The organism is Duganella levis (assembly GCF_009857605.1).
Lineage (GTDB): Bacteria > Pseudomonadota > Gammaproteobacteria > Burkholderiales > Burkholderiaceae_D > Rugamonas > Rugamonas levis.
In genome coordinates, this window is the sequence record NZ_WWCT01000014.1 from 112877 (window position 1) to 170461 (window position 57585).

At 62.8% G+C, this 57585-nt stretch carries 53 protein-coding genes and 1 other RNA gene (1 of these 54 running past the window's edge); 21 read left to right on the forward strand and 33 right to left on the reverse strand.

Annotation, left to right across the window (positions count from 1 at the left end):
• On the forward strand, positions 1–80 hold the end of the coding sequence (locus GTP69_RS17595; protein ID WP_229261025.1) for an ATP-binding protein. It extends 1879 nt beyond the left edge of the window; 80 of the gene's 1959 nt are visible here — the last part of the coding sequence; its start codon lies beyond the left edge, outside the window; its stop codon occupies positions 78–80.
• Between the two features lie 32 nt (positions 81–112).
• Here the strand turns inward: GTP69_RS17595 and GTP69_RS17600 are convergent, their stop codons facing one another.
• Positions 113–520 carry an RpnC/YadD family protein gene (locus GTP69_RS17600; protein WP_161056082.1) on the reverse strand — a complete coding sequence of 136 codons (408 nt, stop codon included), beginning with the start codon at positions 518–520 and terminating at the stop codon, positions 113–115.
• A gap of 161 nt (positions 521–681) precedes the next feature.
• Between GTP69_RS17600 and GTP69_RS17605 the strand changes: the two genes are divergently transcribed.
• Positions 682–1101, forward strand: a complete 420-nt coding sequence (locus GTP69_RS17605) for a DUF4019 domain-containing protein (RefSeq protein ID WP_161056083.1) — start codon at positions 682–684, stop codon at positions 1099–1101.
• A gap of 5 nt (positions 1102–1106) precedes the next feature.
• On the opposite strand, the gene GTP69_RS17610 is transcribed toward GTP69_RS17605, so the two are convergent.
• Entirely contained in the window at positions 1107–2294 is a 1188-nt protein-coding gene (locus GTP69_RS17610; protein WP_161056084.1) for a sensor histidine kinase, read from the reverse strand.
• An 82-nt stretch (positions 2295–2376) separates the two neighbouring features.
• Complete coding sequence (gene secA / locus GTP69_RS17615; protein WP_161056085.1) at positions 2377–5160, reverse strand: preprotein translocase subunit SecA; 2784 nt, start codon at positions 5158–5160, stop codon at positions 2377–2379.
• 211 nt (positions 5161–5371) lie between these two features.
• Between secA and GTP69_RS17620 the strand changes: the two genes are divergently transcribed.
• A complete protein-coding gene (locus GTP69_RS17620; protein ID WP_161056086.1) occupies positions 5372–5869 on the forward strand; it encodes a DciA family protein in 498 nt (165 codons plus the stop codon).
• Positions 5870–5873: 4 nt separating this feature from the next.
• On the opposite strand, the gene lpxC is transcribed toward GTP69_RS17620, so the two are convergent.
• The 5 genes from lpxC to GTP69_RS17645 form a co-directional block, all read right to left on the reverse strand.
• Positions 5874–6809, reverse strand: a complete 936-nt coding sequence (gene lpxC / locus GTP69_RS17625; RefSeq protein WP_161056087.1) for a UDP-3-O-acyl-N-acetylglucosamine deacetylase — start codon at positions 6807–6809, stop codon at positions 5874–5876.
• Between the two features lie 23 nt (positions 6810–6832).
• On the reverse strand, positions 6833–7675 hold the full coding sequence (locus GTP69_RS17630; protein WP_161056088.1) for a DMT family transporter: 843 nt from the start codon (positions 7673–7675) through the stop codon (positions 6833–6835).
• A gap of 138 nt (positions 7676–7813) precedes the next feature.
• Positions 7814–8782 carry an NAD-dependent epimerase/dehydratase family protein gene (locus GTP69_RS17635; protein WP_161056089.1) on the reverse strand — a complete coding sequence of 323 codons (969 nt, stop codon included), beginning with the start codon at positions 8780–8782 and terminating at the stop codon, positions 7814–7816.
• Positions 8779–9327, reverse strand: coding sequence for a TetR/AcrR family transcriptional regulator (locus GTP69_RS17640; protein WP_161056090.1), 549 nt, complete (start codon positions 9325–9327; stop codon positions 8779–8781). The genes GTP69_RS17635 and GTP69_RS17640 overlap by 4 nt, the downstream gene beginning before the upstream one ends.
• A 58-nt stretch (positions 9328–9385) precedes the next feature.
• A complete protein-coding gene (locus GTP69_RS17645) occupies positions 9386–10156 on the reverse strand; it encodes a helix-turn-helix transcriptional regulator (protein WP_161056091.1) in 771 nt (256 codons plus the stop codon).
• Positions 10157–10250: 94 nt separating this feature from the next.
• Here GTP69_RS17645 and GTP69_RS17650 point away from each other — a divergent pair, with 94 nt between their 5' ends.
• The gene (locus tag GTP69_RS17650; protein ID WP_161056092.1) at positions 10251–11018 is read left to right on the forward strand and encodes a class I SAM-dependent methyltransferase; all 768 of its coding nucleotides are present in this window, start codon (positions 10251–10253) and stop codon (positions 11016–11018) included.
• Here GTP69_RS17650 and GTP69_RS17655 read toward each other — a convergent pair.
• The gene (locus GTP69_RS17655) at positions 10993–11943 is read right to left on the reverse strand and encodes a LysR family transcriptional regulator (protein ID WP_161056093.1); all 951 of its coding nucleotides are present in this window, start codon (positions 11941–11943) and stop codon (positions 10993–10995) included. The genes GTP69_RS17650 and GTP69_RS17655 overlap by 26 nt on opposite strands.
• 102 nt (positions 11944–12045) lie before the next feature.
• Between GTP69_RS17655 and GTP69_RS17660 the strand changes: the two genes are divergently transcribed.
• The 3 genes from GTP69_RS17660 to GTP69_RS17670 all read left to right on the forward strand — a co-directional run bounded on the left by GTP69_RS17660 (position 12046) and on the right by GTP69_RS17670 (position 14438).
• Complete coding sequence (locus tag GTP69_RS17660; RefSeq protein WP_161056094.1) at positions 12046–12777, forward strand: SDR family oxidoreductase; 732 nt, start codon at positions 12046–12048, stop codon at positions 12775–12777.
• A gap of 69 nt (positions 12778–12846) precedes the next feature.
• The gene (locus GTP69_RS17665) at positions 12847–13914 is read left to right on the forward strand and encodes a fumarylacetoacetate hydrolase family protein (RefSeq protein WP_161056095.1); all 1068 of its coding nucleotides are present in this window, start codon (positions 12847–12849) and stop codon (positions 13912–13914) included.
• Positions 13915–13979: 65 nt separating this feature from the next.
• Complete coding sequence (locus GTP69_RS17670; protein ID WP_161056096.1) at positions 13980–14438, forward strand: DUF2628 domain-containing protein; 459 nt, start codon at positions 13980–13982, stop codon at positions 14436–14438.
• A 33-nt stretch (positions 14439–14471) separates the two neighbouring features.
• On the opposite strand, the gene GTP69_RS17675 is transcribed toward GTP69_RS17670, so the two are convergent.
• From GTP69_RS17675 to GTP69_RS17755, 17 genes are all read right to left on the reverse strand, one after another.
• On the reverse strand, positions 14472–14975 hold the full coding sequence (locus GTP69_RS17675) for a peroxiredoxin (protein ID WP_161056097.1): 504 nt from the start codon (positions 14973–14975) through the stop codon (positions 14472–14474).
• 82 nt (positions 14976–15057) lie between these two features.
• Positions 15058–16284 carry a cell division protein FtsZ gene (ftsZ, locus tag GTP69_RS17680; protein WP_161056098.1) on the reverse strand — a complete coding sequence of 409 codons (1227 nt, stop codon included), beginning with the start codon at positions 16282–16284 and terminating at the stop codon, positions 15058–15060.
• Between the two features lie 115 nt (positions 16285–16399).
• Positions 16400–17632 (reverse strand): cell division protein FtsA, encoded by a 1233-nt coding sequence (ftsA, locus tag GTP69_RS17685; RefSeq protein ID WP_110847264.1) that lies wholly within the window; start codon positions 17630–17632, stop codon positions 16400–16402.
• 14 nt (positions 17633–17646) lie between these two features.
• On the reverse strand, positions 17647–18450 hold the full coding sequence (locus tag GTP69_RS17690; protein ID WP_110847265.1) for a cell division protein FtsQ/DivIB: 804 nt from the start codon (positions 18448–18450) through the stop codon (positions 17647–17649).
• A 7-nt stretch (positions 18451–18457) separates the two neighbouring features.
• Entirely contained in the window at positions 18458–19426 is a 969-nt protein-coding gene (locus tag GTP69_RS17695; RefSeq protein ID WP_161056099.1) for a D-alanine--D-alanine ligase, read from the reverse strand.
• A 3-nt stretch (positions 19427–19429) separates the two neighbouring features.
• Complete coding sequence (gene murC, locus GTP69_RS17700; RefSeq protein ID WP_161056100.1) at positions 19430–20821, reverse strand: UDP-N-acetylmuramate--L-alanine ligase; 1392 nt, start codon at positions 20819–20821, stop codon at positions 19430–19432.
• Entirely contained in the window at positions 20818–21897 is a 1080-nt protein-coding gene (gene murG / locus GTP69_RS17705; RefSeq protein ID WP_161056101.1) for an undecaprenyldiphospho-muramoylpentapeptide beta-N-acetylglucosaminyltransferase, read from the reverse strand. Before murG ends, murC begins: the two co-directional genes overlap by 4 nt.
• Positions 21894–23114 carry a putative lipid II flippase FtsW gene (ftsW, locus tag GTP69_RS17710; protein ID WP_161056102.1) on the reverse strand — a complete coding sequence of 407 codons (1221 nt, stop codon included), beginning with the start codon at positions 23112–23114 and terminating at the stop codon, positions 21894–21896. Before ftsW ends, murG begins: the two co-directional genes overlap by 4 nt.
• A complete protein-coding gene (gene murD / locus GTP69_RS17715; RefSeq protein WP_161056103.1) occupies positions 23114–24721 on the reverse strand; it encodes a UDP-N-acetylmuramoyl-L-alanine--D-glutamate ligase in 1608 nt (535 codons plus the stop codon). Before murD ends, ftsW begins: the two co-directional genes overlap by 1 nt.
• Positions 24721–25890 (reverse strand): phospho-N-acetylmuramoyl-pentapeptide-transferase, encoded by a 1170-nt coding sequence (gene mraY / locus GTP69_RS17720; RefSeq protein ID WP_110847271.1) that lies wholly within the window; start codon positions 25888–25890, stop codon positions 24721–24723. Before mraY ends, murD begins: the two co-directional genes overlap by 1 nt.
• 2 nt (positions 25891–25892) lie before the next feature.
• Positions 25893–27293: a UDP-N-acetylmuramoyl-tripeptide--D-alanyl-D-alanine ligase gene (locus tag GTP69_RS17725; protein ID WP_161056104.1), complete on the reverse strand. Its 1401-nt coding sequence runs from the start codon at positions 27291–27293 to the stop codon at positions 25893–25895.
• Complete coding sequence (locus tag GTP69_RS17730) at positions 27293–28861, reverse strand: UDP-N-acetylmuramoyl-L-alanyl-D-glutamate--2,6-diaminopimelate ligase (protein WP_161056105.1); 1569 nt, start codon at positions 28859–28861, stop codon at positions 27293–27295. The genes GTP69_RS17725 and GTP69_RS17730 overlap by 1 nt, the downstream gene beginning before the upstream one ends.
• Positions 28858–30633 (reverse strand): peptidoglycan D,D-transpeptidase FtsI family protein, encoded by a 1776-nt coding sequence (locus GTP69_RS17735; protein ID WP_161056106.1) that lies wholly within the window; start codon positions 30631–30633, stop codon positions 28858–28860. Before GTP69_RS17735 ends, GTP69_RS17730 begins: the two co-directional genes overlap by 4 nt.
• A complete protein-coding gene (gene ftsL, locus GTP69_RS17740; protein WP_110847275.1) occupies positions 30630–30905 on the reverse strand; it encodes a cell division protein FtsL in 276 nt (91 codons plus the stop codon). The genes GTP69_RS17735 and ftsL overlap by 4 nt, the downstream gene beginning before the upstream one ends.
• Entirely contained in the window at positions 30902–31864 is a 963-nt protein-coding gene (gene rsmH / locus GTP69_RS17745) for a 16S rRNA (cytosine(1402)-N(4))-methyltransferase RsmH (RefSeq protein WP_161056107.1), read from the reverse strand. Before rsmH ends, ftsL begins: the two co-directional genes overlap by 4 nt.
• 11 nt (positions 31865–31875) lie before the next feature.
• Entirely contained in the window at positions 31876–32304 is a 429-nt protein-coding gene (mraZ, locus tag GTP69_RS17750) for a division/cell wall cluster transcriptional repressor MraZ (RefSeq protein WP_110847277.1), read from the reverse strand.
• A 557-nt stretch (positions 32305–32861) separates the two neighbouring features.
• Positions 32862–33779 (reverse strand): LysR family transcriptional regulator, encoded by a 918-nt coding sequence (locus GTP69_RS17755; protein ID WP_161056108.1) that lies wholly within the window; start codon positions 33777–33779, stop codon positions 32862–32864.
• A 110-nt stretch (positions 33780–33889) separates the two neighbouring features.
• On the opposite strand from GTP69_RS17755, the gene GTP69_RS17760 reads away from it, so the two are divergent.
• Complete coding sequence (locus tag GTP69_RS17760; protein WP_161056109.1) at positions 33890–34672, forward strand: alpha/beta fold hydrolase; 783 nt, start codon at positions 33890–33892, stop codon at positions 34670–34672.
• Position 34673: 1 nt separating this feature from the next.
• Here GTP69_RS17760 and glpK read toward each other — a convergent pair whose 3' ends face one another.
• Positions 34674–36158, reverse strand: coding sequence for a glycerol kinase GlpK (gene glpK, locus GTP69_RS17765; RefSeq protein ID WP_161056110.1), 1485 nt, complete (start codon positions 36156–36158; stop codon positions 34674–34676).
• A gap of 18 nt (positions 36159–36176) precedes the next feature.
• An RNA gene (gene rnpB, locus GTP69_RS17770) (RNase P RNA component class A) lies at positions 36177–36508 on the reverse strand.
• A 120-nt stretch (positions 36509–36628) separates the two neighbouring features.
• Between rnpB and GTP69_RS17775 the strand changes: the two genes are divergently transcribed.
• Positions 36629–38344 (forward strand): thiamine pyrophosphate-binding protein, encoded by a 1716-nt coding sequence (locus GTP69_RS17775; RefSeq protein ID WP_161056111.1) that lies wholly within the window; start codon positions 36629–36631, stop codon positions 38342–38344.
• Here the strand turns inward: GTP69_RS17775 and GTP69_RS17780 are convergent.
• Positions 38339–38872 carry a hypothetical protein gene (locus tag GTP69_RS17780; protein ID WP_202424466.1) on the reverse strand — a complete coding sequence of 178 codons (534 nt, stop codon included), beginning with the start codon at positions 38870–38872 and terminating at the stop codon, positions 38339–38341. The two genes, GTP69_RS17775 and GTP69_RS17780, sit on opposite strands and share 6 nt — an antisense overlap.
• A gap of 72 nt (positions 38873–38944) precedes the next feature.
• Entirely contained in the window at positions 38945–40036 is a 1092-nt protein-coding gene (locus GTP69_RS17785; protein WP_161056112.1) for a porin, read from the reverse strand.
• A 780-nt stretch (positions 40037–40816) separates the two neighbouring features.
• Between GTP69_RS17785 and GTP69_RS17790 the strand changes: the two genes are divergently transcribed.
• The 7 genes from GTP69_RS17790 (at position 40817) to ggt (ending at position 48078) form a co-directional block, all read left to right on the forward strand.
• Positions 40817–41761 carry a MerR family transcriptional regulator gene (locus GTP69_RS17790; protein ID WP_161056113.1) on the forward strand — a complete coding sequence of 315 codons (945 nt, stop codon included), beginning with the start codon at positions 40817–40819 and terminating at the stop codon, positions 41759–41761.
• A gap of 129 nt (positions 41762–41890) precedes the next feature.
• Positions 41891–42934, forward strand: a complete 1044-nt coding sequence (ftsY, locus tag GTP69_RS17795) for a signal recognition particle-docking protein FtsY (RefSeq protein WP_161056114.1) — start codon at positions 41891–41893, stop codon at positions 42932–42934.
• Positions 42935–42954: 20 nt separating this feature from the next.
• Positions 42955–43611, forward strand: coding sequence for a cell division ATP-binding protein FtsE (gene ftsE / locus GTP69_RS17800; protein WP_110847286.1), 657 nt, complete (start codon positions 42955–42957; stop codon positions 43609–43611).
• A complete protein-coding gene (gene ftsX / locus GTP69_RS17805; protein ID WP_161056115.1) occupies positions 43608–44528 on the forward strand; it encodes a permease-like cell division protein FtsX in 921 nt (306 codons plus the stop codon). Before ftsE ends, ftsX begins: the two co-directional genes overlap by 4 nt.
• Before the next feature lie 243 nt (positions 44529–44771).
• Entirely contained in the window at positions 44772–45659 is an 888-nt protein-coding gene (gene rpoH / locus GTP69_RS17810; RefSeq protein ID WP_371867993.1) for an RNA polymerase sigma factor RpoH, read from the forward strand.
• Between the two features lie 155 nt (positions 45660–45814).
• Complete coding sequence (locus tag GTP69_RS17815; RefSeq protein WP_161056116.1) at positions 45815–46303, forward strand: hypothetical protein; 489 nt, start codon at positions 45815–45817, stop codon at positions 46301–46303.
• 11 nt (positions 46304–46314) lie between these two features.
• Positions 46315–48078, forward strand: a complete 1764-nt coding sequence (gene ggt / locus GTP69_RS17820) for a gamma-glutamyltransferase (protein WP_161056117.1) — start codon at positions 46315–46317, stop codon at positions 48076–48078.
• On the opposite strand, the gene GTP69_RS17825 is transcribed toward ggt, so the two are convergent.
• Positions 48075–48338: a hypothetical protein gene (locus GTP69_RS17825; protein WP_161056118.1), complete on the reverse strand. Its 264-nt coding sequence runs from the start codon at positions 48336–48338 to the stop codon at positions 48075–48077. The genes ggt and GTP69_RS17825 overlap by 4 nt on opposite strands.
• A gap of 90 nt (positions 48339–48428) precedes the next feature.
• Between GTP69_RS17825 and lepB the strand changes: the two genes are divergently transcribed.
• The 5 genes from lepB to GTP69_RS17850 all read left to right on the forward strand — a co-directional run bounded on the left by lepB (position 48429) and on the right by GTP69_RS17850 (position 54387).
• The gene (gene lepB, locus GTP69_RS17830) at positions 48429–49118 is read left to right on the forward strand and encodes a signal peptidase I (RefSeq protein WP_161056119.1); all 690 of its coding nucleotides are present in this window, start codon (positions 48429–48431) and stop codon (positions 49116–49118) included.
• 57 nt (positions 49119–49175) lie between these two features.
• Positions 49176–49916 carry an ABC transporter ATP-binding protein gene (locus tag GTP69_RS17835; protein WP_161056120.1) on the forward strand — a complete coding sequence of 247 codons (741 nt, stop codon included), beginning with the start codon at positions 49176–49178 and terminating at the stop codon, positions 49914–49916.
• A complete protein-coding gene (locus GTP69_RS17840; protein ID WP_161056121.1) occupies positions 49913–52261 on the forward strand; it encodes a CPBP family intramembrane glutamic endopeptidase in 2349 nt (782 codons plus the stop codon). The genes GTP69_RS17835 and GTP69_RS17840 overlap by 4 nt, the downstream gene beginning before the upstream one ends.
• A 66-nt stretch (positions 52262–52327) precedes the next feature.
• Positions 52328–53395, forward strand: coding sequence for a DJ-1/PfpI family protein (locus GTP69_RS17845; protein ID WP_161056122.1), 1068 nt, complete (start codon positions 52328–52330; stop codon positions 53393–53395).
• Positions 53392–54387, forward strand: a complete 996-nt coding sequence (locus tag GTP69_RS17850; RefSeq protein WP_161056123.1) for a GlxA family transcriptional regulator — start codon at positions 53392–53394, stop codon at positions 54385–54387. The genes GTP69_RS17845 and GTP69_RS17850 overlap by 4 nt, the downstream gene beginning before the upstream one ends.
• Here GTP69_RS17850 and GTP69_RS17855 read toward each other — a convergent pair.
• On the reverse strand, positions 54384–56792 hold the full coding sequence (locus GTP69_RS17855; RefSeq protein ID WP_161056124.1) for a TonB-dependent siderophore receptor: 2409 nt from the start codon (positions 56790–56792) through the stop codon (positions 54384–54386). The genes GTP69_RS17850 and GTP69_RS17855 overlap by 4 nt on opposite strands.
• Positions 56793–56852: 60 nt before the next feature.
• Positions 56853–57585: FecR family protein (locus tag GTP69_RS17860; RefSeq protein ID WP_161056125.1), on the reverse strand; the 733-nt coding region annotated here is incomplete at its 5' end.

Sequence of the window (57585 nt, forward strand, 5' to 3'; positions counted from 1 at the left end):
GCATCGACTCGTCGCTGGGCGCCGGCACCACCATCCGCATGCTGCTGCCCCGCGTGGCGCCGCAGCGGGAGAATAAATAAGTTATCTGCAGGCACTTAGTCGAACACCTGTTTCAGCGATTGCGACTCCGGTAGCGCATCGCTCCAGGCTTCGAGTTGCTCCAGCGTGGCTTTCGCAGTTTGCTCCGCGTAGTCTTAGGCAATGCGCCAAAACGGCGTGTGAGCTGCCGCTCAAGCAGCGCCAATGCGCCCTCCTTGCGGCCCAGCGCCAAGCCTTGTTCGCGCCCTCGCTCCATGCCTTGCTCCATGCCTTGCTCCATGCCTTTGCGCCAGCCTTTGTCGATGAACGACTGTTCCAGTGGGCTGATCCATTCCATCTTCCGCTCCTTTTCCAGCTTAAGAAGATCCCGCCAATAACGCTCCTGATGCAGCTCAGGCAAGGCCATCATCCAGTCGATTACTTTGAACAGCACAATTATGCGCTGTTTGCGCCACCCATGTTGATACAGAAGCTTGGTCAACTGCCACTTGGCTGCGTAGAGCTGAGCAGGATCATGCCGGGCCTGCTGCGTGCATAAAGCTACAGCTGAGTCGCCATTTTTTGCAGTTCATCGCATGCGGATGACTTGACCATTGAATCCGGCTTAGGATGTCCTGAGTTCATTTACCCGGAGATTTGATCATGAAGAAACTGTCTTCCCTTGTGCTGGCCGGCATGCTGTCGGTCAGCGGCGGCGTGTTCGCCCAGGGCGCCAAGGAGGTGAGCGATGCGCGTGCCGCTACCGAGCGTTTCATGAAGCTGATGGATGCGGAGGAGTATTCGGCCGCCTGGAACAGCGGTGCCGAAAGCGTGCGCAAGGATATGCCCAAGATCGCCTGGAACTTGTTGGCCAGTACCGTCCATCTGCCGCTAGGCACGCTGAAGGGACGCAGCTACAAGTCAGCCACCGTCAAGCCGGCCACCATCACCTTCGAGTACGTTTCCGACTACGAGAACAACCACAACGTCCGCGAAAGCGTGACCACTGTACGCGAGAAGGATGGCGTATGGCGCGTCTCCGGCTACGGCATCCTGGCGGACGACAAGAAGCCGGCCCAGTAAGAGAATTACGCCTGCACCGGCCCGGCGATGCGGGCACGGTAAGTAAAGGTGGTGGCGTCGTCGGTCGAGATCACTTCCAGCACGCCGCCATGCGAGATGGCGATCTCCGAGGCGATGAACAGGCCCAGTCCCAGCCCTTGGCCGCCTGTCGCATTGTCTGAGCGCCAGAACGGCTTGAACAGCTGCGCCTGCTTTTCCTCCGGAATGGCCGGCCCGCTATTCCGCACCGATAGCTCAAACATGCCGTTGGCCTGCTGCACCTCGACCTGCACCGGCGCCGCCGGGCTGCCGTGGATGATCGCGTTCTTCAACAGATTGGACAGCAGCTGCACCAGCCGCGGCGCATCGCAAAACAACGCAATGCCCTGAGGCAGTTCGGCGACGATCTGGCGTTGCGGGAACACGCTTTGCAGCTCAGCAATCGCCTGCTGCAGCGAAGTTTCCAGATGGCTCTCGTGAAGCAGGTTGAGCGAGATGCCTCCGCCCATGCGTCCTCGCGTGAAATCAGTGACATCATCGATCAGCGAGGCGATGCGGTGGCTGCTGCGGTGCATGGTATCTAGCAGCGGCTTCAGCGATTCCGGCGCACGCAGCCGCAGGATTTCGGTGCCGTTCATGATGGTGCTCAGCGGCGTGCGGATATCGTGCCCCAGCATGGCGATGAACTGTTCACGCAGCTTGGCCGTCTTCATTTCGTCGCTGAGGGCGGCCTGGGCCTCGTCCAGCACCACTTCACTGGCCAACTGGCGGCTGATCAGGTCGGCAAACAGCATTAGCGTGTTGCGCGTGGCAGTCTTGTTGAGCTCGGCTTTTTCACGGTGCAGTCCGCACAATGAGCCAAAGTACTCGCCGCTGGGACGGTACAGGGGAATCGAGAAATAGCTCTCGAAACCGTAGATCCGGGGCGTATGGTGATCGCGGTACTGTTCGCTTTCGCTGACCGAATCGATGATGACGGCGCAGCGCGTATGTTGCACTTCCTGGCACAGCGTGGTGCTGATATCCAGTTCGCTGCCGGGTTCCAGCCCGTAACCGAGTTTATCGAGCACGGCGCAGGCATGCCACGAGGTCGGCGTCACCCGCGCAATACCGACGAAGCCGAGCCCGGTCAGCTCGGCCACCGCTTCGAGTATCGTCGGCACCGCGCTGATCTTCGCGATCGTCGCGATATCCGCATCCAAAGTCTGCTGCATGACGCGCCTCCGATATCTTGCCAAATAAAAAACCCGTAAAGCTTTTCAGCGTTACGGGTTTATTGTCTAACAGTCCGGCTTGTTACGCCAGCTTGCCGTGGCAGGCTTTGTATTTCTTGCCACTGCCGCATGGGCATGGATCATTACGGCCGACCTTCAGGCCCAGTTCCATCAGCTGCTCGCCGCTCAGGTTTTGCAGTTCCGGCGGCAGGCCGGTGTATTGCGGTGGCGCCAGCAAGTCTTCCGGTGCCGCGCTCGGGTCGAAAGCGGCGTGCTGGTAGCTGACGTTTTCCACGTGCGACTGCTGCATTGCCGCTTCCGCCGCGTCGATCTCTTCACGCGACTGGATGCGAACGGTCATGATCAGCTTGACGACTTCGTTCTTGATCATTTCCAGCATCTGGCCAAACAGTTCGAACGCTTCGCGCTTGTATTCCTGCTTCGGATTCTTCTGCGCATAGCCGCGCAGGTGGATACCTTGACGCAGGTGATCCAGCGCCGCCAGGTGCTCACGCCAGTGCGAGTCGACCGACTGCAGCATAACGTTACGCTCGAAGCCGCCGAACGATTCCTTGCCGACGATGTCGATTTTCGACTGGTACAGCGCATCGGCAGCACCGATCACGCGTTCCAGAATCTCGTCGTCGTTCAGGTTAGGCTCGGCTTCCACCATCGACACCAGCGGCAGATCGATCTGCCACTCGGCAGCCAGGGCTGCTTGCAGGCCTTTCAGGTTCCACTGTTCTTCCACCGATTCCGCCGGCACGTATTCGCGCACCAGGTCGGTAAAGGCGCCGTGACGCAGCGACTGGATCAGTTCCGAAATATCGACCGCTTCCAGCAGCTCGTTACGCTGCTGGTAAATCACTTTACGCTGGTCGTTGGCGACGTCATCGTATTCCAGCAGTTGCTTACGGATATCGAAGTTGCGGGCCTCAACCTTGCGCTGTGCGGACTCGATCGAACGGCTGACGATGCCCGCCTCGATCGGCTCGCCTTCCGGCATCTTCAGACGGTCCATGACGGCGCGCACGCGGTCACCGGCGAAGATGCGCAGCAGCGGATCGTCCAGCGACAGGAAGAAGCGCGACATGCCCGGGTCACCCTGACGGGCGGCACGGCCACGCAGCTGATTATCGACGCGGCGCGATTCGTGGCGCTCGGTGCCGACGATATGCAAACCGCCAGCCGCCACCACTTGTTCGTGCAGCGCTTGCCAGCCGTCGCGCAGCGCCTGGGCCTGGGCGGCCTTGTCGGCATCACTCAGGTCCGGATTGGCTTCGACGAACTGGATTTGCTTTTCAACGTTACCACCCAGCACGATGTCGGTACCACGACCGGCCATGTTGGTGGCGATGGTGATGGCTTTCGGCGAACCGGCCTGGGCAATGATCTCTGCTTCGCGAGCGTGTTGCTTCGCGTTCAGCACGTTGTGCGGCAGACCGGCGCCGGTCAGGATGCTCGACAGCAGTTCCGAGTTCTCAATCGACGTGGTGCCCACCAGCACTGGCTGGCCGCGCTCGTAGCACTCGCGGATTTCCAGCATCATGGCGTTGTACTTCTCTTGCGCCGATTTGTATACCTGGTCCTGGCGGTCCTTGCGGGCCGATGGACGGTTCGGTGGAATCACCACGGTTTCCAGGCCATAAATTTCCTGGAATTCGTAGGCTTCGGTATCGGCCGTGCCGGTCATGCCGGACAGCTTGGCATACATGCGGAAGTAGTTCTGGAAGGTGATCGAGGCCAGCGTCTGGTTCTCGTTCTGGATCTTGACGCCTTCTTTCGCCTCGACTGCCTGGTGCAGGCCGTCGGACCAGCGGCGGCCCGTCATCAGACGGCCGGTGAATTCATCGACGATCACCACTTCATTGTTCTGCACCACGTAGTGCTGATCCTTGAAGTACAGCGCGTGCGCACGCAGGGCCGCGTACAGGTGGTGCACCAGCGTGATGTTGGCCGAATCGTACAGCGAAGCGCCTTCCGGCAGCAGACCCATCTGGGTCAGGATCGCCTCAGCGCGCTCGTGACCGGCTTCGGTCAGCAGCACCTGGTGGGCTTTTTCGTCCTTGGTGTAGTCGCCTGGCACCTCGACCTTGCCCTTGCCGTCCGGGGTTTCTTCGCCGACTTGCAGCGTCAGCAGCTTAGGCAGTTCGTTGATCTTGTAGTACAGATCGGTGTGGTTCTCGGCCTGGCCGGAGATGATCAGCGGCGTACGCGCTTCATCGATCAGGATCGAGTCGACTTCATCGACGATGCCGAAGTTCAGCACGCGCTGCACGCGGTCCTTGGCGTCGAACACCATGTTGTCGCGCAGGTAGTCGAAACCGAATTCGTTGTTGGTGCCGTAGGTGATGTCCGAAGCGTAAGCCTGCTGCTTGGTGGCGTGCTCCATCTGCGACAGGTTGATGCCGGTGGTCAGGCCCAGCCAGCTGTACAGCTTGGCCATGGTCTCGGCGTCGCGCTGCGCCAGGTAATCATTGACGGTCACGATGTGCACGCCCTGGCCGGACAGTGCATTCAGGTAGGCCGGCAGGGTCGCGGTCAGGGTTTTACCTTCACCGGTGCCCATTTCGGCGATTTTGCCGTAATGCAGCACCATACCGCCGATCATCTGCACGTCGAAGTGACGCATCTTCATCACGCGCTTGGACGCTTCGCGGCAGACCGCAAAGGCTTCCGGCAGGATCTGGTCCAGCGTCTCGCCATTGGCGATGCGCGCCTTGAAGGCGGGCGTTTTGGCTTGCAGCTCGGCGTCCGACAGTTTTTCCATTGCCGGTTCGAGCGCATTGATCTCGCGTACCGTTTTTTGGTATTGCTTGAGCAGGCGCTGATTGCGGCTGCCGAAAATCTTGGTCAGAAAAGACATGCTTGAGTTCTTGAAAAAACGCCGTTAAAAAAAGCTCTGCGCCTTGACGCACTGAGTTGGACTATGGCAAAAGACGGTGATTTTATCACGCGTCCGGTGGTACATTGGGATATTGGCCTATATAACAATAGCCGCTACGTGAACAATGTCACAAAATCAACCCGATTTTAACCGCTGGTCAGCATTTTAGGGAGTGGCGGCGATCTGTGATATGTTTCGCCGCATGCGCTTCAACTCCTCCAATATCTCGCTCAAACGCCCCACTGCGGTCGGCGCCACCGACTTCCTGCGCCGCAACGACCGCATGGCCGCGTTGCTGCCGGCCATCGAGCGCATGGCACGGCTGCAGAAGGATTGCGCCGACTGCCTGCCGGCCATGTTCAAGCATTGCGAGATCCTGGCGTTTGAGGACAGCCAGCTGATACTGTCAGTGCCGACCACGGCGCTGGCGGCCAAGCTGAAGCAGCAATTACCAAAACTGCAAGACACGCTGGCGCGGCGCGGCTGGCAGGTCGCCGCCGTCAAGCTCAAGGTGCAGATGACCAAGGCGGTCGAGATCAAGGAAAAGATGCGGGCACTGGAACTGCCGCCGGCGGCGGTGGAAGCTTTCGATCAGCTCAGCAGCTCGCTGGAAGCCAGCCCGCAGAACAGCCAGCTGATCGACGCCGTAAAAGCCATGGTGGCGCGCCGCCGGGCGGGCGGCGGCTAACAACTTAAGTTAGTGCCCACTCACGCGCCATCTGGCGCACGTAGGATTGCGGCGGAGCATCGTTGCTGTCGAATGTGACGATTTCGTAAGCGTCCGGATGCTTGAGCAACTCCAGCAGCAGCTGGTTGTTCAGCGCGTGGCCGGACTTGTGCGCTTCGTAGCTGGCCAGTAGCGGATGGCCGACCAGGTACAGGTCGCCAATCGCGTCGAGGATTTTGTGGCGCACGAACTCGTCTTCATAGCGCAGGCCGTCCGAATTCAGGATGCGGTATTCATCCATCACAATCGCGTTTTCCAGCGAACCGCCGCGCGCCAGGCCGATCCCGCGCAGCATTTCCACGTCCTGCATGAAGCCGAAGGTGCGCGCACGCGCAACGTCGTGCACGTAGGAGACATCGCCGAAATCCACATGCGCGCGCTGCTGCGTGCCGTCCACCGCCGGGTGGTTGAACTCGATGAAGAAGTCCAGCTTGAAGCCGTCATGCGGCAGCAGGCGGGCCCATTTTTCCTTGTCGCCCGTGCCTTCGCGGATTTCGACCGGCTTCAGCACGCGGATGAATTTCTTGGCCGCAGGCTGCTCCAGCACGCCAGCCTGTTGCAATAAGAATACGAAGGACGACGCCGAGCCATCCATGATCGGGATTTCTTCGGCGCTGACTTCGATGTACAGATTGTCAATTCCGAGCCCGGCGCAGGCCGACATCAGATGCTCCACGGTGGAGACGCGCGCGCCATCCTTCACCAGCACCGAGGCCATGCGGGTATCCCCCACCGCCATCGCGCTCGACGGGAATTCCACGATCGGGTCGAGGTCGACGCGGCGGAACACGATGCCGGTATCCGGCGCGGCCGGGCGCAAGGTCAGTTCCACCTTGGTGCCGGAGTGCAGGCCCACACCCGTGGTGCGGACCAGTTCTTTGATAGTGCGTTGTTTTAACATCAGGCGATTATAGCGAACTGTGGTCAAGGATGCTCGGCTTCAACATGGACCGCTTCGCGCCGCACCAGGTAGACGCCGCTGGCGATGATGATGCCGGCGCCCAGCAGCGTATAGCCGTCCGGCAGCGCCTGCCATAACAGCCAATCGATCGCCACGCCCCAGGCCAGCGCCGTGTACTCGAACGGCGCCACGATCGACGCCTTGCCGGTGCTGAATGCCTTGGTAATGGCCAGCTGACCGAAGAAGCCGGATAAGGCCAGCGCCAGCAGTATCCAGCCATGCTCGGCGCGCACCGGCACCCAGATGTTGTACGACAGCGCCACCGCGCCAGCCGCCATCAGCGTCAGCAGCCAGAACATCATCGACTCGGTGCTGTCGGTGCGCGCCAGCACGCGCGCGCTGATGGCCGACACCGCATAGCAGGCCGCCGCCGCCAGAATTGCCAGGCCGCCCAGCGACAGAAAGCCCGTGCCTTCGGGCCGTAGCACCACCAGCACGCCCAGCAGCCCGACCGCGATCGCCACCCACTGGCCGGCCACCACGTGCTCTTTCAGCACCCACACCGACAGCGCCGTAATCAGCGCCGGCGCGATGAAGAAGATCGAATACGCCTCGGCCAGCGACAGCGACTTCAGGCCATAGGCAAAGGTAGTCAGCATGGCGATGCCGAGTACGGCGCGGAACACGTGCATCGGCCAGCGCACGCGCAGCACCGTCTTGAACGCGCCGCGGTACAGCATGTAGCCGCACAGCAGCGGCAGCGAACTGAGCGAGCGCAGCGCCGTGACCTGCATGGCGGGGTAATGGGCGGACAGCAGCTTCATGCTGGTGTCCATGAACGAGAACATGGCAACCGCAGTCAGCATCGCGTAGATGCTGTGCAGGTTTTCTTGACGACTGGACAGAGGAAGCTCCCGATGGAGAGAACGTCATCATGGCGACGCCCGGAGCCAGCACGGCGCGTGACGCCGTCGCTGCCATTATAGCAAGCGCTCCGTCGCGCTTCAGGCGGCGCGCAACTCGTCCAGCCCGGCGCTGGTGCTGATCACCGGCGCGTAGTGCAGCTCGCGCCGCGCCTTGCTGATGTCCAGCGTCACTTCGACCGCCATGGTGGCGTATTCCTGGCGCGTGATGGGCGGCTTGATGAGGCCACGGCTGAGCGCCGCCAGCACATCGCCGACAGCGGCCAGCTTGCGCAGCAGCGCGCGCGGCACGTTCTTGTCCGGCACGCTGAGACCTTGCGTGGCCAGCAGGCGCGAGATGAAATCGCGGAACACCACCGGCTCGCCATCGGTGATGAAATACACGTGGCCGTTGGCGCCGTGCTGCAATGCCTTGTCGACGCCTTCGCACAGATTGGCGATGTGGGTGATGGAGGTGTGATAGTCGCCGCCGTCGATCCACGCCAGCTTGCCGGCGCGCGCGGCGGCTACCAGTTGCGGCAGCGCGGTGGTGTCGTCGCGTCCCCAGACAAAGCGCGGCCGCAGCACTACCACCGACATCGCCTCATTGGCGAAGGACAGCGCGATGCGCTCCGCTTCGGCCTTGGTGCGCGAGTAGCCGCCGGCCGGTTTGGACGGAAATTCATGCTCTTCGGTGGCGTTGACCAGCGGCTCACCGTTCAGCAACACCGACTCGGTGCTGATGTGGATCACGCGCTGGATGCCGGCATGGCGCGCGGATGCCAACACATGACGCGTGCCGTCCAGATTGGTCTGCCGCTGCGCCGGCGTGCACCAGCCGTGGTTGGTGTCGGCAGCGGCATGGATCAGCGTGTCGCAGCCGTGCATGGCGCTGCTGAGCGATGGCAACAGCAGATCGCCCTGCTCCGCCGTGGCGCCGCAGGCCTGCACGGCCGCCGCCGCTTGCGCACTGCGGGCGAGTGCGATGACGGTGTCGCCGCGCGCGATGAAATGGCGGATCAGGTTGCGGCCCACATAGCCGCTGCCGCCGGTGATGAAGATGCGGCTCATCTGGCGTCCACCAACCAGTCGATGTCCGCAAGAACCTGCGCGCGCTGGGCGGCGGGCAAATGGTGCAGATCCATCGCCTCCAGCAGCTTCAAGCCTTCCAGTGCGAGGTAGGCCAGCAGCGCGCCGCGCGGATGAGCGGCGTCGGCCGCCACCTTGGCGATCACGGCCGCCTGATTTTCCTGCACCGTGGCGCGCAATTCGCGGTCCTGCGCCAGCGCGGCGCACAGGTTCAGCGCGGTAGCGCGGAACTCTTCCGGCAGCGGTTGCGCAGCGGCAGCGATGCGGCCTCGAATGGCGGCGCTTGGCACATCGCCCAAGCTGGCGGTGACGCCATCGTTAAACGCGTTATCGTTGCGCACGGCGCGCTCGACCACGGCCGCGATCAACGCCTGCTTGGATTTAAAGTCATACAGCACGCTGGCCTTGCTGATGCCCGCCAGCTCAGCAACGGACTCCAGCGTCAGCCGCGCCGCCCCATCCCGCGCCACCACCTTCTCGGCCGCATCCAGAATCTGCTCCTGATCGATTACCCGCTTACGCCCCATCACATCCTCGATAATTTATATCCAACCGGTCGGATATTAATTATCGGGCGTTTGTTTGTCAAGCAGGCAGCAGCATCACCAGCTTCAGATCGTGGCGCTTGGCCAGGTGCAGCGTGACCTGGTTGAAGCTGAGTTCGCCCATGCTGGGATGCTGGAAACGGCGCAGCCCGCCCTCGCGGCTGACCACGTCCTGCAGCGGCCACAGCGCGCGGAATTCGGCGCTGTCCTGCGACAGATCGGCGATCAATGAGGCCAACGGTTGCTGGCCGGCGTGCCGGCCGATGTCGGCGCGGAATTCGGCGACCAGCCGGCGCGCACGGTCTTCCCAGTCGACAATCAGGCCGCGCGCGGCGGCGCTGCGGAACATGAAGCGCAGCAGGTTGGGCCGCGCCGACGACGAGGCCACATCCAGCCAGCCGCCGAACAGCGCCGCCGCGTGGGCGTTCCAGGCCACCGCGTCCCACTGCCGGTCCAGCATGTAGGCCGGCGCATCGATGGCGGCGACGATATCGTCCAGCGACTCGCCGTCAGGCGCCGCCTCCGCATCGTGCTGCGGGTCCAGCCGCTCGGCCAGGCTGAACAGATAGCTGCGCTCGGCAGCGCTCAGGTGCAGCACCTCGGCCATGCGCGCCAGCAGCTTGCCGGACGCCGACACCTCCCTGCCCTGCTCCAGCCACGTCAGCCAGGTCGGGCTGACATCGCACAGCTGCGCCAGTTCCTCGCGCCGCAGGCCCGGTGTGCGGCGGCGGCCGCCGGCCGGCAAGCCGACGCTTTCCGGCGTGATGCGCTCGCGATGCGCGCGGATGAAATCGCCAAGCTTGTCTTGCATGGTAGTCCCTTATACCAGGATAAATCCTTGTCTTGTTACAGGATAAAAACCCACCTATTCTGCCCTGACTGATCCCACTTTTGGAGAAAACATCATGCAACAGCAAGCCGTTGTCGCCCGGCAGTTCGGCAATACCGCCAGCGCCTACCTGACCAGCACGGTCCACTCGCAAGGAGCCGACCTTGTACAATTGCGCGCGATCGCCGCCGCCGTGCCAAAGCCGCCGGTGGTGCTGGACCTGGGCTGCGGCGCCGGCCACGCCAGCTTTGCGGTGGCGCCGGTGGCGGCATCGGTGACGGCGTTCGATCTGTCGCCGGAAATGCTGTCCGTGGTGGCCAACGCGGCGCGTGATCGTGGCCTCGGCAACATCGGCACGCAGCAGGGCAACGTCGCCAGCCTGCCGTTTGCCGACGCCTCTTTCTGCATGGTGGTGACGCGCTTTTCGGCCCACCACTGGCTGGATGTGCCGGCCGCGCTGCGCGAAGTAAAGCGCGTGCTGAAGCCGCGCGGCGTGTTCGTCATCATCGACGTCACCGCGCCGGAAATGCCGCTGCACGACACCACGCTGCAAGCGGTGGAACTGTTGCGCGACGGCTCGCACGTGCGCGACTACCGGCCTTCGGAATGGACGAAGATGCTGGATGACGCCGGCTTCACGAGCGAGCGCGTCAACGACTGGAAGCTGGACATGAAGTTCGACGACTGGACCGCGCGCATGCGCACGCCGGCCGAGCGCGTCGCCGCCATCCGCAGCCTGTTCCGCACCGCACCGGAGGAAACGCGCGACTACTTCGCCGTGCAGGCCGACGATTCCTTCACCATCGACGCCACGCTGTTCAAGGCTGCGCAGCGGCCGCAATGACGGCGTCCCACGGCGTCTGTTCCGGGAACACGGTGTCGAGGAAACTGAGGAAAGCCTTGACGTTGGGATTGCCGCGCCGGCTTTGCGGCCACAGCGCGGTAATGGTCGAACGGTCGACCGCGTAGTCGGCCAGCACCGGCACCAGCTCGCCGCGCGCTACGTAACGGGCAGCCACATAGGTCGGCGACATGCCGATGCCGCCCTGCCCCGCCACCATCTCGGCGACGGCGTCGCTGGCGTTGACGACCGCCCAGCTGGATGGCGTCACTTCCATCACGCGGCCATGCAGCATGAAGGGCCACTTCAGCAACTGCCCCGAGCTTTGGAAGCGGAAGTTGACGCAATCATGCTGCGCCAGATCGTCCGGATGCTGCGGCGTGCCGCGTGCCGCCAGGTAGGCCGGCGAAGCAAATGCACACAGCCGGTGCGGCGCCAGCCGGCGCGAGATCAGGCGCGAATCCGCCAGGTCGCCGACGCGGATGGCGACGTCAATGCCTTCCTTGATCAGGTCGACAAACTCGTCGCCCAGGCGCAGGTCGATGGATAGCTTGGGAAAGCGCTGCTTCAGCAAGGCCATCTGCGGCACCAGGATCTGCGTGCCGATCGGCAGCGGCGCGGCGACCCGCAACGTGCCGGCCGGCTCAGCCTTGGCGCTCAGCACCGCCTGCTCGATTTCCTCCGCCTCGCGCAGCAAGCGCAGCGCGCGCTCGTGCAGGTCGCGTCCCTCGGCGGTCAAGGTCAGCGAACGCGTGGTGCGCGTGAACAGCGACAGTCCCAACTGATGCTCCAGCCGCTGCACGCTCTTACTGACCGCCGACGGCGAGATCGCCAGCGAACGTGCCGCAGCCGTATAGCTGCCCAGCGACGCCGCGCGCGCAAAGGCAATCAATCCCGTCAACCGTTCCAGTCCAATTTGTGCCGTCATGGCATGATTAAAACGAATCCTAGCCGCATTGTCAAACTTATGGCATCAACCTAATCTTGTTCCTGTCAGCGCCGAGCGCGCTAAATTCCAGGAGCAAACAACATGAGCAACCTCTTCAACGAACTGCAAGGCAAAACCGTCCTGATCGTCGGCGGCACTTCCGGCATCGGCCTGTCGGCAGCCATCCAGGCCAAGGCGGCCGGCGCGGCCGTCATCGTCACCGGCTTCGACGTCGGGCGCGCTGCCGGCGTTGCAGCCGAACATGGTTTCGCCGGCTATCGCGCGTTCGATGTCACGCGGGCGGAATCGGCGGCGCCGGCACTGGCCGACATTCCTGCGGTCGACCATCTTGTGCTACTGGCCGGCAGCTTCGTCACCGGCAGCGTGCTGCAGACCGAGCTGCCGCATCTGCAACGCGCCTTTGACGAACGGCTGTGGGCCGCCGTGCACATCATCCGCGCCCTGGGCGACCGCCTCGCCGCCGCAGCATCGATCACCTTCATCTCCGGCATGCTGGCCGACCGGCCGAACGCTCACGGCACCGCCATCCTGGCCTCGGCCAGCGCGGCAATGGAAGCCTTCGCGCGCGGCCTGGCGCTGGAGCTGGCGCCGCGCCGCGTCAACACGCTGTCGCCCGGCCCGATCAACACACCGCTGTTCGACAAGGCGCTGGGCGCCGGCCGCGACGCCTATGTCGCCAACCTGGAAGCGACGCTGCCGCTGCACCGTCTCGGCAACGCCGACGAAGCCGGCGCCGCCGTGCTGTTCCTGATGGCCAACGGCTACATGAACGGCGCCACGCTGCATGTCGACGGCGGGGTCCGCCTGGTCTGACAAGGGCCCGCATGCGCCTGCCAGTTGACATGGCATACTATGCTCCAACACTCACACCAGGAGACAGGCATGCAGGGAAATCGTCGTAATTTTCTCAAGCTGGGCGCCACCAGCGCAGCGGTTGGCGTTTTGGGGCAGGCGGCTGCGGCCGACATCGAAGCACCACAGGTCGGCGCCATCGCGCCGCTGGCGGCCAAGCTGGGCCTGCGCCTGGTCACCTTCGCGCCGGGTCCGCAGGACAAGCCGCGTGTCGGCGTCGTGTTCGATGATGGCCAGGTGATCGATATCGGCGCCGAAGCCAAGCGGCAAAAGGTCAAGCTGGCGTTCGATCCCGATTCCATGCTGTCGCTGATCGACAGCGGCGACCAGGGCCTGGTGCAGGTGCATGCGCTGGCCGAACGCGCCGCCCTGCTGCGCATCATGCGTCCCACCGTCAACCACGTGCGGCTGCTGTCGCCGATTCCGCGACCGCGCGCCAACATCTATGCGGTCGGTTGGAATTACCTCGATCATTTTGAAGAAGGCAAAGCGGCGCGGGTCGACCGCGTGGTGACGGAATATCCGGCCAATCCGGTGTTCTTCACCAAGGGCGTCAACACCATGAACGGCCCGTTCGACACCATCCCCTTCGACGCCAGCAACTCCACGCAGGTGGACTGGGAAGCAGAACTGGCGGTGGTCATCGGCCGTGGCGGACGCAACATCAAGGAAGAGCAGGCGATGAACCACGTGTTCGGCTACGCCGTCTACAACGACACCACCGCCCGCGACGTCCAGCAGAAGCGCCACGGCGGCCAATGGTTCAAAGGCAAAAGCCTGGACGGTTATGGCCCGATGGGACCGTGGATCGTCACGGCGGCCGGCTTGAATCTGGACGACGCCCGCGTCATCAGCCGCGTCAACGGCGTGGAGAAACAGAACGCCAGCTACAAGCAGATGTACTTCAAGATTCCGCGCGTGATCGCCGAACTGTCGCGCGGCATGACGCTGGAAGCGGGCGACATCATCACCACGGGCACGCCGTCCGGCGTCGGTTTCAGCCGCAAGCCGCCGGAATTCATGAAGCCCGGCGACGTGATGGAAACCGAAGTCACCGGCATCGGCATCATCCGCAACGTCATCAAGGCGGAAGGCTAGTTTAGTTGCTGCAAATCAAAATTATTCGGTCATACGGATGACATGATGAGCTTCCCTGTTTCCACATGGAGCACGTCATGTCCAACTGTCAGAATTGCGGCGCGGAGAATCTCGCGGCCTTGGTCAACTGCACCGCTTGCGGAACAACCATGCCGCCAGCCGATCTGCCGGACGACATTTCGCAAATATGGCGCATACGCTTTGATTTGATCGAAAAGGCCGGCGGCCCTGGCCTGCCGATGCGGCAGCAACTCGGCTTTGGCGAACACTTCCGCATGACCTGGAATATTTGGGCGTTTCTCTTCGGCCCGCTGTACTTCCTCGTCAAAGGCATGTGGCGCAAAGCGCTGGTCTACTGGTTGCTGGGTTTTGTGCCACTCATGCTGATTGATTTGGCGTCGCCAGACAACGAATTGGGTTCACTGAAATTTGGCGTCAACATCGCAGCAGCGGCATGGTGCATGCTGCGCTCCAACACCGACTACTATCGCAAGCTGGTCTTGAAGGACAACGGCTGGTGGTAAAAAAAAACGGCGCCACTGGCGCCGTCTTCCTGATTACAGCTGGCCCAGCAGGGTTTCAGCGTTCGACACTTCGAACTTGCCGCCCTGTTCGACGTTCAGTTGCTTGACCACGCCGTCCACCACCAGCAGCGAGTAGCGCTGCGAGCGGGTGCCCATGCCGAACTTGCTGAAGTCGGCGTCCAGGCCCAGTGCTTTCGAGTATGCAGCGTTGCCGTCAGCCATGAAGCGGACGATGCCGGTGGCTTTCTGGTCGCGGCCCCAGGCGCCCATCACGAACGCGTCGTTGACCGAGATGCACCAGATTTCATCCACGCCCTTGGCTTTGAATTCTTCCGCGTGCTGCACATAACCCGGCACGTGCTGGGCCGAGCAGGTTGGCGTGAACGCGCCTGGCAAGCCGAAGATGGCAATGGTCTTGCCTTTCGCCAGTTCCTGCACGTTGAACGTGTTCGGGCCCAGCGAGCAGCCTTCGGTTTCGATTTCGATGTATTCGGACAAGCTGCCTTCTGGCAATTGGTCGCCGATTTTGATGGTCATGGATGACTCCTTTATCTGCATGAATATAAAAAAAGCCGCACCCGAGGTGCGGCTCTTCCCGGAATAGAACCGGCAGTATGCCTTAATCGGCCTGTTTGCGCAGGAAGGCTGGAATGTCGTAGGTTTCCATGCCGTTCTTCTCCATCGCGCGCACCTGCTCGGAGGCCGACTCGCGACGCCATACCGCCGGCGCCTTCATGCCGTCGAACGCCGGCGAGGCGCCGCCGCCCATGCCGCTGGTCGCGCCCATCGACATGCCTTGCGCTGCCGCCGCGCCGCCCATGGCAGCCGATGGCATCATCGGGCTGTTGTGGGTGCCGGTACGCAGCATTTGCTGCGGCACCAGTTGCACGTGCTTCTTGGCTTTGCCCAGGCCGGTCGCAACCACGGTCACGCGGATGCTGTCGCCCATGTCGTCGTCGTAGGCGATACCTTGTGCGATCGATGCATCCGGCGCCGCAAACGCGCGCACGGCTGCCATGACTTCCTTGATCTCTTTACCTTTCAGGCCACGCGATGCGGTGACGTTCACCAGCACGCCGCGGGCGCCCGACAGGTCGACGCCGTCCAGCAGCGGCGAGGCCACGGCTTGTTCGGCGGCGATGCGCGCGCGGTCCACGCCGGAAGCGGTGGCGGTGCCCATCATGGCCTTGCCCTGCTCGCCCATGATGGTTTTCACGTCGTTGAAGTCGACGTTGATGTGGCCCGGCACGTTGATGATCTCGGCGATACCGGCGACCGCGTTGTTCAGCACATCGTCAGCGTGTTGCAGCCATTCGATCAGCGATTCGTCTTCGTAGATCTCTTCCAGCTTCTCGTTCAGGATCACGATCAGCGAGTCGACGTTGGCCGACAGCTGCTCCAGACCTTCGTCGGCGATGTCCATGCACTTCTGGCCTTCGTGCGAGAACGGCTTCGAGACGACAGCTACGGTCAGCGCGCCCAGCGACTTGGCCACTTCGGCCACGATCGGCGCCGCGCCGGTACCGGTGCCGCCGCCCATGCCGGCAGCGATGAACACCATGTGCGCGCCGCGCAGCGAATCTTCAATGCGCTGGCGCGATTCTTCCGCCAGGCGACGGCCGACGTCCGGCTTCATGCCTGCACCCAGGCCGGTCTCGCCGATCTGGATGATGTTGTCGGCCTTCGAGGTGGCCAGTGCTTGCGCATCGGTGTTGGCGGCGATGAACTCGACGCCCGACATGCCTTTGTTGATCATGTGCTGCACCGCATTGCCACCCGCACCGCCAACGCCGACGACCTTGATGACGGTGCCTAAAGCTGCGTTATCGACCATATCGAACTCCATGATGTGACTCCCTATCAGAATGCGGTTTTCAAGCGCCAGTCCTCATAATTGTAGGAGAACTGGGGATTGAAAACTGCGGTTTAATATAAAAAATTTCTAGTACGTCCCGTATGCCTCAGAAGTTCCCGAGGAACCATTCCTTCATGCGCTGCCAGACTGCCTTTACCGAACCATCCTGCCGCGTGACGATGTGGCCACGCAGGTACTGCTTTTTCGCTTCCTGTAACAGGCCAAGCACGGTCGCGTAGCGCGGACTGCGCACCACGTCGGCCAGCTGGCCACGATAATCCGGCGTGCCAAGACGCGCCGGCTTGAGGAATATGTCTTCCGCCATTTCGACCATGCCCGGCATGATCGCGGTGCCGCCGGTCAGCACGATGCCCGAGGACAGCACGCCTTCATAGCCCGACTCGCGCACCACCTGGTGCACCATGGCGAACAGCTCTTCGACGCGCGGCTCGATCACCGCAGCCAGCGCCTGGCGCGACAGGTTGCGCGGACCGCGGTCGCCCAGGCCCGGCACTTCCAGCGATTCGCCCGGATCGGCCAGCACCTGCTTGGCCACGCCGTAGCGGATCTTGATCTCTTCCGCTTCCGTGGTCGGCGTGCGCAGCGCCATCGCGATGTCGTTGGTGATCTGGTCGCCGGCGATCGGGATCACGGCCGTGTGGCGGATCGCGCCGTCGGAGAACACCGCCACGTCGGTGGTGCCGCCGCCGATGTCGATCAGCACCACGCCCAGTTCCTTCTCGTCGCCGGTCAGCACTGCATCGGCGGAGGCCATCGGTTGCAGGATCAGGTCCGACACTTCCAGGCCGCAGCGGCGCACGCACTTGACGATGTTCTGCACTGCCGATACCGCGCCAGTGACGATGTGCACTTTCACTTCCAGGCGGATGCCGCTCATGCCGATCGGCTCGCGCACATCTTCCTGGCTGTCGACGATGAACTCTTGCGGCACGGTGTGCAGCAATTGCTGGTCGGTCGGAATGTTAACCGCCTTTGCCGTTTCAATGACGCGCGCTACGTCGGTCGCCGTCACTTCTTTATCTTTGATCGCCACCATGCCGCTCGAATTGAAGCTGCGGATATGGCTGCCCGCGATGCCGGCGTAGACATTGCGGATCTTGCAGTCGGCCATCAGCTCCGCTTCTTCCAGCGCGCGCTGGATCGATTCCACGGTCGCTTCGATGTTGACCACCACGCCTTTCTTCAGGCCTCGCGATTCGTGCTGGCCCAGGCCAATCACTTCGTGGCGTCCATCGGCCATCACCTCGGCCACCACGGCCACCACTTTGGAGGTGCCGATATCGAGGCCGACGATCAGGTTTTTCGCGTCTTTAGTCATTTCTTCTCTGCCTGCTAGTTATGCTTGGTGTCCGGTTTTTTCACTAATGGTTTTGGCTTCGCGCCTTCCGCTGGAATCTTCAGTCCCTGCGCGCTCAACGCCAAACCGTTCTGGTACCGCATGTCGATCGTTTCTATATTAGGCAGATGCTCCACCAGCTGCGGATAAATGCCCACCAGCCGGTCTACCCTTTCCTTCAACGTGGTGCTGGTCTGTTCCCGTCCCAGCGCCACGCTCATTCCGTTATCCAGCCTCACCGTCCACGCATAGCGGCCCGACAGCGACAGCGCCTGCGGCACCAGCTTGAGCGGCGCAAACCAGTTGCGCAACTCGTCGTACCGCGACAGCACTTCCTTCTCGCTGCCGTCCGGACCATCAAACTCCGGCAGCGCGTGATCCTCTTCCGCCTCGGCCAGGTTGGCAGTGAACACATCGCCCTTGGTCGACAGCAGCCTGCCATCCTCACCCCAGGTGCCCAGCGCCTCATGCTCTTCCAGCGCCACGATCAACTGGTCCGGCCATTCGCGGCGTACCGTTGCGCGGCGTACCCAGGGCACGGACTCAAACGCCTGGCGTACCGCATCCAGGTTGGTGGTGAAGAAGTTACCCTTGATCCGACCCAGCGCGTTGTTACGCAGCGTCAGGTGATTCACATGCCGCAAATCGTCCTGCGGCCCGATACTCTCGATACGGATGGTGCGCAGGTTGAACATCGGCCGCTGCGACACCCACCACACGCCGGCTGCTATGCAGGCCAGCAGCGTCATCGCAACGATGCCGCTGGCGGTTGCATTCAAAGCCTTCGCGTCTTGCCACATCTACTGCTTATCCCTTCAACTTCAAACGGGCCGTGCGCAGGATTTCCACGCACAGGTCCTCATAGCTGATGCCTTCCGCGCGCGCCGCCATCGGCACCAGCGAATGGCTGGTCATGCCCGGCGAAGTATTCACCTCCAGCAGGAACGGCTTCTGGTCACGTTCGCGCAGCAGCACATCGACGCGTCCCCAGCCCTCGCAGCCCAGCGTGCGGTAGGCGTCCACCGCGATGCGCTGCATCTCGGCGGTCAGCGCATCCGGCAGCACGGCCGGGCAGTGATACTTGGTGTCGTCGGTGAAGTACTTGTTCTGATAATCGTAATTGCCTTCCGGTGCGACGATCTCCACGATCGGCAGTGCGCGCGCAGTGGCGCTGCCGCCCAGGATGGCGACCGTGAATTCGCGGCCGGTGACAAATTCTTCCGCCAGCACCGAATCGTCCAGCGCGGCGGCGATATCGTACGCGGCCTGGAAGGCGCCGGCTTCGCTCACCTTGGTGATGCCGATGGTCGAACCTTCATGCGGCGGCTTGACGATCAGCGGCAGGCCCAGATCGGCAGCGGTGGCCGCCAAATCCGATTGCGCGTTCAGCACCGTGTAGCGCGGTGTCGGCAAGCCGGCGTTCAGCCACACGATTTTGGTGGTGATCTTGTCCATGCCCACCGAGCTGGCCATCACGCCGCTGCCGGTGTAAGGAATGCCCAGCAGTTCCAGCGCGCCTTGCAGGCTGCCGTCTTCGCCGTAACGGCCGTGCAGCGCGATGAACACGCGGTCGAATTTTTCCGCCGCCAGTTCGGCCAGCGAGCGTTGGCCCGGATCGAAGGCGTGGGCATCGATGCCTTTGCTCAGCAGCGCAGCCAGCACGCCGGCGCCGGACATATTGGATACTTCACGTTCCGCAGAACGGCCGCCAAACAGCACGCCGACCTTGCCGAATGCCGCCGTGTCTTTCACGTCTTGTGGATTGATGGTACTCACGATTCAGACCTTTGGATAATTAGTCAGTTTGGCCGGGACGCCGCTGATCGAGCCTGCGCCCATGGTCATGACGACATCGCCGCCACGCACCACGCCCATGATGGTTTCCGGCATATCGCCGATCGCCTCAACAAAAATCGGTTCCGTCTTGCCGCGTGCGCGCAAGGCATGCGCCAGCGCGCGGCCGTCGGCTGCCACTACCGGCGCTTCGCCGGCGGCGTACACCTCGCCCAGCACCAGCACGTCCGGCGCGCCGAGAACTTTGACGAAGTCTTCGAACAGGTCGCGCGTGCGGCTGTAGCGGTGCGGCTGGAAGGCCAGCACCAGACGGCGGCCCGGATAGGCGGCGCGCGCGGCGGCCATGGTGACTTCCATTTCCAGCGGGTGGTGGCCGAAATCGTCCACCAGCGTGAACACGCCACCACCAGGAATGGCGACATCGCCATGCTTGGTGAAGCGGCGGCCAACGCCGGCAAAGCCAGCCAGGCCGGCTTGCGTGGCGCTGTCCGGGATATTGATCTCGCGGGCGATGGCAATCGCCGAGCAGGCATTTTGTACGTTGTGCAGGCCTGGCTGGTTCAGCACCACGTCCAGGTCCGGATAGCCTTCCTGGATGACGGTGAAGTGCATCTCCACGCCGACGGCGCGCGCGTTCACGGCGCGCACTTCAGCGTCTTCGGCAAAGCCGTAGGTGGTGACAGGCTTGGTCACCTGCGGCAGGATCGAGCGCACATGCGGATCGTCGATGCACAGCATGGCGCGGCCGTAGAACGGCAGGCGGTGCGTGAAGTGAACGAAGGCCTGCTTGAGCTTCTCGAAATCGTGCTCGTAGGTTTCCATGTGATCGGCGTCGATATTCGTGATCACTTCGATCATCGGCGTCAGGTTCAGGAACGAAGCATCCGATTCATCGGCTTCCGCCACCAGGTATTCGCCGGTGCCCAGTTTTGCGTTGGCGCCGGCGCTGGTCAGGCGGCCGCCGATGACGAAGGTCGGATCGAGTCCGCCCTGCGCCAGTACGGACGCCACCAGGCTGGTGGTGGTGGTTTTGCCGTGGGTGCCGGCGATGGCGATGCCGCGCTTCAGGCGCATCAACTCGCCCAGCATCAGCGCGCGCGGGACGATAGGTACTTTACGGCTGCGTGCCGCCACCACTTCAGGGTTGTCCTGCTGTACAGCGGTAGAGGTGACGACGACATCGGCCTTGCCGATGTTTTCTGCCGCGTGGCCCTGATACACGATCGCGCCCATATCGGCCAGGCGCTGGGTGACAGCGTTGCTGCCCAGGTCCGAGCCGGACACGGTGTAGCCCAGCGTGAGCAGCACTTCTGCAATGCCGCTCATGCCGCTGCCGCCGATGCCGACGAAGTGTATGTTCTGTACTTTGTGTTTCACAGCTTATCCAATGCTAATTCTTCCAATACCTGTGCGATTGCTTCATTCGCATCGCGCTTGCCGACCTCGCGCGCCGCCGTGGCCATGGCCAGGCAGGACGCGCGGGTCAGCGTTTCCAACAGCGTCGCAACTGCTTGCGCGCTCAATTCCGTTTGCGGCATGTGGATCGCCGCCTTCTGCGCCGCCATCCACTGCGCGTTGTCGCGCTGGTGGCTGGTGGTGGACGCCACGAACGGCACCAGCACGCTGGCCACGCCCGCCGCCGTCAATTCCGACACGGTGATGGCGCCGGCGCGGCAGATCACCAGATCCGCAGTGCTGTAGGCAGCCGCCATGTCGTCGATGAAGTCGACCACGTTGGCCGTCACGCCGGCCTGCTGATAGGCCGCGCGCAGCGCCTCGATATTCTTCTTGCCCGACTGGTGGGTCACCAGCGGACGCTGGCCTTCCGGGATCAGCGCCAGCGCTGCCGGCAGGCTGTCGTTCAGCGCTTTCGCGCCAAGGCTGCCGCCCACCACCAGAATCCGCAGCGGACCTTCGCGGCCGGCGAAACGCTCGGCCGGCGTTGCCATGTCCAGGATCTCCTTGCGCACCGGATTACCGGTCACCACCGCTTTGCCTGCGGCGCTGCCGAAATTGGCAGGAAAACCAAAGCACACGCGGCCCGCGAACGGCACCAGCGTTTTATTCGACAGCAGCAGCGCCGCATCGGCGTTGACCAGCACCAGCGGCGTGCCGCGCAGGCGCGACATCAAACCACCCGGCACGGTGACGTAACCGCCCATGCCCATTACCACGTCCGGCTTGCGGCGGCCGATGAAGCTGAAGCAGTCCTTGAACGCCTTCACCATCTTCAGCGCGCCGCCCAGCGAGTGCTTGATGCCCTTGCCGCGCATGCCGGTGAAGTTGATGCTGTCCATGGTGATGCCATGCTTCGGCACCAGGTCCTGCTCCATACCGGTGGAGGTGCCCAGCCAGCTCACTTCCCAGCCGCGCGCGCGCATGGTTTGCGCGATCGCCAGGCCTGGGAAAATATGACCGCCCGTGCCGGCCGCCATAATCATTAATCGTTTCATAGTCTGCCACCACGCATCAGGACCCGGTTCTCGTAGTCGATCCGGAGCAGGATCGCGAGTCCGACGCAGTTAATCACAACACCCGTTCCGCCATAGCTCATCAGCGGCAGGGTCAAGCCCTTGGTTGGCAGTAAACCCAGATTCACGCCCATATTAATAAACGTCTGTACGCCGATCCAGATGCCGATGCCCTTGGCGGTAAGGCCGGCAAAGGTCTGGTCGATGGCGATAGCCTGGCGGCCGATATCGAAGGCGCGCTTGATGATCCAGTAGAACAGCGCGATCACCACCAGCACGCCGGCCAGGCCCAGTTCTTCGCCGATCACCGCCAGCAGGAAGTCGGTATGCGCTTCCGGCAGGTAGTGCAGCTTCTCGACACTGCCACCCAGACCGACGCCAAAAATCTCGCCACGCCCGAAAGCAATCAGCGAGTGCGTCAGCTGATAAGCCTTGTTCATGGCGTTATCTTCTTCCCACGGATTGAGGTAGGCGAAGTAACGCTCGCGGCGGAACTTGGACAGCGCGATGATAGAACCGAAAATCACTACCAGCACGGCGCCGATGCCGCCGAACCAGATGGCGTTGATCCCACCCAGGAACAGAATACCCATGGCGATGCAGACGATCACGCCGAAGGCGCCGAGGTCCGGCTCCAGCAGCAGCAACAGGCCGACGAAACCGACTGCCGCCGCCATCGGCATGAAGCCCTTGGTCAGCTTGTGCATATATTGCTGCTTGCGCACCGTGTAGTCGGCGGCGTACAGCACGGCCACGACTTTCATCAACTCCGATGGCTGCACGTTGAACACGCGCAGCGACAGCCAGCGGCGGCCACCGTTGACCACCACGCCCAGGCCGGGAATCAGCACCGCCACCAATAGCACCAGCGTGCCGATGAACAGGTACGGCGCGGCCTTCTGCAAGTCGGCGATGCGGATGCGGAACACGAACAGGCCGGCGATCAGCGAGACGCCGATGAACATCGCCTGGCGTTGCAGGAAGTAGGTATTCTGCCAGCGGACGTAGTTGGCGAACTTCGGCGAATCCGGCAGCGAGATCGAGGCCGAGTACACCATCACCATCCCCAGCAGCATCAGCAACAAGGTGACCCAGACCAGCGGCTGGTCGTACTCCATCATCTTCGACTGCCGCGCGCGGCTATCCATCGGCGATTCAGCCGACTTGGCGCCAAAGCGGAATGGCAGCTGGAGCGGCATCAGATCTCCTGTCCAGCGTCGAGGGCGATGTCACGCACGGTGTCGATGAACACCTGGGCGCGATGCGCGTAGTTCTTGAACATGTCCATGCTGGCGCAGGCTGGCGACAGCAGCACGGCGTCACCGGCTTGTGCCAGTTCGCTGGCGCGCTTGACGGCTTGCGGCAGGTCGGTACCGCAGTCTTCCAGCTCAACCCCAGTGTTTTGCAGCGCGGCGCGGATCTGCGGCGCGTCGCGGCCGATCAGCAGCACGGCGCGCGCAAAGTGCGCGGTTGGTTCAGCCAATGGTGCGAAGTCCTGGCCTTTGCCGTCGCCGCCCATAATGACAACCATGCGCTGGTTGGCGCCGGTGAAGGCTTTGCCCAGCCCATTCAATGCGGCCACGGTGGCGCCGACGTTGGTGCCCTTGCTGTCGTCGTAGTATTCAACTTCATTGATCGCGCTGACCAGTTCCACGCGGTGCGGCTGGCCGCGATATTCGCGCAGACCGTGCAGCAGTGGCGCCAGCGGCAGGTCGATGGCGCGGCACAGGGCCAGCGCGGCCAGCGCGTTGGCGGCGTTGTGGACGCCGCGGATTTGCAGCGCGTCGGCCGGCATCAGGTTCTTGACGATGCATTCCACTGGCGGTGGCGGCAGCTCGTTCTTTTTGCGTTTTTTCGGTTCGCCCTCTTCTTCGGCCGGGACGGCGGTGGCCAGCCACAGCACGCCGCGCTCGTTGTTCAGGCCAAGGTCGTCGCGCAGGACTGGCGCGTCCGTGCCGAAGGTGACGTTATGGCCGGTGGCGCTGGCCATGCGCATGGTGGTGGCGTCGTCACGATTCAGGATGCGCACGGTGTTGGCGGCGAAGATGCGGTGCTTGGCCGCGGCGTAGGAAGGCATGTCGCCGTGCCAATCCAGGTGGTCCTGCGTCACGTTCAACACGGTCGCCGCATCGGCTTCCAGCGTGAAGGTGGTTTGCAGTTGGAAGGACGAGAGTTCGAGTACCCAGACTTCCGGCAGCTGCGTGGCGGGCGACGGCGCGTCGGCAGCAGGCGGTGCAACGGCGTCGTCGGCTGGTGCAGCATCGGATGCGTCCTGGCCGGCCGGGGCGGCAGGCGCTGGCGACGCGTCCAGCACTTCCCGCAGCACGTCCAGCGCGGCCGGGCTGATGTTGCCAGCCACGCGCACAGTCTTGCCGGCGCGTTCGCACAATTGGCCGACCAGCGTGGTGACGGTGGTCTTGCCGTTGGTGCCGGTGATGGCGATGACTTTCGGTGCGTAGCCGCGTTCCGCCTTCAGCGCTTCCAGCGCCTGCGCGAACAATTCGATCTCGCCCCACACTTCAATGCCGGCGGCAGCGGCGGCCGGCGCAATCTCTTTCAACTCGCGGCCCGGCGCCAGGCCTGGGCTGACGGTGACGAAGTCCACGCCTTCCAGCAGCGACGGGCCAAACGGGCCGGCGACAAATTCCACATCCGGCACGGCGGCACGCAGCGCCGGCAGACGATCCGGCGACTCACGCGTATCGGCCACGCGCACGCGCGCGCCGCTGCGGGCGAGCCACAGCGCCATCGCCAGGCCGGATTCTCCCAGCCCTAATACCAGTGCGTTTTTGCCGTCGTAAATCATCAGCGCAGTTTCAACGTCGAGAGTCCAACCAGGACCAGAATCATCGTCACAATCCAGAAGCGAACGACGACCTGGGTCTCTTTCCAGCCTTTTTGTTCAAAGTGGTGATGCAGTGGCGCCATCAGGAACACGCGCCGGCCGGTGCCATAGCGCTTCTTGGTGTACTTGAACCACACCACCTGAATCATCACCGACACCGTCTCCGCAACGAAGATACCGCCCATGATGAACAACACAATCTCCTGACGCACGATCACCGCGATGGTGCCCAGCGCGCCGCCCAGCGCCAACGCGCCGACGTCCCCCATGAACACCTGCGCCGGATGGGTGTTAAACCACAGGAAGGCCAGGCCCGCGCCAGCCAGTGCGCCGCAGAAGATAATCAGTTCGCCCGCGCCAGGAATGTGCGGCAGGAACAGATACTTCGAATAGTTGGCGCTACCGGTCAGGTAAGCGAACAGGCCGAGAGCCGAGCCGACCATAATCGTCGGCATGATGGCCAGGCCATCCAGGCCATCGGTGAAGTTAACGGCGTTGGACGATCCGACGATGACACAGTAGGTCAACGCGATGAAGCCCCACACACCCAGCGGATAGCTGATGGTCTTAAAGAACGGCACAATCAAGTCAGCCTTGGGCGGCAGATCCATCTCAAAGCCGGAACGCACCCAGGCGAAGAACAGCTCGAACACTTGCGAAGTACTCGGCGCCGACACCGAAAACGCCAGGTACAGCGCGGCGGCGATACCGACCAGCGACTGCCAGAAATACTTTTCGCGCGAGCGCATGCCTTCCGGGTCCTGGTACACCACCTTGCGGTAGTCATCCACCCAGCCGACCGCGCCAAAGCCCAGCGTCACGATCAGCACAGGCCAGATCAAGCGGTTCGACAGGTCGCACCACAGCAGCGTGGAAATCGCGATCGACAGCAGGATCAGCACACCGCCCATGGTCGGCGTGCCCTGTTTTTTCAGGTGGGTCTGCGGGCCATCGGTACGCACGGCCTGGCCGTATTTCATCGCGGTCAGCTTGCGGATCACGAACGGACCAGCGGCCAGGCCGATGAACAGCGCCGTCGCGGTAGCGAACACCGCGCGGAACGTAATGAAGTTGAACACCCGGAGTAATCCGACGTCCTGCTGGAAAAATTGTGCGAGCCAGAGCAGCATGATTAGTGACTTTCCTTGTTAGCTTGTTGCGACCCAATCAAATGCTGCACGACCCGCTCCATTTTCATGAAACGGGAGCCCTTGATTAATACAGTTGCATCAGGCGATACCGCTGCTTCGACAGCAGCCAGCAAATCGCCAAAGTTTTCAAAATGACGAAGCTTGGTCGCCTGATTTGCAGTGCAAATCATGTGCGCAGCCAGTTCGCCTGTAACCAGCACCGTCTCGATGCCTTTTGTTTGCGCGTACGCGCCGACTTCTTCGTGGAACTCGCGGCCCTGCGTGCCGACTTCGCCCATATCGCCCAGCACCAGGACGCGCGGCGCGGCGGCTTTCGACAGCACGTCGATGGCGGCGCGCACCGAATCCGGATTGGCGTTGTAGGTGTCATCGATGACCACCGCGCCGTTGGCGGCCTGCTTCTTCTGCAGGCGGCCGCTGACCGGCGCAAAGGTATCGAGTCCCAGCTTGATCTTTTCCAGCGCGATGCCGGCGGCGTAAGTGCACGCCACCGCAGCCAGTGCATTGCGCACATTGTGTTCACCGGCCGCTTGCAGGCGAACGAAGAACTGCTGCGTATCGGCTTCGCTTTCGCAGATGGTGACGAACATCTCGCTGGCGAAATCGTCGGCGCGGAAAGTGCAGCTGACTTCTGCATCCTTGGTCAGGCCGAAGCGCAGCATGCGGCGGCCGGCCGACAGTTCTTCCCATACCGGCGTGAACTCGTCGCCATGCGGGAATACCGCGACGCCATCCTTCGGCAGCGCGGCCAGCACGGCGCCGTTTTCGCGCGCGACTGCTTCTACGGTGTGCATGAATTCCTGGTGTTCGCGCTGGGCGTTGTTGACCATGGCGATGTTGGCGCCGGCGATGGCGGCCAGACGGCCGATTTCGCCCGGATGGTTCATGCCCATCTCGATCACGGCCGACTGCTGGCTGGCTTCCATGCGGAACAGCGTCAGTGGCACGCCGATTTCGTTATTCAGGTTGCCGCGCGTGGCCAGGCGGCCTTCTTCACCGTGAGCGGCGGCCAGGATCGCGGAGATCATTTCCTTGACCGTGGTCTTGCCATTGCTGCCGGTGACGCCGATGACCGGCATGGTGAACTGCTTGCGCCAGTAGTTGGCGATCTGGCCCAGCGCCACCAATGTATTCGGTACCACGATGGCCGGCAGCGTAAAGCCTTCCGGCAGTTCTTCGACGATGACGGCGGCGACGCCCTTCTCCGCTGCCTGCGGCAGGAAGCTGTGGGCGTCGAACACTTCGCCGCGCAGGGCGACGAACAGATTGGCTGCGATGACACTACGGCTGTCGGTGGAGACGCCGTTGAATACAACTTCGCCGTCACCCACTAAACGGGCGCCGGTCAGGGAAGGCAGAATTTGTGCGAGTGCTGCACGCATTAATTCGTCCTCATCATGGTTAAGCGGGCCGACAGCGCCAGTTGCGCGTGATCGGCGTCGGAGAATGGCAGCTTCTTGCCTTTGATTTCCTGGTACGGCTCATGGCCTTTACCGGCCAGCAGGATCACATCCGGCTTGGCCGCATGCTTGACTGCCGACAGGATGGCGGCGGCGCGGTCGTCCAGCGCCTGCACCGTCGACGCCGGATTGTTCTGGTCCATGCCAGCCAAAATCTGTTCGATAATCGAATGCGGATCTTCGCTGCGCGGATTGTCGCTGGTAACCAGCACGTGGTCGGCCGCCTGCGCCAGCTTGCCCATCTGCGGACGCTTGCCCGGATCGCGGTCGCCGCCGCAGCCGAACACGCACCACAGCTGGCCGCCACGGTCGGTGGCCACGGGACGCAGCGCGGCCAGGGTTTTCTCCAGCGCGTCCGGCGTGTGCGCGTAGTCGATGACGATCAGCGGTGCTTCGTGGCCGCCCACTTGCTGCATGCGGCCTGGCGCCGGTTCCAGCGCTTCCACCGCTTCGATGGCGGCACGCAGGCCCAGGCCTTTTGCCAGCATCGCGCCCATCACGCCCAGCGCGTTGCTGATATTGAAGCCGCCCACCAGATGCGTGCGCACTTGCGCTACACCCAGCGCGCACTCCAGATGGAATTCGGTGCCGCCGCTGCGGCCTGCGCGCAGCTGGCTGGCGCGCAGCATCAGCACGCCGTCGATGTCCGGACGCGCGGTGCTGTCGTGCAGCGTGTAGCCGATCAGCGGAATCTCGCCGGCCAGCGGCGCGGCTTGCGCTTTCAGGTGATCGATGATGCGCACACCGGCCGCATCGTCCAGATTGACGACGGCGGTTTTCAGGCTAGGCCACTGGAACAGTTTGAGCTTGGCTGCCTCGTAGGCTTCCATGGTGCCGTGGTAGTCCAGGTGGTCGCGCGTCAGGTTGGTGAACAGCGCCACGTCGAAGCGCATGCCCGACAGACGGCCCTGTTCCAGGCCGATGGACGAAGCTTCAATCGCCAGCGAGGTCGCGCCTTTGTCGCGCAGGTCCGCCAGCGAACGCGCCAGCAGCACCGCATCCGGCGTGGTGTAGCCGGTGACGTCATATTCCACTTCGCCGCGCGGACGGAACAAGCCCACGCCCAGCGTGCCGATGACGGCAGCCGGTTCGCCGCCGCGCGACAGGGCCTGGCCCAGCCACACGGCGCTGGAAGTCTTGCCGTTGGTGCCTGTGACGGCCACGGTAAATATGCCGGCATCCGGCTGCGCATAGAATGCTTGCGCGATGACGCCGGCGTTCTTCTTCAGGTCCTCGACCGTCAGGTACGGAACGCTCCACTTGTCGTTCCACGTAAAGCCGGCCGGATCAAGCACGATCAGCGCCGCGCCCTGTTCGATGGCGCCGTCAATAAAGCTGCGGCCATCGGCGGCGTCGCCCGCGACCGGCGCAAACGCAAAGAACACATCGCCCAGCTTGATGCGACGCGAATCCGACGCCAGCTGCGCGCTTGGCGCCAGCTTGCGGATTGCGGCTGCAATAGCCAATGGGTCGAAAGTAGAAGTCGTCACATGTTCCCCTGTGCTGCAGATTCAGGAATGATGATATGGGTCAGGTCCGAGTCCGGCGCCACGTTCTTGGCGCGCAGCGCCTGGGCCGCCAGTGCGGAGAAAATTGGACCGGCAACGTCACCGCCGACGTGCACCGGACCACCCGGTTCGTCGATCATGACGGCGATGATGAAGCGTGGGTTCGACATCGGCGCCATGCCGATGAAGTTACCGATATATTTGGTTTGCGAGTAGCGGCCGTTGAACACCTTCTGCGCGGTACCGGTCTTGCCGCCGACGCGATAGCCCGGCACTTGCGCCTTGACGGCGGAGCCGCCCGGCTGCGTCACCATTTCCAGCATTTCGCGCATTTCAGCTGCGGTCTTCGGGCTGACCACCGGCGTACCATGCGGCGCCTCGGTCACTTTCTGGAATGACAGCGGAATGATGTCGCCATCGCGGGCGAAGATCATGTAGGCGCGCGCCAGCTGGATCAGCGACACCGAGATACCCTGGCCGAAGCTCATATTGGCCTGCTCCACCGTGCGCCACGATTTATACGGACGCACGCGGCCCGCCACAGCACCGGGGAAGCCCCACTTCGGCTGCTGGCCGAAACCAACCTTGGTGAACATCTCCCACATATCCTGCGCCGGCATGCCCAGCGCGATCTTCGAAGTGCCGATGTTGGACGACTTCTGGATAATGGTCTGCACGTCGATCAGGTAGTGCGGGTGCGTATCGTGAATGATATGGCCGCCGATCAGCGCCGAACCGGCGCCGGTGTCGAACATGGTGTGCGGCGTGATGCGCTTCTCGTCCAGCGCCAGGCCCACGGTGAAAGGCTTCAGCGACGATCCCGGCTCGAAGGTGTCGGTCATCACGCGGTTACGCAGCTGTTCGCCGGTGAGCTTGGAGCGGTCGTTCGGGTTGTAGGTTGGCCAGTTGGCCAGCGCCAGCACTTCACCGGTGTGCACGTCCAGCACCACGGCCGCACCGGCCTTGGCGTGGAACTTCTCCACCGCGTCTTTCACCTGCGTGAAAGCGATGTACTGGATCTTGCTGTCGATCGACAGCGTCAAGTCCTTGCCGTCGTGCGGTTCGCGCACCGACTCGATATCTTCAACGATGTGGCCCAGGCGGTCCTTGATCACGCGGCGGCTGCCGGTCATGCCTTGCAGGGTTTTCTGCTGCGCCAGTTCCATCGATTCCTGGCCCTGGTCTTCCACGTTGGTAAAGCCCACCACGTGGGTGGTCACTTCGCCCTGCGGGTAGAAGCGCTTGTATTCCTTGCGGGTCTGGATGCCGTCGATATCCAGCTTCGCGATCTGGTCGGACACGTCCTGCTCCACCTGGCGTTTCAGGTAGACGAAGCTGCGGTCCGAGTCGAGTTTTTTCTGCAGCTCGGCATCGGTCATGTCGAGCAATTTGGCCAGCTGTTTCAGCTTGGCCGGCGGCGCTTCCTGCACGTCTTCCGGGATCGCCCAGATGGCCTTGACCGGCACCGACGACGCCAGCACCTGGCCGTCGCGGTCAGTGATCTTGCCGCGCGTGGCCGGCAGTTCCAGCGTATGCATATAGCGGCTGGCGCCCTGCTTTTGCAGGAACTGGGTCGACACGCCCTGCAACCACAGCGCGCGCACGGCCAGCGCCACGAAGGCGGCGAACAATACGAACAGCACCACGCGCGAACGCCAGGTTGGCAGACGGACTGCCAGCACTGGGCTCTTGGAGAAGGCCACGCCTTTGGAGGCGGCCACGCGGGAGGTGTTCACATTGTTGGAGCGGCTCATTTTGCTGGCTCCGGCGTCAGGTATTGGGTGCGCGCGGCAGTCAGCTGCGTCATGTTCAGATCGCGGCGCGCGATTTCTTCAATGCGCGCGTGCTTGCCCAGCGTCGACTGGTCCAGCTGGAACTGGGCCCACTCGATGTCCAGCTGGCGCGCTTGCGTCTGCGCGCGTTCCAGCTCGATGAATAGATGACGCGCCTGGTACTGCGCGTTGACCAGCGACAGGCCGCACGCGACCAGCAACGCCGTCAACACCAGGTTGATCTTGCCGCTCATGCGCCCTCCGGGATAGGCAGGCGACGCGCCACGCGCATCACCGCCGAACGGGCGCGCGGATTGGCGTCGACTTCCTCATCGGACGGTTTGATCTTGGCCAGCAGCTTGAGTTCCGGCTGCGGCAGGTCCACTGCGCGGATCGGCAGGCGGCGGTCAGGCTGCTCGACATTGGCCTTGGACGCGAAGAAGCGCTTCACCATGCGGTCTTCCAGCGAGTGGAAGCTGATGATGGCGATAATCCCGCCCGGCGCCAGGCTGTCATAAGCGTGTGTCAGACCGACTTCAAGGTCTTCAAGCTCTTTATTGATGAAAATCCGGATAGCTTGAAATGTGCGGGTTGCCGGATCCTTGCCCTTTTCCCGAGTCTTGACCGCGCCTGCCACGATGCCGGCAAGCTGTCGTGTGGTTGAAATTGGCTCGACTGCCCTGCGAGCAACAATCGCCTTTGCAATCTGAAAAGCAAACCGTTCTTCCCCATATTCCTTTATCACCTTTTCCAGTGTCTGTTCGTTTTCAGTGGCGAGCCACTCCGCCGCCGACATACCGCGCGTGGTGTCCATGCGCATGTCGAGCGGGCCGTCGTTGCGGAAACTGAAGCCGCGCGCGGCGTCGTCCACCTGCGGCGACGAGATGCCCAGGTCGAGCAGAATACCGTCCACCTGGTCCACGCCGTTGGCCGCCAGCGACTCGCGCATGGTGGCAAAGCTGTCGTGGACGATGGTGAAGCGCGGGTCGTTGATTTGTTCGGCGGTGGCGATGGCCTGCGGGTCTTTGTCGAACGCTACCAGGCGCGCCTTGGCGCCCAGTTTGGACAAGATCAAACGCGAGTGGCCGCCGCGGCCGAAGGTGCCGTCGACGAACACGCCGTCGGCGCGCGCGCCGGCCAGCGCCAGCGCATCGACTGCTTCGTCTAGCAGCACCGTGCGATGCTGGAATTCAGGCACCGTTGTCGTGGTCATGAAATGGGGCCTTAGAAGGAGAAATTGGCAAGTACATCAGGGGTGCCGGCCTCCAGGGCCTGCTGCTCTTTTTCCGCCATTTTGGCGGCGTCCCAGATCTCGAAGTGGGAGCCCATGCCCATCATCATCACCTCTTTGTCCAGGCCGACGGCGGCGCGGAGTTCGGGCGAAATGAGGATGCGGCCGGCGGTGTCCATTTCCACGTCGGTGGCGTAACCGAGGAAAATGCGTTGCCAGGCGCGCGCTTGCAGGGGCCAGGCGGAGATCTGTTGACGGTGTTGTTCCCACACAGGACGGGGGAACAGCATGACGCAGCCGTCAGGATGGCGCGTCAGGGTGAGGCGGCCTTCACACTGGATCGACAGCGCGTCACGGTGCTTGGCAGGGATGGACATCCTGCCTTTGGCATCGAGATTGATTGCGGACGCGCCTTGAAACACGTGATTACCTTTTGACCTCAGTATGGTTAGCGGAGCATGAAACTATGACAATTCGTATTTCATCTCCCCTGTCCGCTAAGTCAGGCAAAATTTCCCACAAAAAGACACTTTTTCACACAGATGCCCACTTTAGAGGATGCAAGAATAGTGGTCAAGCGCTTTCAGCCAATCGAAACAGCGATTTTAGTAATGAAATTAAGGACTTAGCGCGATTCCTTGAAGCCAGCTAGAAACAAAATAGTTCAATAAATTAAGTACTTATGTCAGGTTGTGAAGGTGACACCTCATCTATACCCATGTGTTTTGCCCAAAAATTATGCGATTAAAAATAGTGATCTAAATGCATAAAGTTGCAAACCACCAACATTGCAGTAGCAAATAGACAACGAGGGAATGGGCAGGGAAAATACGCGGGATAGAGACGAGAAGCGCATCAACAGCGCGCTCACGCGGAATGAGGGAACCTTCACAAAACACACGCAACTAACTCAACTTTACTTCATGGCAACAGCGACAGCACAACTTGTCTATACAAATTTTGCAGCGCATCAACGCTATTATACGCGCTGAAAATCGTCCCAAACAGGATCGCCGGCAAAGGCGCCGGCCAGGTAATCGACAAAACTGCGCACCTTGGACGGCAAGTGACGGGCGCTCGGATAAATCGCCTGCACCACCAGTTCTTCGGCCACGCAGCCGGGCAGCAGTTGCACCAGCCGGCCCTCGGCTATGGCGGGACCGAATGCGAACGTCGGGCCGTAGGCGATGCCCAGGCCGGCGACGGCCATCGACAGCAGCAGCTGCATATTATTGGCTTGCGCGCGCAGCGGCCCGGCGATGGCGTGCACCTGCCGGGCGGCGTCGGTGATGCTCCAGTCGCCGGCGGTGACCGCGCCGCTGAAAGCCAGGCGCGGCGCATCGCGCAGATCGGCCGGGGTTTGCGGCGTGCCATGCAGCGCCAGCCAGGATGGCGCAGCGCAGAACACCATGCGGCACGGCGCCAGGCGGCGCGCCACCAGCCCGGAGTCCGGCAGGCGGCCGATACGGATGGCGACGTCGATGCCGGCAGTGTGCAGGTCGGTGTAATGGTCGTCCAGGATCACTTCAGCCGTCACCTGATCGTGCTCGGCAAGAAAGCCCGCTACCAGGTCGCCCATGTGCAAGGCGCCGAAGCTGACCGGAGCAGCGATGCGCAGCCGGCCGCGCAGGGTGGCGGCGTTGTCGCTGGCCTCCTGGTTGGCCTCTTCAAACTCTTCCAGGATGCGTTTGCAGCGCGCGTAGTAGGCCTGCCCGGCCTCGGTGATGCTCAGGCTGCGTGTGCTGCGCTGGAGCAGGCGCACGCCCAGCTCAGCCTCCAGGCCGCCAAGGTATTTGCCTGCCATCGACGCCGACAGGCCGAACTTGCGCCCGGCAGCCACCAGGCTCCCCTCTTCCACTGCCGCCACAAACACGGAGATACAGGCAAAACGGTCCACGGCGGCTCCATTCGATCATATTACGATCGATTTATGATAACGATAGATGGATTATCACGTCATTTGCACGAATCTACAATGGAGGCCAGTTATCCATAAGGAGTATCGCCATGCATATGACCGTCAACAACATCCGCCTCCACGTCAGCGAACAAAGCGGCAAAGGGCCCGCACTGGTCTTCCTGCACTACTGGGGCGGCTCGTCGCGCACCTGGCAGGCGGTGATCGACGCCCTGCCCGCCGGCCGTCACACCATAGCGCCCGACCTGCGCGGCTGGGGCGATTCCGACGCGGCAGAGAACAATGCCTACGCCCTGACCGACTTCGCGTCCGACATCGAGCACCTGATTGCCGCACTGGCGCTGAAGCAGTACGTGCTGGTCGGCCACTCCATGGGCGGCAAGATCGCCCAGTTGCTGGCGTCGCGCCAGCCGCAAGGATTGGTGGGATTGGTGCTGGTCGCGACTGCGCCGCCGACGCCGCTGGCGCTGCCGCCGGAAGCACGCGCCGCAATGGAAAGCGCCTACAACTCGCCCGAGTCGGTAGGCATGAGCATCGACCATATGCTGACCGCCAAGCCGCTCAGCGCCGTCCAGCGTGAACAAGTGATCAGCGACAGCCTGCGCGGCGCGCCGCAAGCGCGCGTTGCGTGGCCCAATTACACGAGCCGCAAGGACATCAGCGATGAGGTACAGAAGATCGCCGTGCCGACCATCGTCATTGCCGGGGAACTGGATAAGGTGGATCCGGTAGAAGTATTACAGGCGGAAGTGCTGTCGCGCATTCCGCAGGCGACGCTGCGCGTGCTGCCAGGCACCGGCCACCTGTCGCCGCTGGAATCGCCGCAGGGCGTGGCCGAAGCGATCGACAACTTCGTCGTCTCGCTGGGCTAATTCAGTTTTCCCAATCTTTGGAACGCTCGACGGCGCGCGACCATTTAGCCAGCAATTCGGCGCGGCGGTCGCCGCTCATCGCCGGCTCGAAGCGGCGTTCGCAAATCCATTGAGCAGCGATTTCTTCCTGCGTTTCCCAGAAGCCGACCGCCAGGCCGGCCAGATAGGCGGCGCCGAGGGCGGTGGTTTCGGTCACTTTCGGCCGCACCACCTGCACGCCCAGCAAGTCGGCCTGAAATTGCATCAGCAGGTCGTTGCGGGCCGCGCCGCCGTCGGCGCGCACTTCGGTCAGCGGCAGCGCCGCGTCTTTTTGCATCGCCGCCATCAGCTCGGCGCTCTGGTAGGCGATGGCTTCCAGCGCGGCGCGGGCGATGTGGGCACGCGTGCTGCCACGACTCAAGCCAAACAGCGCGCCACGCGCGTAAGCATCCCAGTGCGGCGCGCCAAGGCCGACGAAAGCCGGCACCATGAACACGCCGTCGCTGTCCGGCACGCTGGCCGCCAGCGCCTCGACCTCGGCCGACGATTTGATGATGCCGAGTCCGTCACGCAGCCACTGCACCGTGGCGCCGCCCATGAAGACGCTGCCTTCCAGCAGATAATCAGTCGCGCCATCGACGCGCCAGCCTACCGTGGTCAGCAAACGGTTATGCGAGACCACCGGATGGCGCCCCAGATGCATCAGCATGAAGCAGCCGGTGCCATAGGTATTCTTGACCATGCCCGGCTGATGGCACGCCTGGCCGAACGTGGCCGCCTGCTGGTCGCCGGCGATGCCGGCCACCGGTATCGGCGCGCCGAACAGATTGGCATGCGTGTTGCCCACTTCTTCGCTGGACGAGACGATCTGCGGCAGCACCTGCTCCGGAATATCGAACAAATGCAGCAGGTCGTAATCCCAGCGCATCAAATGGATGTTGAACAGCATGGTGCGCGACGCATTGCTGACGTCAGTCACATGCTGGCCGGTCAGCTTGTACACCAGCCAGCTGTCGACGGTGCCGAACGCCAGCCCGCCCTGCTGCGCCTTTTCGCGCGCGCCCGGCACGTGATCCAGCAGCCACTTCAGCTTGGTGGCGGAGAAGTAGGCATCCAGTTCCAGCCCGGAGATATCGGTGATTTTTTTGGCCTTGCCGTCGGCGCGCAAGGCGTCGCAGATATCGGCCGTGCGGCGGTCCTGCCAGACGATGGCCGGAGCGATCGGCTCGCCGGTCTTGCGGTCCCACACCACGGTGGTCTCGCGCTGGTTGGTGACGCCGATGGCCAGCACGTCGTGAGCATTGACATGGTGATCGGCCAGCACCTTGCGGGCGACCGCCAGCTGGCTCAGCCAGATGTCATGCGGGTCGTGCTCGACCCAGCCGGGATGGGGGAAATGCTGAGGAAATTCCTGCGCCGCGCTGCCACAAATCTGGCCCTGGTGGTCAAACAGGATGGCGCGCGAACTGGTCGTACCCTGGTCCAGGGCAAGAATGTATTTTTTCATCGCGAAAAAATGGTTGTTAGTTGAAGCAAGCCGATAGGCCGGATTTTGTTACGGCGCAGGCGAACCTGCGCTATGACAGCCATTCCTCTAGGCGCTGGATTACTCCAGCGCTCAAGCTTCCTACCCGCACGCTCCGCGAGCAGCATCATCGCGTGCCTATTTGGAATTGCACCAGGTGGAGGTTACCGCGTTTCACCGTAACTTAATACGCTCGTCTCTGTGGCCCTATTCCTCGCCTTATACCTTGCGGCTTTCAGCGGACGGCCGTTAACCGTCACCCCGCTCTATGGAGTCCGGACCTTCCTCCCGTCAGGCATTACACGCTGACCAGCGGCTGTCTGGCTTGCTTCGGGCGCTATTGTACCAGTCCGCGCCTCCAAATCTGAAATTTGGTGTCGCCATTGCCAAAGCAGCGCGTCCGGCGCCGCCGTAGAATGCCGTGATACCTTCACCGCAAAAGGCTCACCACAATGACGCAACCATCCCGCACCGGCGGCCAGATCCTGGTCGACGCCCTGAAGATCCACGGCGTGGACACCGCTTTCGGCGTACCCGGAGAAAGCTACCTGGACGTGCTCGACGCCCTGCACGATTCCGACATCCGCTTCATCATCAACCGTCAGGAAGGCGGCGCCGCCTTCATGGCCGACGCCTACGGCAAGATGACCGGCAAGCCAGGCATCTGCTTCGTCACCCGCGGCCCCGGCGCCACCAATGCTTCGATCGGCGTGCACACGGCATTCCAGGATTCGACGCCGATGATTTTGTTCATCGGCCAGGTCGGCAGCGACTTCATCGACCGCGAAGCCTTCCAGGAAATCGACTACCGCCGCATGTACGGCCAGATGGCCAAATGGGTGACACAGATCGACCGCGCCGACCGCATGCCGGAATACATCGCGCGCGCCTTCCAGATCGCCACCAGCGGCCGTCCCGGCCCGGTGGTGCTGGCGCTGCCGGAGGATATGCTGACCACCAAGGCCAGCGTGGCCGACACCCGCTGCTACCAGCCGGTGCAGGCCTCGCCGTCCGCCGCGCAGATCGACACCGTGCGCGGCCTGCTGGCCGGCGCTAAAAAACCGCTGCTGCTGTTGGGCGGTGGCGGCTGGAACGAGCAAGCCTGTGCCGACATCCAGCGCTTTGCCGAAGCCAATCAGCTGCCGGTCAGCTGCGCCTTCCGCTTCCAGGATCTGCTGGACAATGAGCACCCGCAGTACATCGGCGATGTCGGCATCGGCATCAACCCCAAGCTGGCGGCGCGCGTGCGCGAGGCCGACGTCATCCTCGCCATCGGCCCGCGCCTGGGCGAGATGACCACCAGCGGCTACGCCCTGCTGCAAGCGCCGGTGCCAACCCAGCGCCTGATCCACGTGCATGCGGATGCCGAGGAATTGGGCAGCGTCTACCAGGCGGAAGTGATGATCAACAGCGGCATGCCGCAGATGGCGGCGATGCTGGCGGCCATGCAGCCGGTCGACGCCGGCGCGTGGCAGCACACGGCGGCCGAAGCGCGCGCCGAGCTGAAAGCGTGGCAGCAGCAGCCGGCCATCTTCAAGGACGGCAAGGCGCCGCTGGATCTGTGGCAAGTGGTGCAGCAGATCGACCAGCTGGCGCCGCATGACACCATCATCACCAACGGCGCCGGCAATTACGCCACCTGGGCGCACCGCTTCCATAGCTACGGCGGCATGCGCACGCAGCTGGCGCCGACCAGCGGCGCCATGGGCTACAGCGTGCCGGCCGGCGTGGCGGCCAAGATCATCGATCCATCCCGCACGGTGATCACCTTTGCCGGTGACGGCGAATACATGATGAACGGCCAGGAGCTGGCGACGGCGGTGCAGTATCAGGCCGGCGTGATCATCATCGTGTTCAACAACGCCATGTTCGGCACCATCCGCATGCACCAGGAACGCGAGTATCCGGGCCGCGTGTCGGGCACCACACTGCACAATCCGGACTTCGCCGCGCTGTCGGTGGCCTATGGCGGCACGGGTGAAGTGGTGACGAAGACCGAGGAATTCGCACCGGCGCTGGAACGCGCACTGGCGCATACGCGCGAGCACAACCTGCCGGCGCTGATCGAGCTGCGCTACGACGGCAACCTGATCACGCCGGGCGCCACGCTGGAGACCATCCGCGAGCAGGCGGCGGCAGCGCAGGCCGCCAAATCGGCTCAATCATAAGCCGGCGGTAGTGGTGGAGCCGCTGTCCAGCAGCGGCTTGTCTTCTTCTTTTTCCTTCTGCGGCTTGGGCACAGGGCAGGCACGGCACACGCCAGCCTTGCGGCCGAAGTCCGTCACCAGCGGCAGCCGCATCGGCACCGCCTCGTCGCCGCAATAGCCGCCATCCAGCACCAGCGTCCTGCCGCCGTCGGCCAGCTTGCCGCTGATGGTGCGCTCGTCTTCGTCCGGCGGACGCACGGTGAAGTACAGCTGCTGGCCACGCGGATCGATGGTCACGTCGCTGGCCACCACCGGCCAGCTCAGGCCGCCGGCGGTATATTCATACAAAATCGTGTCCACTTCGGCAAAGCGCTGCAGCGTGATGCGCTGGCCGCCGAATTCGCCGCTGTCGGCGTGGATGCATAAATCGGAAAACACCAGCATGCCGTAGCGCGGCAGCATGCCGGGCTTTTTGGTTGTCTTGGGTGCGGCCAGCACGGCGCAGGAGGCCAGCAGGATGGCGCCGGCAAACAGGGCACGTCGTGTCATTCTTATCGCTTTCGGAAATGAACAACGGCTGCACAAGGCAGCCGTTGTTGAGTCTAAACCTGAATAATCAGATTAGAACGAGTGTTTCAGACCCAAGTTGAAGGCCTTGTCACCGGTACCGGCTTCGGTGTTGTTACCAACGGTGTAGCCTGCGCCGTTTTTGTTTTTGATTTTAGCGAAAGCAACGTAGGTGCTGGTGCGTTTCGACAGAGCGTAGTTGTAACCGATTGCCCACTGGTCTGCGTCACGGTTGAACGACTCTTTGTCGTTTTTACGGATGTACGAAGCCATCACGGTGCCGGCTTCCGACACTGGAGCGGTCAGACCGATCAGAGCGTCTTGGCTGTCAGCGGTTTGAGCGAAGGTGTAACCGAACGCGTTGGTGGTTGCGGTTGCGCTAGCTGCGCCGTTGATTGGTGCCGAACCTTGGCCTTTGTCTTTCGAGAAAGCGCCGAAGATTTTTACAACTTTGAAGTCGTAGTTAGCAGCGATCAGAGCGTTGTGGCCAACACCAGCGGTTTTCACAGCTTGGGTGTCGTTGTTTTTCATGTTGTAAGCAACAGCAACGTTCAGAGGACCGTTGTTGTAACCCAGCGAGCCGCCAACTTGACGAGCAGCCGATGCGTCGCCTTGGGTTTCGCCCAGGCTGTACGATACCGAGCCGGTGAAGCCGTTCAGGTTAGGGGTTTTGTACACAACAGCGTTCGAGTTGCGGGTCATGTAGCTAGCAACTGGGAACAAGTTCTTAGCGGTACCAGCGTAGCCCATTGCGAATGGATCACCAACGTCGCGCAGGGTTTCGTAGTACGGAGTGTACTGACGACCCAGGGTCAGCGAGCCAGCGGTTTTCGACGACAGGCCAACATAGGCTTCACGATTGAACAGGGTGCTGGTGGTGTTGTCCAGGGTGCCGTCGTCAACTTTAACGCCGGTTTCCAGTTTGAAGATAGCGCTCAGACCGCCGCCCAGATCTTCAGTACCTTTGAAGCCGATACGCGATGCCGAAGCTGCGCCGCTGGTCACTTTAGCGACATTGCCTTGGGCGCCGCCACGTTCGGAGGTGATGCCAGCATCCAGGATGCCGTAGATGGTGACGTTCGACTGAGCGAATGCTGCGGAGCTGGTTGCTGCCAGTACGGCGATAGCGATAAGGGATTTTTTCATTACGTGTTTCCTTCAGTTGTGTTGCTGTAAAAATAAGCCAGTAGTGCGGCGTGTTCGGTGCTTCACGGCTTTGTGCCGTTGTGTGCGTGAGGGCAAACTCCCCAGCTGCCACTGTGTATCCCAATCATGGGACACGTTCACTTGCGGCCGATCAATCTACGCCGGCTATTATCGCAGCGCCCTCATGGGGCGCCGGAGGCGGCACTATACTGATGCCAAGAAACTTCAACAAGTGTAAAACCATTCATACTGAATCGTCTGCATACTTGTCTGTTTTTCAAAGCAGCGGCATTTTACCGCATCGCAATATTTCCTGCCGATCAAGCGAAACAGGCCAGGCTTTCCGCACGATGAACACGGTGTGTACCACTTCTTCGTCGGACCAAGTAAAAATAGCCAGATTGCTATTTCTGACGCTATTTTATACTGAACCCCCTGCGCACTCCTCTCTACCAAATGGTAATAAGCTAACAATCCCTGACTTTGTTCGGTGATTTTCTCAAGCAAAATAGGCCACAAACCAACTTTGCTCCTAGTATTACAGCTTTATTTGTGTAGTAAATTTTGTAAAAAGCGCAGGAAGTTGCATGACGTTACCGAATTGTAAGAAATTGCTACCTGTTGTATTCAGGAGACATATCGGTGCAGTTTTTTGCACCAACGCACAGTTTTGGTGCATGAAATGGATTCACTTACTGGCAATTTTGCCGCCCGCCGTCGTCAAAAACGCAGGTAAAATGCCAGAGCGCACCCCGCCCCCGTGCAGCCTGTTTATATCTGATGACTAATAAAGTACCCCCACAACTCGTTCCTAGCAGCATCAGCGACGTCGAACGCGATACTGGCGTCGCCAAGGAAACCCTGCGCGTCTGGGAACGCCGCTACGACTTCCCGCAACCGCTGCGCGACCCCAATGGCGAGCGGGTCTATCCCATCGAACAAGTCCATAAGCTGCGTCTGGTCAAGCGCCTGCTCGACCTGGGCTTCCGCCCTGGCAAGGTGATTCAATACAGTACTGACGAGCTGCAAGCGCTGACCGGCAAGGCCAGCGGCCAGGGCGACACGCCGCCGGCGCCGCCGGAACTGCAAAGCTATCTGGCTTTATGCAAAAGCCATCAGATGGAAGAGCTGCGCCGCAGGCTGTCGCAGGCGTTGCTGATGATGGGACTGAAGAGTTTCGTGATCGGGCTGGTGGCGCCGCTGACCACGCTGATCGGCGAAGCCTGGGCCAGCGGCCAGCTGGCCACGTTTGAAGAACACTTATATACAGAGTCGCTGACGGTGGTGATGCGCAGCGCGATCTTTGCCATGCCGCAGGCTAACGCCGGCAACCTGGGAACGCCGCGCATTCTGCTGACGACCTTGCCGCAGGAGCGTCATGGCCTCGGCCTGCTGATGGCCGAGGCCATGTGCGTGGCCGAGGGCGCGCATTGCATTTCGCTGGGCGTGCAGACGCCGCTGCTGGATATTGTGGAAGCGGCGCGCGCGCAGCGGGTGGACATTATTGCGTTGTCGTTCTCGGTGGCGATGAATCCGCGCCAGGCGCTGGATGGCTTGGCTGAGTTGCATACCCGGCTGGCCGGTTGCGCTGACCTGTGGGCGGGTGGCGGCAATGCCGCGCTCAAAAAGCGTCGGCCGCCGTATGTGCGGGTGTTTGAGCTGGCGGATCTGACGGGGGCGATTGCCGAGTGGCGCGCGCGTACCGCAATCTTGGCGGCTGGCTAGTACCCCGCACTCCGATCCGTCGTGGGGTCTGACCCGTACGGGTCAGCCCCCTGTGCTTTGGCCTTGTGGGGTGGCGCTCTGGTAAAATAGGCAAATTCCCGTGCTGGCCAGCACCCCATTTACATATCCATGTTCAGCTTCTTCAAGAAAAAACCTGTCGCTCCCGAAGCGCCTGTGGCGCCTGTCGCCGCCCCGGTCGTGGTATCCGCTACCACTCCCGCCGCCGTTACGCCCGATGTTCCCGACCTGCTGCCGATCGAAGAGCCGGCAGAGCGAAAACAATCGTGGATGGCGCGCCTGAAAGCCGGCCTGTCCAAAACCTCCAACAACCTGTCAGTACTGTTCATCGGCGCCAAGATCGACGACGACCTGTACGACGAGCTGGAAGCCGCGCTGCTGATGTCCGACGCCGGCGTCGACGCCACCGAATACCTGCTCGCCGAACTCAAGCGCAAAGTCAAGGAAGACAAGCTGCTGGACGCCGCCGCCGTCAAGGCCGCGCTGAAACAGCTGCTGATCGAACTGCTGACGCCGCTGGAGCATCCGTTTGAACTGGGCCGCCATACGCCGACCGTGATGATGATCTCCGGCGTCAACGGCGCCGGCAAGACCACCACCATCGGCAAGCTGGCCAAGCACATGCAGACGCACGGCCAGTCGGTGCTGCTGGCCGCCGGCGACACCTTCCGCGCCGCCGCCCGCGAGCAGCTGATGGTCTGGGGCCAGCGCAACAACATTACCGTGATCTCGCAAGCCTCGGGCGACCCGGCCGCCGTGTCGTTCGACGCCGTGCAGTCCGGCAAAGCCAAGGGCATGGACGTGGTCATGATCGACACCGCCGGCCGCCTGCCGACCCAGCTGCACCTGATGGAAGAGCTGAAAAAAGTCCAGCGCGTGCTCGGCAAGGGCATGGACGGCGCACCACACGAAACTCTGCTGGTGATCGACGGCAATACCGGGCAAAATGCGCTGGCGCAGGTGAAAGCCTTCGACGACGCCCTCAAGCTGACCGGTCTGGTGATCACCAAGCTGGACGGCACCGCCAAGGGCGGCGTGCTGGCCGCGATTGCGCGCGTGCGTCCGGTGCCGGTGTACTTCATCGGCGTGGGCGAGAAGATTGAAGACTTGCAGCCGTTCGTGGCTGCCGAATTTGTAGAAGCACTGCTTGGCTAACAATACTTCCCAGACCTCACATGATCGAATTCCGGAACGTCTCTAAACAATACTCCACCGATGTCATGGCGTTGCGCGACATCTCCTTCACGGTGGAAAAAGGCGAACTGGTCTTCCTGGCCGGCCCTTCCGGCGCCGGCAAATCCACCCTGATGAAAATGATCGCCGCCATGGAGCGGCCGACTTCCGGCCAGGTCATCGTCAACGGCCAGGACATCAGCCGCATCAAGCCGGTGGCCGTACCCTTCCTGCGCCGCAACCTGGGTTTAATCTTTCAACAACAGCGGCTGCTGACCGACCGCACCGTGCTGGCGAATGTCATGCTGCCGCTGCTGGTGACCGGCGCTTCCCACACGCAGGCCGAACAACGCGCCCGCGCCGCCCTCGATAAAGTCGGCCTCGGCGACCGTGCCAACGCCCAGCCGCTGGCCCTGTCCGGCGGCGAGCAGCAACGCGTGTCGATCGCGCGCGCCATCGTCAACCGGCCGCAGGTCATCCTGGCCGACGAACCGACCGCCAACCTCGACCGCGCCAGCGCCAACAAGGTGCTGGATGCGCTGAAAGCCTTCAACTCGGTCGGCGTCACCTGTTTGATCTCCAGCCACGATGAGCAGATGCTGGACGCCGCCGCGCGCGTCATCCATCTCAACCGCGGCCAGGTGGGAGAAGCAGCATGACCTATTGGTTCCGCCAACACCGCTACGCGCTGTCCGCCGCGCTGGTACACCTGCGCCGCTCGCCGGGCAGCTTCCTGTTCAATATATTGGTCGTGGCGATCGCGCTGGCCCTGCCCTTCACCGGCGTTACGCTGCTGGACAATGTGCGGCCGATGTCGGAAACGCTGTCGGTCGATCCGGAAATCAGCGTCTTCCTGAAACAGGACACACCGCGCGACCAGGCCGAAGCGCTGGCCGTGCAGCTGCGCCAGACCGTCAAGGATAAGCAGGCCAAGATCGTCTTCACGCCGCGCGAAAAAGCGCTGGATAGCCTGAAAGACAAGAACGGCCTGGCCGATGTGCTGGCCACGCTGGGCGACAACCCGCTGCCGGACAGCTATGTGCTGAAGCTGGACGCCTTCCGCAACGCCCAGGCCGGCGGCGACGTCGACCAGCTGGCCGAGCAGATCCGCGCGCTGCCGGGCGTCGATACCGTGCAGGTCGATTCAGCCTGGGTCAAGCGCCTGGCCGCACTGATCAACATTCTGCGCCTGGCCTTGTTGCTGCTGGCGGCTACCCTCGGCACGGTGGTGGTGGCGGTGATCTTCAACACCATTCGCCTGCAGGTGCTGACCCAGCGCGAGGAAATCCTGGTATCCAAGCTGATCGGCGCCACCGACAGCTTCATCCACCGCCCCTTCTATTACACCGGCGCACTGCTGGGCCTGGGCGCCGGCGCACTGGCGCTGGGCGCGGTGACGGCGGCGCTGCGGCCGCTAAACACCGCGATTGCTGAATTTGCAAGGTTGTACGCGTCCGAGTTCCAGCTGGCACCGCTGCCGCCAGCCGCCATGGCCGCCCTGCTGGCGCTGTCCGCCACGCTCGGCCTGATCGCCGCCCGCCTCTCGGTCAAGCGCCACACCGCCCGCCTTAACTGACATCCCCAACCGTTCCGTGCGTCCGCGCACGGAACGCGCCATCCCCCAGGCTTAGGATGTTTTTCATCATTAAGCCCGCCCTAAGATCCATCGCGCATTCTAAACACATCGGGACTACCGATAGTGTTCTACTATCAGGCCCATTTATTTTGGGTGATTGGCACTCATCGATAGAGAGTGCTAATATATGTCCATCAGAGTACATAAGTGCTCTCAAGCAGTATTCAAGCGAAGGAAACGAAAATGACTATGATGTCCGTGGTACCTGCCAAAAACAGTGCTCTGGGACTCGGGTTTAGTGGCAACCTGGGTAACCTGGATGCTTACATTTCGGCTGTCAATCGCCTGCCGATGCTGACGCACGACGAAGAGATTTCGCTGGCTAAACGCCTGAAAGACCAAGCCGACCTCGGCGCCGCCGAACGCCTGGTGATGTCCCACCTGCGTCTGGTGGTATCGATCGCCCGCGGCTACCTGGGTTATGGCCTGCCGCACGGCGACCTGATCCAGGAAGGCAATATCGGCCTGATGAAGGCGGTCAAACGTTTTGACCCGGATCAGGGTGTGCGTCTGGTGTCGTACGCCATGCACTGGATCAAGGCCGAGATGCATGAATACATCCTGAAGAACTGGCGTCTGGTCAAAGTAGCGACCACCAAGGCCCAGCGCAAGCTGTTCTTCAACTTGCGCAGCCACAAGACCGGCCTGGACGCGATGACGCCTGCCCAGATCGATCAACTTGCCAAGACGCTGGACGTCAAGCGCGAGGAAGTGATCGAAATGGAAACGCGCCTGAGCGGCCGTGACATCGCGCTGGAATCGCCGACCGATGATGAAGATGACAAGTTCGCGCCGATCGCCTACCTGTCGTCGGAAGCCTCCGAGCCGACCCGCGTGCTGGAAGCCGAACAGGTGACCCGTCTGCAATCGGAAGGACTGGAAGAAGCGCTGGGCAAGCTGGATGCCCGTTCGCGCCGCATCATCGAGTCCCGCTGGCTGGCGAACGACGACGGTTCCGGCGCCACGCTGCACACTTTGGCTGCCGAGTTCGGTGTTTCGGCCGAACGCATCCGCCAGATCGAAGCGGCTGCGCTGAAAAAAATGAAAGGTGCGCTGGCCGCTTACGTCTAAGCCCGCACAGTAGCCTCCCCAGCTGCCGCCGGCGTTCGCGCCGCGCGGCACTTTTTTTGGCGCCTCCTTGAGCTAGCGCTGACCTCGTGCCGTTCGTGCGCCACGCTCATGGTCTTTTTGCTAAGCTTGCCTCCAACTGAAGCAAGAGGTCCACAATGAAATCAACCATATTCAGGCAGCTGATCGTGCTGCCGTTGCTGGCGGCCGTCATGGCCACCTTGTACGCCTGCGGCGCCGCCAACAGCCGCGCGGTTGCCGCACCGGCGCATTTCACCACCGTCTACGTGCTGCGCCAGGGCGCCAGCGCGGCCATCACCGGCGCCGTAACAGCCAATCCCAACGTCAGCATCGCCGCCAGTGCACCGGTGGTGCGGCTGGAACGCGTCAACGACAGCCGCTGCCATCCCGGCGCGGTATGCGTCTGGGCCGGCTACATCAGCTTCAGCTTTGCGCTGTTGCAGCCGGATGGCAGCGCCAGCAACTTCGTCCTGTCCGACAATATGCCCAACGGCACCGCCAGCGTCACGCGCAGCGGCCTGACCTTCACGCTGGCCGGGTTCGAACCGCAACAGGCGCCGGCAAAAGATGAGACGCCGCCGGATTATCAGGTAAGCTTAAAGGTGAGCAACATTAACCCTCCTTAAAGCTTGCCCACATGACCCTCTCATCCAGCGCCCGCCCCCTCCGCACCGTTCTCGTTTCCTCCATCATTGTTTCCCTGGCCTTGCCGGCCGCCGCCAAGACCCCGGTGGCCACCGGCACCGGCGGCGCTGTCGCCACCATCAGCGAGCAGGCGTCGCAAGCCGCCATCGCCATCCTCAACCAGGGCGGCAATGCCATCGACGCCACGGTGGCGGCGGCCGCCACGCTGGGCGTGACCGATCCGTTCAGCTGCGGCATCGGCGGCGGCGGCTTCATGGTGATTTATCTGGCCAAGGACAAGCGCTTGATCACCATCGACCACCGCGAAACGGCACCGGCCAGCTTCACGCCGACCGTGTTCCAGAAAGATGGCAAGGAGCTGGACTTTGAAACAGTAGTGGCCAGCGGCATGTCGGTCGGCGTGCCGGGCACGGTGCGCGGCTGGCATGAAGCGCTGGACCGCTATGGTTCGATGTCGTTCAAGCAGGTGCTGGCGCCGGCCATCGATGTCGCCAGCAAGGGCTTCAAGGTCAGCGACAACTTCTCGCATCTGATCGAGGGTAACGAAGCCAAGTTCGCCATGTTCCCCGCCACCGCCGCGCTGTATCTGAAAAACGGCAAGGCCCTGCCGGCCGGCAGCACGCTGCGCAATCCGGATCTGGCCAAGGCCTATCGCGAACTGGCCGCCGGCGGCGTCAAGGCCTTCTACAGCGGCAAGATCGCACGCGCGGTGGTCGACGCGGTCAACGCCCCTGCCACCGCGCCGGGCAAGCAAGTCAGCGCCGGCAAGATGACGCTGGCCGACCTGTCCAACTACGAAGCGCGCCTGCGCCAGCCGGTGCACAGCACCTATCGCGGCTACGATTTGTACGGCATGCCGCTGCCGAGCAGCGGCGGCGTGGCGATCGCCGAGGCGCTGAATATCCTCGAAGGCTACGACCTCAAAGCCATGCCGCGCGCCAAGGCCGAGCACCTTTATCTGGAAGCCAGCCGCCTGGCCTTCGCCGACCGCAACGCCTATCTCGCCGATCCCGAATTCATCGACGCGCCGGTGGCCGGCCTGCTGAGCAAGGACTACGCCGCGCGCCGCCGTGAGCTGATCAACCCCGAGCAAGCCAGCGTGCAGGCGCCGGCCGGCGATCCGTATCCATTCCAGAACGACGTCAGCGTGCCGCTGCGGCCCAACGCCAACAAGCTGATTGCGGAAGGCGCACACACCACCCACCTGACCGTGTCGGACAAGGAAGGCAATATCGTCTCCTACACCTACACCATTGAATCGTGGGGCGGCAGCGGCATCGTGGTGCCGGGCTACGGCTTCCTGCTGAATAACGAGATGACCGACTTCGATTTCTCTGGTCCGGCGCCGAATGTGCCGGAAGCCGGCAAGCGCCCGCGCAGCAGCATGTCGCCGACCATCGCCTTCAAGAACGGCAAGCCGGCGTTCTCGGTCGGCAGTCCGGGCGGCGCCACCATCATCACCACTGTGCTGCAAACCATCTTCAATTACGTCGACCTGGGCATGAGCATGCCTGACGCAGTCAACGCGCCGCGCCTGTCAGAACGCAATGGCATGGCGACCGATGTGGAGCCGGGCTTCACCGGCAGCGCGCAGGCGCAGGTGCTGGAGAAAACCGGTCAGCACTGGAGCAAGACGCCGGAAGAGATCGGCGCCGCCAACGCGCTGGTGTTCAATCCCGACGGCACGGTAACGGCGGTCAGCGAAGGCCATCGCCACGGCGTCGGCAGCGCGCTGGTGCAGAAGACAGCCCACTAGGCCTGCAACACCATCCACGCCTGCAAGGCGTCGACCGCCAGCTCGCACGCCAACAGGTGGCGCGGGCAGTCACCGGTACAGAATAACGGCGACGGCGGATCGAGGCGGCTAACCGAGCGCACCAGCGTCGGCAAGTCCGCCAGTCCGCTGCGGCCCTCTTCCGGTTCACTCATCAACGCCCGCATGCAATGGCCGGTCAGCCCGGCGGCGTACTCGCGCACCTCGTCCGACAGCTGGAACGGCAGATCGTAAAGTTGCATGGAAACCCCGCGGCTAAGCCATGATTAAGAATTTGCTCACAATATTAATCCCGGCCACCTGGCAAGAACATCACTCACTTGGGAGAAGACATGAAAAAATGGATGCGCGCCAATAAGGGCTTTTTACTGTTCCTGATGTTGTTCGGGATCTTCCGCACTGCGGTCGCCGACTGGAACCCGATTCCGTCGTCCTCGATGCACCCCAACCTGCTCGAAGGCGACGTGGTGTTCGTCAACCGCCTGGCCTACAACGTCAAGGTGCCGCTGACCGACATCGTCATCCACCCGACCGGCGAACCGCAACGTGGCGACATCGTCACCTTCTCGTCGCCAGTCAACGGCACGCGGCTGATCAAGCGCGTGATTGCGCTGCCGGGCGACCGCGTCGAAATGCGCAACGATGAGCTGATCATCAACGGCCACGCCGCTGCCTACACAGCGCTCGGCCATGGCGTGGAAAACATCCAGGGCATGGGCGACCTGGCCGCCGTGCAGGTCAGCGAATCCGTCGGCCAGAGCCGCCATGCGATCCAGTTCCTGCCGCAGATAAAGGCGCGCCGCGATTTCGCCGCGCTGGTGGTGCCGCCCGGCGAGTACATGATGCTGGGCGATAACCGTGACAACAGTGCGGACTCGCGCTACATCGGCCTGGTACCGCGCGCGCTGCTGATCGGCCGCGCCGAACGCGTGCTGGCCTCGGCAGACATCACCGGCAACTGGATGCCGCGCACCGAACGCTTTGGCATGAGCCTCTATCCGAAGCAATCAGCAAAGCAGTAAGCCCGCGCCGGCAGTGTTATGATGATGTAGTAAATTCATAACATTGCCGGTGTCTTCATGATCGAGTTTCAAGGCCTGTCCAAAGTCTACGGCAGCTTCAACGCCGTCAAACCCCTGACGCTGACCGTGCAGCGCGGCGAAGTGTTCGGCTTCCTCGGCCCCAACGGCGCCGGCAAGACCACCACCATCCGCATGATGATGGGCATCCTGGTGCCAAGCAGCGGCCGGGTGCTGATCGATGGTCTCGATTGCCACGCCGAGCCGGCGGAAGTAAAACGCCGCGTCGGCTACCTGCCCGATACGCCGGTCTTCTACGACTATCTGCGCGGCCGCGAGATCCTGCAATTCGTCGCCGAGATGCACGGCTACCCGCGCGCCGAAGCGGCCGAACGCAGCGCACGCCTGCTGGCGGAATTCGGCCTGACCGAAGCCGGAGAAGACTACGCCGTCAACTACTCGCTGGGCATGAAGAAGCGTCTCGGCCTGGCCTGTGCGCTGATCCACGATCCGGCGGTGCTGATCCTCGATGAACCGATCAACGGCCTCGATCCGCGCGCCTCGCGCGATGTGCAGGAACGCCTGCTGGCGGCAGCCGCGCGCGGCGTCACCATCTTCGTCTCCACCCACCTGCTGGACATGGCCGAAAAGCTGTGCGACCGCGTCGGCATCATCCATCGCGGTGAGCTGGTGGCCACCGGCACGCTGGACCAGATCCGCGCCGAGTCCTCCGCCAGCGGCTCGCTGGAAGACGTGTTCCTGAAGATCACCGACGAAGCCGCAGAAGAGACGCCGCAATGACCGCGCTACACACCATCTGGCTGATGACGCGCATGCGCCTGACGCGCCAGCGCAACATGGTGTTCAACAACCTGTTCCGCTTCAACAAGAAAAAGCCGCGCGACCTCAGTGGCGGCAAGCGTAGCAGCCTGTGGGTGCTGACCGCGCTGATGGTGCTGTTCATGTCCTTCTCCTTCGTCAGCGTATCCAACAACGTGGTGCTCAACATGCAGTGCCAGCTGGTCCCGGCCAGCGAATGCCACTTCATCGACAGCCATGGTGAACATCACACCGAACTGCACGTCGCCGAGGAGGAACTGGCCACCGCGCCATTCGCGCCGGCGCTGATGAACGGGCTGACAATGGAAGTCACCATCCTGCTGCTGATCGCCGTGCTGATGCCGCTGGGGAGCAAGGAGATGGCGCAGCCGGACTGGGATCTGGAATGGCTAGTGACGATGCCGGTCGAGCGCAGCACGCTGCTGTGGGGCCGCGTGCTGGAACGCAGCGCCAGCAACGTTGCCGGCTGGTTTGCGCTGGTGTCGGCCTACAGCGTCATCGCCTGGCATTCCGGCTACGCCTGGAGCGCGCTGCCCATCGCGCTGCTGGCCGCCGCTGTGCTGCTGCCGCTGGCGTCGATGCTGCACACGCTGGCCGACACCGGCCTGCGCATGTGGCTACCCACCGCACAGTTGCGCAACATGCAGGCGATCACCGGATTATTCAATCTGCCGCTGATCTACTTCGTCATGGCGCTCGGCATGCCGCAGGCGAATGCGTTTGCGATGGACTGGGCGCGCGCGTTTCCGTCGTGGGTAAGCTGGACGCCGCCCGGCCTGGTGCTACAGGCGATACAGGCGCAGGACGCAACACAGCTGGCCGCACGCGTGGCGCTGCTGCTGGCGCAGGTGATGCTGCTGATGTGGGCCGGCATGGCGCTGTTGCGCCACCAGCTGCGCCACGGCGTGGTCAATTCCGGTTCGCGCGAAAGTGTGCGTACCAGCACGCGCACCACGCAAGCCAGCGCCGCCCCGCGCGGCATGGCGGCGCTGCTGTCCACCGTGCTGTCGCCGATCAAGCGCCGCGAGCTGCGCTTGCTGAGCCGCGACCGCAACTTCCTGTTCCAGACCCTGCTGCTGCCGATTATCATCGTCGGCAGCCAGATGATGTTCAACGGTAAACTCAACAGCCTGGCGGAGCTGGGCGATCACCACCTCATCGCCGCCGCCGTCGCCTTCGGCATCGGCGTCTACGTGCTGATGCTGTCGGCGTTCCAGACGCTGAACAACGAAGGCCAGGTCCTGTGGCTGATGTACACCGTCCCGCGCTCGCTGGAAAGCGTGTTGAAGGAAAAGGCGCAGCTCTGGGGCGCGTTGACGATGGTGTATCCGGCCGTCGTCATCGGCATCACCGCGTGGTACACCACGGACTTCGACTGGAGCATGCTGGCGCTGGTGCTGACAGTCTTCATTGGCATTCCGATCTATTCCATGATTGCGGTCTCGCTGGGCGTCTTCGCCTGCGATCCGCTGGCGGTGGATGCGCGCACGCGCGTGCGGCCAACCTACGTCTACCTTTACATGCTGCTGGCCAGCTTCTACACCTGGTCGATCTACAGCAACGCGTGGTCGCAAAAGCTGGTGGTGCTGGTGCTGGTGGCGTCGATGGCGCTGGCGCTGTGGCAGAAAGCGCGCGATGCCCTGCCCTACCTGCTCGACCCGGCCGCCGCGCCACCGGCGCGCGTCTCCGCCGCTGATGGCCTGATCGCCGCCACCGCCTTCTTCATTCTGCAAGGCCTGGCGCTGCTCATCATCGGCAAATCCGACCTGCGCGCCATGACCTTCGCGTTCGGCATTGCCGGCTTGGTGATCTATCTGCTGATGCGCTTCGTCTACTGGCGCAGCAAAGCGGCCGGCGTGCCGGTCATCGTACGCGGCATGAACGTCGGCGTATCGCTGCGCAGCGCCGCCATCGCCGCCGCTGTTGCGTGCGTGGTGGGCGTGCTTTATCTGACGCTGATGCAGCACACGGCGTTGTGGGCGGAACTGATGAAGGACGGGCCTAAGCTGGTGGGCGCGCGCGGCTGGATTCTCGCGCTGGCCGTGGTGGCTGCACCGCTGTGCGAGGAATTCATCTTCCGTGGACTGATCTACGGCGGCCTGCGACGTTCCATGGGAGCGCCGCAAGCGATGCTGATGAGCGCCGCGATCTTCGCGGTGGTGCATCCGCCGCTGTCGATGCTGCCGGTGTTTGTGCTGGGACTCTGCACCGCCTGGACCTATGAACGCAGCAAGACGCTGCTGGCGCCGATGCTGGTGCACGCTGCCTACAACGCCGTGATCCTGTCGCTGCAATTCTGGTTGTAGCTGCACTGGCAGGAATTGACTGTTTTATGTCATTCCGCCGCATGGGAGGGTGAAGATAATGGCCACATGCGATCATTACTCCTCTCCCTCCTGCTGTTCTGCCGCCTCGCCGTCGCCGGCGAGATTCCAACTTATTCGAACCTGCATGCGCGCGCGCAGCCGGTGGTCGCCGTCGTCGGCTACAACGGCGGCACCGAGCTGACCGACTTCGCGATTCCCTACGGCGTGCTGGCGCGTTCGGGCGCCGCGCAGGTCATCGCCGTCGCCACGCAGTCCGGTCCGATGACGATGAAGCCCGCATTGCGCATTCAGCCACAAGACACCATCGCCACCTTCGACGCCCGCTTCCCGGACGGCGCCGACTACGTCATCGTACCGGCCGTCGTCAAACCAAACGACGTCACGCTGGTCGCCTGGGTGGCGGCGCAAGGCGCCAAAGGCGCCACCATCGTCAGCATCTGCGACGGCGCGCTGGTGGTCGCCAGCGCAGGCTTGCTCAAAGGCCGCCGCGCCACCGCGCACTGGGCCACCGGCGACTATCGCCGCGAGCATTATCCCGACACGGAATGGCTCTCCAACGTGCGTTACGTTGCCGATGACCGCGTCATCTCCAGCGCCGGCGTCAGCGCCGCCATGCCGACTGCACTGGCGCTGGTGGAAGCCATCGCCGGCAACGCGCGCGCCAGCGCCGTGGCACGCGACATCGGCGTCACCGACTGGAGCACGGCACACAACAGCGACATCTTCCATCCAAGGCTAGGTGTCAATCTGGGCGCTTACATCACCGGCTACACCAACCAATGGTTCCATTCGGCCGAGCGGATCGGCATCACGGTTGCGCCGGGCGTGGATGAAGTCACGCTGGCTTTCACCGCCGATGCGTGGGCACGCTCCAAGCGCAGTCAGGTCTACACGATTGCCGCCTCCACCAGCGCGCTGCCAACGCAACACGGCCTGACCATCCTGCCCGACTACGCCGCCACCGACGCCGACGCGCCGCCAGCACTGCCGGCAACCGCCACTGTCCTGCCAGGACAGGCGCTGGATCGCACACTGGAAGAACTGGCGCAGCGATACGGCCACCGCACCGCCTTCCTGGTCGCGCTGGAACTGGAGTATCCTTCCTACCGATGAAAGCCCACACCACCCTGCGCGTCGTCCTGCTGGCCTATGACGACATGAACCTGCTGGACCTGAGCGGCCCGCTGCAAGCGCTGTCCACCGCCAGCAAGCGCCATAGCGGCAGCGGCGCGCCGCTGTACGACACCATCGTCGCTTCCGCCAGCGGCGGCTTGATCACCACCAGCGCCGGACTACCGGTGATGACGGTATCCATCGCCGCCTTGGACGGACAGCCCATCGACACGCTGATCGCGCCGGGCGGCTGCAAGGGTCAGGAATTCCACGCGCCATCGGCACTGGTCAACTGGATCGCACAGCAGGCGCCGCGCGTGCGGCGGCTGTGCTCCGTGTGCACCGGCGCCTTTCTGCTGGCCGCCGCCGGACAACTGCAAGGCAAGCGCGCCGCCACGCATTGGGAATGGGTGGACCGCCTGCGCAAGCTGCATCCGCAAGTCGACATCGACGCCGACAAAATCTTCATCAAAGATGGCGCGGTATGGACCTCGGCCGGCGTCAGCGCCGGCATCGACCTGACCCTGGCGCTGATCGAAGAAGACTACGGCCACCAGGTCGCCATCGAAACCGCGCGGCAGATGGTCATGTTCATCAAGCGTTCCGGCGGCCAGTCGCAATTCAGCGTGCCGCTGGCGGCGCAGTCGCAGGAAGGCGGACGCTTCGACACCCTGCACACCTGGGTCGCCGCCAACCTGCATGAGAACCTGACGGTGGAACGGCTGGCCGAACAAGCCGGCATGACGCCGCGCACCTTCGCCCGCAGCTACGCCAGCCAACTGGGACGCACGCCGGCCAAGATGGTAGAAGCGATGCGGCTGGAAGCCGCCTGCCGCGCATTGGAAAAGACCGCGCTGCCGCTGAAAACCATCGCGGCCAACACTGGCTATGTGGAAGAACAGAATTTGCGGCGCGTGTTTCAGCGCCAGCTGGGCGTCAGCCCCGGACAGTACCGCAGCCGGTTTTCCGGCCACGGCGCCGCCACCACTTAGAACTGATACTTCAGCGTCAGCAAGGCATTGCGCGGATCGCCATACACGCCGGTGCCGTAGGAACCCAGTCCCGGCATGTAGGTCTTGTCGAACACATTGTTGATGTTCAGCGACACGCTCAGGTGAGGGTCGATCTCGTAGCGCGCCATCAGGCCAAGCAAGGCATAGCCAGGCTGGTTGGCGCGCCACAGGCGCTCGTCCGAAGTTTGATAATACGTCTCGCTTTGCACCGACAGCGAACCGCCCACCACCAGTCTATGCATGCGGTACGACGTGTTCATCTTGAACAGATGCTTGGGCTGGTTGGTATTGACAGCGCTGAGGATCACATCGGGCTGCGCCGGCACGCGTGAGCGGCGGTAGGTGTAGCCGCCCGCCACATTCCACGACGGCGTGATCTGGCCCGACACTTCCGCCTCAAAACCATCGCTGGTGATGCCGTCCACCGGCTTGTAGATTTCTTCAAACGTATCGGGATTGACATCCACATATTGCGCCGCATTTTTCTGCTTGATCCTGAAGACAGCCATGCTGAGATTGAGGCGCTTGTCCAGCAACTCCGCCTTCACGCCGAGTTCCGCGCTCTTGCCGGTCAGCGGCGCCAGCGGCCGGCCGGCGGCGTCGCGGTAATAGGTTTGCGGATTGAAGATGTCGGTGTAGCTGGCATAGGCCGACCAGTTGGTATTGAGGTCATACACAACGCCGGCATACGGAATGGTCTTGGTGCCGGTGTTCAGGTCATCCGACACGCTGCGCGCTCCGCTGGTGTCCACATCATAATCCAGCAGCTTGTACTGGCTGGCGCGCGTGCCGATGATCAGCGACAGCTCGTCGGTCGGACGCAGACGCGTAGCCACCGACACGCCCTTCTCGATAATCGTCGTGTCGCGGTCTGCACGCTTTGTAAACGCAGGCTGGTCCAGGTAGCCGTCCCACGTGAAGTAATTAGGCACCGGCAGGAAGGTCGAACCGAACAACTCCGCCTGCTTGTGCTGGCGCGAGTACCCTGCCGTCAGCATCAATTCATGCGTGCGCCCCAGCAGGCTGAATGGGCCGGTCAGCGCCAGGTTGACGCTGTCGGTCTTCGCCTCCGAAGGCAGCAGGCCCGCCAGCGCGCGGATGCCGGCGCCGGTTACGCGGTCAACACTGCCGTTGTAGGCCGAGCCATACATCACATCCTTGGACTGATCCAGATGGCTGGCCGTCACATCCAGCTGCCAGGCATTGTCGAACGTATGCTTGAGCGTGGCGAAGCTGTTGGTGCTGTCATTGTTCCAGTACGACCAGCGCGCGCCGGGATTGAGCGAACGACGGAAGTGCGTCTGCGTGCCGTCGCTGTAAAACAGCGGCAAATGGCCGAAGGTGGCGCCGTTGGCGCGGGTCTCCATATGATCGACGCCGGCACTGAGCAGCGTGCGCGGCCCCAGGTCCGCTTCGACGATGGCGTAGGCATTGCGCGTGTCGCGGCTGTAGTAATCGATATACGAATCGGCGTTTTGTGCAGCCACCACCACGCGTCCGCGCACGCTGCCATCGGCGTTCAGCGGCGACGACACATCCGCCGTGCCGTGGTACTTGCTCCACGAACCGATGCTGCCGGCCAGGCTGGCCGCGAATTCCTTGCCCGGCCGCTTGCGCACCAGGTTGATGGTGGCGGACGGGTTGCCGGCGCCGGTCAGCAGGCCGCCGGCGCCCTTGACGATTTCCACCCGGTCGTAGATCGCGCTGGTGTACTGGTTGGAGCTGTCCAGCGTATTCGGCATGCCGTCGAACTGGAAGTTCTCGATCACATAACCGCGCGCGTAAAAGGTGGCGCGCTCGCTGTCGTTGCGGCCCACGGTGACGCCGACGGTTTTCTCCAGGATGTCCGGCACGGTCGTCAGCGCCAGGTCGTCAATTTCCTGGCGCGTGACCACGCTGACCGATTGCGGCGTTTCACGCACCGACAGGCCAAGCCGGGTGGCGGTGGACATCGACGGCATGCTGTACAAGCCGCTGTTTTCCGATGGCCCGTCGGTGGCGCCGGTTGCCGTAATCGTCGGCAGCACCTGTGGCGCGTCCTGTGCGGCGGCCACCAGCACATAGCCGGCATCGGTGGCCGCGATGGCGTAGCCGGTGCCACGCAGCAGGCGCTCGAAGCCTTCGCTCACGCGATAGCTGCCTTTAAGGCCTTGCGTGCGCAGGCCTTGCACCTTGGCCGGTTCGACCACGATCGAAACGCCGGCTTGCAGGGCAAATTGGTTGAGCGCCGTGCCGAGGGCGCCGGCCGGAATGTCGTACTGGCGCGCAGGCGCAGTGGTCTGGGCCAGCGCGGCGACGCCGCTGGCTTGCAGTGCGACGCCGCAGGCAATATGGATAGCCAGCGCCAGTGGCGTCAGGCGGCGGGCAGGATGCGATGGATGCATGATGATGTCCTCTTTTCGTTGGTTTCATTGTGCTTAACGAACCAGATCGAAAAAGTGGAACTACTTTTTTGAATTTTCTTGCGGCGGCGCGTCGACCATCACCCAGTACGGCGTCAATCGCCGCACCCGCAACTGCGGGAAGTTATTCAGCAGCAGTTGCAGCGCGCGGTCGGTATCGTCGAGCGGCAGCACGGCGGAGACGCGTATGCCTTGTAGCTGTGCCGCGTCGAAGGCGATGTGGCCGGTGCGATAGCGGCCCAGCTGCGCCAGTACCTCGGTCAACGGCCGGTCTTCCACCGCCAGCTTGTGCTGCTGCCAGGCGGCGTCGGCGCCGGCTGCGCTGATCGCTTGCAGTGGACCGATGCTGCGTTCGGTGATGCGTACCCGTTCGCCGGCCTGCACCACCACGCCGCGTGGGTCTTGCGCGGCGCGCGCCGCCACTTTCGATTCCAGCATCGACAAGATGGTGGCGCCGTCCTCGCGTTCGACCAGGAAGCGCGTGCCCAGCGCGCGCATCTCGCCCTGCGGCGTTGTGACCACGAACGGCCGGCTGGCATCCTTCGCCACCGTAACGCGGATGCCGCCCTGCACCAGCTCCACCGCGCGCTGCCTCGCATCGAAATGCAGGTTGACGGCGCTGCCGCTATCGAGCGCGATGATGCTGCCGTCGTCCAGCGTGTAGCTGCGCCACGCGCCGGTGGCGGTGCGCAGGTCGGCGCTGAAGTAGCGCGCGCCATGGCCATCCAGCGTCAGCGCCGCGGGGCCGCCCAGTAGCACGGCCAGCACCAGCACC

Bases quoted from the DNA above. Each gene is read 5' to 3' on its own strand.
- ggt (WP_161056117.1), top strand. From the start codon at position 46,315: ATGACCCTCTCATCCAGCGCCCGCCCCCTCCGCACCGTTCTCGTTTCC.
- GTP69_RS17690 (WP_110847265.1), bottom strand. From the start codon at position 18,450: ATGTGGCAAGACGCGAAGGCTTTGAATGCAACCGCCAGCGGCATCGTT.
- GTP69_RS17840 (WP_161056121.1), top strand. From the start codon at position 49,913: ATGACCGCGCTACACACCATCTGGCTGATGACGCGCATGCGCCTGACG.
- GTP69_RS17665 (WP_161056095.1), top strand. From the start codon at position 12,847: ATGCAGGGAAATCGTCGTAATTTTCTCAAGCTGGGCGCCACCAGCGCA.
- ftsW (WP_161056102.1), bottom strand. From the start codon at position 23,114: ATGCCGCTCCAGCTGCCATTCCGCTTTGGCGCCAAGTCGGCTGAATCG.
- GTP69_RS17760 (WP_161056109.1), top strand. From the start codon at position 33,890: ATGCATATGACCGTCAACAACATCCGCCTCCACGTCAGCGAACAAAGC.
- secA (WP_161056085.1), bottom strand. From the start codon at position 5,160: ATGTCTTTTCTGACCAAGATTTTCGGCAGCCGCAATCAGCGCCTGCTC.
- GTP69_RS17605 (WP_161056083.1), top strand. From the start codon at position 682: ATGAAGAAACTGTCTTCCCTTGTGCTGGCCGGCATGCTGTCGGTCAGC.
- GTP69_RS17825 (WP_161056118.1), bottom strand. From the start codon at position 48,338: ATGCAACTTTACGATCTGCCGTTCCAGCTGTCGGACGAGGTGCGCGAG.
- rsmH (WP_161056107.1), bottom strand. From the start codon at position 31,864: ATGACCACGACAACGGTGCCTGAATTCCAGCATCGCACGGTGCTGCTA.
- rpoH (WP_371867993.1), top strand. From the start codon at position 44,772: ATGACTATGATGTCCGTGGTACCTGCCAAAAACAGTGCTCTGGGACTC.
- GTP69_RS17635 (WP_161056089.1), bottom strand. From the start codon at position 8,782: ATGAGCCGCATCTTCATCACCGGCGGCAGCGGCTATGTGGGCCGCAAC.
- murG (WP_161056101.1), bottom strand. From the start codon at position 21,897: ATGAAACGATTAATGATTATGGCGGCCGGCACGGGCGGTCATATTTTC.
- GTP69_RS17645 (WP_161056091.1), bottom strand. From the start codon at position 10,156: ATGCAAGACAAGCTTGGCGATTTCATCCGCGCGCATCGCGAGCGCATC.
- mraY (WP_110847271.1), bottom strand. From the start codon at position 25,890: ATGCTGCTCTGGCTCGCACAATTTTTCCAGCAGGACGTCGGATTACTC.
- GTP69_RS17655 (WP_161056093.1), bottom strand. From the start codon at position 11,943: ATGACGGCACAAATTGGACTGGAACGGTTGACGGGATTGATTGCCTTT.
- GTP69_RS17650 (WP_161056092.1), top strand. From the start codon at position 10,251: ATGCAACAGCAAGCCGTTGTCGCCCGGCAGTTCGGCAATACCGCCAGC.
- GTP69_RS17855 (WP_161056124.1), bottom strand. From the start codon at position 56,792: ATGCATCCATCGCATCCTGCCCGCCGCCTGACGCCACTGGCGCTGGCT.
- ftsA (WP_110847264.1), bottom strand. From the start codon at position 17,632: ATGACTAAAGACGCGAAAAACCTGATCGTCGGCCTCGATATCGGCACC.
- GTP69_RS17785 (WP_161056112.1), bottom strand. From the start codon at position 40,036: ATGAAAAAATCCCTTATCGCTATCGCCGTACTGGCAGCAACCAGCTCC.
- lepB (WP_161056119.1), top strand. From the start codon at position 48,429: ATGAAAAAATGGATGCGCGCCAATAAGGGCTTTTTACTGTTCCTGATG.
- GTP69_RS17620 (WP_161056086.1), top strand. From the start codon at position 5,372: ATGTTTCGCCGCATGCGCTTCAACTCCTCCAATATCTCGCTCAAACGC.
- GTP69_RS17675 (WP_161056097.1), bottom strand. From the start codon at position 14,975: ATGACCATCAAAATCGGCGACCAATTGCCAGAAGGCAGCTTGTCCGAA.
- GTP69_RS17660 (WP_161056094.1), top strand. From the start codon at position 12,046: ATGAGCAACCTCTTCAACGAACTGCAAGGCAAAACCGTCCTGATCGTC.
- GTP69_RS17640 (WP_161056090.1), bottom strand. From the start codon at position 9,327: ATGGGGCGTAAGCGGGTAATCGATCAGGAGCAGATTCTGGATGCGGCC.
- GTP69_RS17735 (WP_161056106.1), bottom strand. From the start codon at position 30,633: ATGAGCCGCTCCAACAATGTGAACACCTCCCGCGTGGCCGCCTCCAAA.
- GTP69_RS17670 (WP_161056096.1), top strand. From the start codon at position 13,980: ATGGAGCACGTCATGTCCAACTGTCAGAATTGCGGCGCGGAGAATCTC.
- GTP69_RS17725 (WP_161056104.1), bottom strand. From the start codon at position 27,293: ATGCGTGCAGCACTCGCACAAATTCTGCCTTCCCTGACCGGCGCCCGT.
- murD (WP_161056103.1), bottom strand. From the start codon at position 24,721: ATGATTTACGACGGCAAAAACGCACTGGTATTAGGGCTGGGAGAATCC.
- GTP69_RS17780 (WP_202424466.1), bottom strand. From the start codon at position 38,872: ATGACACGACGTGCCCTGTTTGCCGGCGCCATCCTGCTGGCCTCCTGC.
- ftsZ (WP_161056098.1), bottom strand. From the start codon at position 16,284: ATGGAGTTCGATATGGTCGATAACGCAGCTTTAGGCACCGTCATCAAG.
- GTP69_RS17775 (WP_161056111.1), top strand. From the start codon at position 36,629: ATGACGCAACCATCCCGCACCGGCGGCCAGATCCTGGTCGACGCCCTG.
- GTP69_RS17845 (WP_161056122.1), top strand. From the start codon at position 52,328: ATGCGATCATTACTCCTCTCCCTCCTGCTGTTCTGCCGCCTCGCCGTC.
- ftsY (WP_161056114.1), top strand. From the start codon at position 41,891: ATGTTCAGCTTCTTCAAGAAAAAACCTGTCGCTCCCGAAGCGCCTGTG.
- GTP69_RS17610 (WP_161056084.1), bottom strand. From the start codon at position 2,294: ATGCAGCAGACTTTGGATGCGGATATCGCGACGATCGCGAAGATCAGC.
- GTP69_RS17850 (WP_161056123.1), top strand. From the start codon at position 53,392: ATGAAAGCCCACACCACCCTGCGCGTCGTCCTGCTGGCCTATGACGAC.
- ftsL (WP_110847275.1), bottom strand. From the start codon at position 30,905: ATGAGCGGCAAGATCAACCTGGTGTTGACGGCGTTGCTGGTCGCGTGC.
- ftsE (WP_110847286.1), top strand. From the start codon at position 42,955: ATGATCGAATTCCGGAACGTCTCTAAACAATACTCCACCGATGTCATG.
- ftsX (WP_161056115.1), top strand. From the start codon at position 43,608: ATGACCTATTGGTTCCGCCAACACCGCTACGCGCTGTCCGCCGCGCTG.
- GTP69_RS17835 (WP_161056120.1), top strand. From the start codon at position 49,176: ATGATCGAGTTTCAAGGCCTGTCCAAAGTCTACGGCAGCTTCAACGCC.
- glpK (WP_161056110.1), bottom strand. From the start codon at position 36,158: ATGAAAAAATACATTCTTGCCCTGGACCAGGGTACGACCAGTTCGCGC.
- GTP69_RS17630 (WP_161056088.1), bottom strand. From the start codon at position 7,675: ATGCTGACTGCGGTTGCCATGTTCTCGTTCATGGACACCAGCATGAAG.
- lpxC (WP_161056087.1), bottom strand. From the start codon at position 6,809: ATGTTAAAACAACGCACTATCAAAGAACTGGTCCGCACCACGGGTGTG.
- GTP69_RS17790 (WP_161056113.1), top strand. From the start codon at position 40,817: ATGACTAATAAAGTACCCCCACAACTCGTTCCTAGCAGCATCAGCGAC.
- GTP69_RS17815 (WP_161056116.1), top strand. From the start codon at position 45,815: ATGAAATCAACCATATTCAGGCAGCTGATCGTGCTGCCGTTGCTGGCG.